51 protein-coding genes and 2 tRNA genes (2 of these 53 cut by a window edge) are annotated in these 57,671 nt (G+C 61.4%); 15 read left to right on the top strand and 38 right to left on the bottom strand.

The genetic code is table 11. The features are described from left to right. Window positions 1-275 carry the beginning of an OmpW/AlkL family protein gene (locus tag PY793_RS08775; RefSeq protein WP_275177710.1) on the bottom strand. It extends 529 nt beyond the left edge of the window, so 275 of the gene's 804 nt are visible here — the first part of the coding sequence; it begins with the start codon at window positions 273-275; its stop codon lies beyond the left edge, outside the window. 302 nt (window positions 276-577) lie between these two features. Between PY793_RS08775 and PY793_RS08770 the strand changes: the two genes are divergently transcribed. Beyond that, window positions 578-1,360: a Crp/Fnr family transcriptional regulator gene (locus PY793_RS08770; RefSeq protein ID WP_275177709.1), complete on the top strand. Its 783-nt coding sequence runs from the start codon at window positions 578-580 to the stop codon at window positions 1,358-1,360. A gap of 103 nt (window positions 1,361-1,463) precedes the next feature. Here the strand turns inward: PY793_RS08770 and PY793_RS08765 are convergent, their stop codons facing one another. Next, a complete protein-coding gene (locus PY793_RS08765; RefSeq protein ID WP_275177727.1) occupies window positions 1,464-3,038 on the bottom strand; it encodes a Do family serine endopeptidase in 1,575 nt (524 codons plus the stop codon). A gap of 181 nt (window positions 3,039-3,219) precedes the next feature. Continuing rightward, window positions 3,220-3,675, bottom strand: a complete 456-nt coding sequence (locus tag PY793_RS08760; RefSeq protein ID WP_408744693.1) for a nucleoside deaminase — start codon at window positions 3,673-3,675, stop codon at window positions 3,220-3,222. Window positions 3,676-3,925: 250 nt separating this feature from the next. Between PY793_RS08760 and PY793_RS08755 the strand changes: the two genes are divergently transcribed. From PY793_RS08755 to PY793_RS08725, 7 genes are all read left to right on the top strand, one after another. Continuing rightward, on the top strand, window positions 3,926-4,081 hold the full coding sequence (locus tag PY793_RS08755; RefSeq protein WP_275177707.1) for a hypothetical protein: 156 nt from the start codon (window positions 3,926-3,928) through the stop codon (window positions 4,079-4,081). A gap of 127 nt (window positions 4,082-4,208) precedes the next feature. Next, complete coding sequence (locus tag PY793_RS08750; RefSeq protein WP_275177706.1) at window positions 4,209-4,940, top strand: gamma-glutamyl-gamma-aminobutyrate hydrolase family protein; 732 nt, start codon at window positions 4,209-4,211, stop codon at window positions 4,938-4,940. Continuing rightward, window positions 4,937-5,713, top strand: coding sequence for a pseudouridine synthase (locus PY793_RS08745; protein WP_275177705.1), 777 nt, complete (start codon window positions 4,937-4,939; stop codon window positions 5,711-5,713). Before PY793_RS08750 ends, PY793_RS08745 begins: the two co-directional genes overlap by 4 nt. Then, window positions 5,713-6,312: a 16S rRNA (guanine(966)-N(2))-methyltransferase RsmD gene (gene rsmD / locus PY793_RS08740; protein ID WP_275177704.1), complete on the top strand. Its 600-nt coding sequence runs from the start codon at window positions 5,713-5,715 to the stop codon at window positions 6,310-6,312. The genes PY793_RS08745 and rsmD overlap by 1 nt, the downstream gene beginning before the upstream one ends. Window positions 6,313-6,405: 93 nt before the next feature. Further along, window positions 6,406-6,978 carry a single-stranded DNA-binding protein gene (gene ssb / locus PY793_RS08735; RefSeq protein WP_275177703.1) on the top strand — a complete coding sequence of 191 codons (573 nt, stop codon included), beginning with the start codon at window positions 6,406-6,408 and terminating at the stop codon, window positions 6,976-6,978. A 287-nt stretch (window positions 6,979-7,265) separates the two neighbouring features. Beyond that, the gene (dksA, locus tag PY793_RS08730; protein ID WP_275177702.1) at window positions 7,266-7,679 is read left to right on the top strand and encodes an RNA polymerase-binding protein DksA; all 414 of its coding nucleotides are present in this window, start codon (window positions 7,266-7,268) and stop codon (window positions 7,677-7,679) included. A 69-nt stretch (window positions 7,680-7,748) separates the two neighbouring features. Then, window positions 7,749-7,823: transfer RNA gene (locus PY793_RS08725), tRNA-Thr, on the top strand. Window positions 7,824-8,071: 248 nt separating this feature from the next. Here PY793_RS08725 and tyrS read toward each other — a convergent pair. The 4 genes from tyrS to PY793_RS08705 all read right to left on the bottom strand — a co-directional run bounded on the left by tyrS (window position 8,072) and on the right by PY793_RS08705 (window position 13,894). Then, window positions 8,072-9,334: a tyrosine--tRNA ligase gene (gene tyrS, locus PY793_RS08720; protein ID WP_275177701.1), complete on the bottom strand. Its 1,263-nt coding sequence runs from the start codon at window positions 9,332-9,334 to the stop codon at window positions 8,072-8,074. A gap of 122 nt (window positions 9,335-9,456) precedes the next feature. Continuing rightward, window positions 9,457-10,914 (bottom strand): metalloprotease TldD, encoded by a 1,458-nt coding sequence (gene tldD, locus PY793_RS08715; protein ID WP_275177700.1) that lies wholly within the window; start codon window positions 10,912-10,914, stop codon window positions 9,457-9,459. A 97-nt stretch (window positions 10,915-11,011) separates the two neighbouring features. Continuing rightward, complete coding sequence (locus tag PY793_RS08710) at window positions 11,012-11,695, bottom strand: histidine phosphatase family protein (protein WP_275177699.1); 684 nt, start codon at window positions 11,693-11,695, stop codon at window positions 11,012-11,014. 27 nt (window positions 11,696-11,722) lie between these two features. Next, complete coding sequence (locus PY793_RS08705) at window positions 11,723-13,894, bottom strand: GMP reductase (RefSeq protein ID WP_275177698.1); 2,172 nt, start codon at window positions 13,892-13,894, stop codon at window positions 11,723-11,725. A gap of 417 nt (window positions 13,895-14,311) precedes the next feature. Between PY793_RS08705 and PY793_RS08700 the strand changes: the two genes are divergently transcribed. Continuing rightward, window positions 14,312-16,918, top strand: coding sequence for a DNA translocase FtsK (locus PY793_RS08700; protein ID WP_408744692.1), 2,607 nt, complete (start codon window positions 14,312-14,314; stop codon window positions 16,916-16,918). A 7-nt stretch (window positions 16,919-16,925) separates the two neighbouring features. Then, window positions 16,926-17,591, top strand: a complete 666-nt coding sequence (locus PY793_RS08695; protein ID WP_275177696.1) for an RluA family pseudouridine synthase — start codon at window positions 16,926-16,928, stop codon at window positions 17,589-17,591. 29 nt (window positions 17,592-17,620) lie between these two features. Here the strand turns inward: PY793_RS08695 and PY793_RS08690 are convergent, their stop codons facing one another. From PY793_RS08690 to PY793_RS08665, 6 genes are read right to left on the bottom strand one after another with little or no spacing between them, the layout of a single operon-like run. Next, window positions 17,621-18,784, bottom strand: coding sequence for a glycosyltransferase family 4 protein (locus PY793_RS08690; RefSeq protein ID WP_275177695.1), 1,164 nt, complete (start codon window positions 18,782-18,784; stop codon window positions 17,621-17,623). A 31-nt stretch (window positions 18,785-18,815) separates the two neighbouring features. Then, the gene (locus PY793_RS08685) at window positions 18,816-19,475 is read right to left on the bottom strand and encodes a glutathione S-transferase (RefSeq protein WP_275177694.1); all 660 of its coding nucleotides are present in this window, start codon (window positions 19,473-19,475) and stop codon (window positions 18,816-18,818) included. Window positions 19,476-19,496: 21 nt separating this feature from the next. Continuing rightward, complete coding sequence (mnmA, locus tag PY793_RS08680; RefSeq protein WP_275177693.1) at window positions 19,497-20,579, bottom strand: tRNA 2-thiouridine(34) synthase MnmA; 1,083 nt, start codon at window positions 20,577-20,579, stop codon at window positions 19,497-19,499. A gap of 27 nt (window positions 20,580-20,606) precedes the next feature. Continuing rightward, a complete protein-coding gene (locus PY793_RS08675; protein WP_275177692.1) occupies window positions 20,607-20,921 on the bottom strand; it encodes a ferredoxin family 2Fe-2S iron-sulfur cluster binding protein in 315 nt (104 codons plus the stop codon). Window positions 20,922-20,977: 56 nt separating this feature from the next. Continuing rightward, the gene (locus tag PY793_RS08670) at window positions 20,978-22,165 is read right to left on the bottom strand and encodes a cysteine desulfurase family protein (protein ID WP_275177691.1); all 1,188 of its coding nucleotides are present in this window, start codon (window positions 22,163-22,165) and stop codon (window positions 20,978-20,980) included. A gap of 10 nt (window positions 22,166-22,175) precedes the next feature. Next, window positions 22,176-23,324: a cysteine desulfurase family protein gene (locus PY793_RS08665; protein ID WP_275177690.1), complete on the bottom strand. Its 1,149-nt coding sequence runs from the start codon at window positions 23,322-23,324 to the stop codon at window positions 22,176-22,178. Between the two features lie 114 nt (window positions 23,325-23,438). Here PY793_RS08665 and PY793_RS08660 point away from each other — a divergent pair, with 114 nt between their 5' ends. Beyond that, the gene (locus PY793_RS08660; protein ID WP_275177689.1) at window positions 23,439-23,612 is read left to right on the top strand and encodes a hypothetical protein; all 174 of its coding nucleotides are present in this window, start codon (window positions 23,439-23,441) and stop codon (window positions 23,610-23,612) included. Window positions 23,613-23,801: 189 nt separating this feature from the next. Beyond that, window positions 23,802-24,467, top strand: a complete 666-nt coding sequence (locus PY793_RS08655; RefSeq protein WP_275177688.1) for an alpha/beta hydrolase — start codon at window positions 23,802-23,804, stop codon at window positions 24,465-24,467. A gap of 111 nt (window positions 24,468-24,578) precedes the next feature. Here PY793_RS08655 and PY793_RS08650 read toward each other — a convergent pair whose 3' ends face one another. Next, window positions 24,579-25,352 carry an RNA methyltransferase gene (locus PY793_RS08650; RefSeq protein ID WP_275177687.1) on the bottom strand — a complete coding sequence of 258 codons (774 nt, stop codon included), beginning with the start codon at window positions 25,350-25,352 and terminating at the stop codon, window positions 24,579-24,581. Beyond that, window positions 25,349-26,725: a cysteine--tRNA ligase gene (gene cysS / locus PY793_RS08645; protein WP_275177686.1), complete on the bottom strand. Its 1,377-nt coding sequence runs from the start codon at window positions 26,723-26,725 to the stop codon at window positions 25,349-25,351. The genes PY793_RS08650 and cysS overlap by 4 nt, the downstream gene beginning before the upstream one ends. 141 nt (window positions 26,726-26,866) lie before the next feature. Here cysS and PY793_RS08640 point away from each other — a divergent pair. Continuing rightward, window positions 26,867-26,941 (top strand) — tRNA-Thr (locus tag PY793_RS08640). A 155-nt stretch (window positions 26,942-27,096) separates the two neighbouring features. On the opposite strand, the gene PY793_RS08635 is transcribed toward PY793_RS08640, so the two are convergent. The 6 genes from PY793_RS08635 to tsaE form a co-directional block, all read right to left on the bottom strand. Next, on the bottom strand, window positions 27,097-28,443 hold the full coding sequence (locus PY793_RS08635; RefSeq protein ID WP_275177726.1) for a bifunctional folylpolyglutamate synthase/dihydrofolate synthase: 1,347 nt from the start codon (window positions 28,441-28,443) through the stop codon (window positions 27,097-27,099). Window positions 28,444-28,460: 17 nt separating this feature from the next. Further along, window positions 28,461-29,366, bottom strand: coding sequence for an acetyl-CoA carboxylase, carboxyltransferase subunit beta (gene accD / locus PY793_RS08630; protein WP_275177685.1), 906 nt, complete (start codon window positions 29,364-29,366; stop codon window positions 28,461-28,463). Window positions 29,367-29,532: 166 nt separating this feature from the next. Further along, window positions 29,533-29,859 carry a thioredoxin TrxA gene (gene trxA / locus PY793_RS08625; RefSeq protein ID WP_275177684.1) on the bottom strand — a complete coding sequence of 109 codons (327 nt, stop codon included), beginning with the start codon at window positions 29,857-29,859 and terminating at the stop codon, window positions 29,533-29,535. Between the two features lie 130 nt (window positions 29,860-29,989). Further along, complete coding sequence (addA, locus tag PY793_RS08620; protein WP_275177683.1) at window positions 29,990-33,571, bottom strand: double-strand break repair helicase AddA; 3,582 nt, start codon at window positions 33,569-33,571, stop codon at window positions 29,990-29,992. Beyond that, a complete protein-coding gene (gene addB, locus PY793_RS08615; RefSeq protein WP_275177682.1) occupies window positions 33,568-36,645 on the bottom strand; it encodes a double-strand break repair protein AddB in 3,078 nt (1,025 codons plus the stop codon). The genes addA and addB overlap by 4 nt, the downstream gene beginning before the upstream one ends. After that, window positions 36,642-37,100 (bottom strand): tRNA (adenosine(37)-N6)-threonylcarbamoyltransferase complex ATPase subunit type 1 TsaE, encoded by a 459-nt coding sequence (gene tsaE / locus PY793_RS08610; RefSeq protein WP_275177681.1) that lies wholly within the window; start codon window positions 37,098-37,100, stop codon window positions 36,642-36,644. Before tsaE ends, addB begins: the two co-directional genes overlap by 4 nt. 431 nt (window positions 37,101-37,531) lie before the next feature. Between tsaE and PY793_RS08605 the strand changes: the two genes are divergently transcribed. After that, entirely contained in the window at window positions 37,532-38,305 is a 774-nt protein-coding gene (locus PY793_RS08605) for a response regulator transcription factor (RefSeq protein ID WP_275177680.1), read from the top strand. 46 nt (window positions 38,306-38,351) lie between these two features. Here the strand turns inward: PY793_RS08605 and thiD are convergent, their stop codons facing one another. From thiD to secA, 17 genes are all read right to left on the bottom strand, one after another. Continuing rightward, window positions 38,352-39,185 carry a bifunctional hydroxymethylpyrimidine kinase/phosphomethylpyrimidine kinase gene (gene thiD / locus PY793_RS08600; protein ID WP_275177679.1) on the bottom strand — a complete coding sequence of 278 codons (834 nt, stop codon included), beginning with the start codon at window positions 39,183-39,185 and terminating at the stop codon, window positions 38,352-38,354. 18 nt (window positions 39,186-39,203) lie between these two features. Next, the gene (gene glmM / locus PY793_RS08595; protein WP_275177678.1) at window positions 39,204-40,562 is read right to left on the bottom strand and encodes a phosphoglucosamine mutase; all 1,359 of its coding nucleotides are present in this window, start codon (window positions 40,560-40,562) and stop codon (window positions 39,204-39,206) included. A gap of 138 nt (window positions 40,563-40,700) precedes the next feature. Beyond that, a complete protein-coding gene (folP, locus tag PY793_RS08590) occupies window positions 40,701-41,732 on the bottom strand; it encodes a dihydropteroate synthase (protein ID WP_275177677.1) in 1,032 nt (343 codons plus the stop codon). Between the two features lie 96 nt (window positions 41,733-41,828). Then, a complete protein-coding gene (gene ftsH / locus PY793_RS08585) occupies window positions 41,829-43,757 on the bottom strand; it encodes an ATP-dependent zinc metalloprotease FtsH (protein WP_275177676.1) in 1,929 nt (642 codons plus the stop codon). A 118-nt stretch (window positions 43,758-43,875) separates the two neighbouring features. Next, on the bottom strand, window positions 43,876-45,183 hold the full coding sequence (gene tilS / locus PY793_RS08580; protein ID WP_408744691.1) for a tRNA lysidine(34) synthetase TilS: 1,308 nt from the start codon (window positions 45,181-45,183) through the stop codon (window positions 43,876-43,878). Between the two features lie 61 nt (window positions 45,184-45,244). Beyond that, window positions 45,245-46,090: a tol-pal system YbgF family protein gene (locus tag PY793_RS08575; RefSeq protein ID WP_408744690.1), complete on the bottom strand. Its 846-nt coding sequence runs from the start codon at window positions 46,088-46,090 to the stop codon at window positions 45,245-45,247. Between the two features lie 146 nt (window positions 46,091-46,236). Continuing rightward, window positions 46,237-46,710, bottom strand: coding sequence for a peptidoglycan-associated lipoprotein Pal (pal, locus tag PY793_RS08570; RefSeq protein WP_086647072.1), 474 nt, complete (start codon window positions 46,708-46,710; stop codon window positions 46,237-46,239). A 319-nt stretch (window positions 46,711-47,029) separates the two neighbouring features. Then, on the bottom strand, window positions 47,030-48,394 hold the full coding sequence (gene tolB, locus PY793_RS08565; protein WP_275177674.1) for a Tol-Pal system beta propeller repeat protein TolB: 1,365 nt from the start codon (window positions 48,392-48,394) through the stop codon (window positions 47,030-47,032). Window positions 48,395-48,419: 25 nt separating this feature from the next. Next, on the bottom strand, window positions 48,420-49,427 hold the full coding sequence (locus tag PY793_RS08560) for an energy transducer TonB (protein ID WP_275177673.1): 1,008 nt from the start codon (window positions 49,425-49,427) through the stop codon (window positions 48,420-48,422). Between the two features lie 32 nt (window positions 49,428-49,459). Beyond that, entirely contained in the window at window positions 49,460-49,891 is a 432-nt protein-coding gene (gene tolR, locus PY793_RS08555) for a protein TolR (protein WP_166115665.1), read from the bottom strand. 2 nt (window positions 49,892-49,893) lie between these two features. Further along, a complete protein-coding gene (gene tolQ / locus PY793_RS08550; RefSeq protein ID WP_025826892.1) occupies window positions 49,894-50,634 on the bottom strand; it encodes a protein TolQ in 741 nt (246 codons plus the stop codon). A 97-nt stretch (window positions 50,635-50,731) separates the two neighbouring features. Beyond that, window positions 50,732-51,145 carry a tol-pal system-associated acyl-CoA thioesterase gene (gene ybgC / locus PY793_RS08545; RefSeq protein ID WP_275177672.1) on the bottom strand — a complete coding sequence of 138 codons (414 nt, stop codon included), beginning with the start codon at window positions 51,143-51,145 and terminating at the stop codon, window positions 50,732-50,734. Further along, a complete protein-coding gene (gene ruvB / locus PY793_RS08540) occupies window positions 51,142-52,218 on the bottom strand; it encodes a Holliday junction branch migration DNA helicase RuvB (protein ID WP_275177671.1) in 1,077 nt (358 codons plus the stop codon). Before ruvB ends, ybgC begins: the two co-directional genes overlap by 4 nt. Next, window positions 52,215-52,823 carry a Holliday junction branch migration protein RuvA gene (ruvA, locus tag PY793_RS08535; protein WP_275177670.1) on the bottom strand — a complete coding sequence of 203 codons (609 nt, stop codon included), beginning with the start codon at window positions 52,821-52,823 and terminating at the stop codon, window positions 52,215-52,217. Before ruvA ends, ruvB begins: the two co-directional genes overlap by 4 nt. Then, window positions 52,820-53,326 carry a crossover junction endodeoxyribonuclease RuvC gene (ruvC, locus tag PY793_RS08530; RefSeq protein ID WP_275177669.1) on the bottom strand — a complete coding sequence of 169 codons (507 nt, stop codon included), beginning with the start codon at window positions 53,324-53,326 and terminating at the stop codon, window positions 52,820-52,822. The genes ruvA and ruvC overlap by 4 nt, the downstream gene beginning before the upstream one ends. 2 nt (window positions 53,327-53,328) lie before the next feature. Further along, on the bottom strand, window positions 53,329-54,078 hold the full coding sequence (locus PY793_RS08525) for a YebC/PmpR family DNA-binding transcriptional regulator (RefSeq protein ID WP_275177668.1): 750 nt from the start codon (window positions 54,076-54,078) through the stop codon (window positions 53,329-53,331). A gap of 39 nt (window positions 54,079-54,117) precedes the next feature. After that, complete coding sequence (secA, locus tag PY793_RS08520; protein ID WP_275177667.1) at window positions 54,118-56,841, bottom strand: preprotein translocase subunit SecA; 2,724 nt, start codon at window positions 56,839-56,841, stop codon at window positions 54,118-54,120. A gap of 105 nt (window positions 56,842-56,946) precedes the next feature. Here secA and PY793_RS08515 point away from each other — a divergent pair, with 105 nt between their 5' ends. Then, on the top strand, window positions 56,947-57,671 hold the 5' portion of the coding sequence (locus PY793_RS08515; protein WP_275177724.1) for a peptidylprolyl isomerase. It continues 328 nt past the right edge of the window; the window shows 725 of its 1,053 coding nt (coding positions 1-725); the start codon lies at window positions 56,947-56,949; the stop codon falls past the right edge of the window.

The raw sequence follows: 57,671 nt of genomic DNA, 5'->3' as shown, positions 1-57,671 counted from the left end.
CCGTTCAGCTTGACGTTGCTATCACGGTCCTGCGGCAGAACACCAACGCCGGACAGACGAACCATGAAGTCACCACGGCTCAGGCCGATTTTAGTGCTGGCGCAGGTCTGGAAAATACCGCAGTGGCCAGAGGGCTTGCGCGCGTCCGGAATACGGTTCACGACCGGGGCATTGACGTAAGCGGCATTGGGGGCTGCTGTCTGCGCCTGAGCAGCACCCGTCAGGGCCGCCACACCAGCCACTGTGGCTGTCAGAAAGGAACGGAACTTGACCATTGTGTTTTGTCTCTTCCACTGCACTGTAATTCTGTAGCCGGAAAGACCACGCCCACGCCAATGCAACCTTGATTTAAATCAAGTCTGGCGCATACTGCTCAAAGATGAGTCTAACCTGTGTCTTTTTAACCACAGACCCCGGTTTCGACTTTTTTGCAGTTCTGGCCTGCAATTAAAATAATCCCTTGGCATGATTGATTTATGTCAACAAAAGTTCAATGCTACAGGGCGACCTTTTACGGCCCGAACCGTTATTACAAACCGTAACCGTTTGATATTAAACGGTTTTCTGGATTTATCGCATGACATCTTCTCCCCAGACATCTGCCTTCGTGCCCGCTGGCGGGGCCGTTCACGCACCCAAAGCGGATATGGATGTCATGCGTTGCCTTGTGTGTGACATCCGGAACAAGAGTCTGTGCAACAGTATGGATGAGGAAGGACTTGCCGCACTGGCCCATTCCTCCCGCCAGTTATTACTGCCGCCGGGCACGACAATTGTTGAGGAGGGAGAACCCGCACTGGCGTTTTTCAGTGTTACGCACGGCACGGTCAAACTGTTCAAATCCCTCCCCGATGGACGCAGGCAGATTACGGGCTTTGCCGATGCAGGGCAGTTTTTAGGCCTGAGTACGGCGCAAACCTACTCCTTTGGGGCAGAAACGGTAGATAACGTGCGGCTATGCCGCTTCCTGCGCCCCCAGCTTGAAACATTGCTGAGCGATTACCCGACATTCGAACGCCGCCTGTTAGCCGCGGTCACCGACAAACTGGCAGAAGCTCAGGAGCAGATGCTGCTTCTGGGCCGCAAAACCGCACGAGAGAAGGTTGCCTCCTTCCTGCTCGACCGGATGAAAGCCTTCCACCAGACCACAAACCGGCGGCAGGAGACGGGAAACATGGCCTCTGTTCCCATGACACGGGTGGATATTGCCGATTATCTGGGCCTGACCATTGAAACCGTCAGCCGGACCATCAGCGCCTTCCGCCGCAGCCTGCTGATTGCCAGTGCGGAAAACCACCGCATCCATATTTTATCGGTTGCGACTCTGCTCAACATTGCCTCCGGGCAGAAAACGGACTGAACGGCCCGCCCGACCACGCAGCGCACGCCAGACGGATTCAGTAAAAAAGGCCGACTCCATAGGAGCCGACCTTTTTTAACTGAAAACTCAGGATGTTTTTTCCTCAGTTATCGTCATCATCTCCATTGCCGACTCCGTTATCCGCTGGCAGGCCTGCGGTGCTCCCATCGGGCGAAATGGCAATGAACAGGGACTGTCCATCCCGCAAAACACGCAGTAGCAGCGGTTTTTTGGCCGCCATGGCCGTTTTGATCAGGCCCACCGCCGCCTTGGGCGCATCCACCTGCTGGCCACCCACAGACTGAATGACATCCCCCGGACGAATACCCGCCTGATCCGCCGGGGACCCGGCCTCCACATCACTCACCACAACGCCATGCACATCCTGCGGCAGGCCGAGCTGCTGGCGCATATCACGGTTAAGCGGGGCAAGGGCTATGCCCAGATGCTGCCCGCCTGCGGCACTTGCGGTTTTGCCCGCATCCCCCGCAGCACTGGCAAGATTACCAATTTTTGCAGTAACCGTCTGCGCCTTGCCTGCGCGCACAAAGCCGATTGTTACCTGCGTACCCGGAGCTACCGCCGCCACACGCACAGCCAGATCATGCGGGGTGGCAATCTTCTGGCCATTAAAGTCGGTAATCGCATCCTCGGCCCTGAGGCCCGCTTTTTCGGCCGGACTGTCCTGACTTACGCTGGCCACCAGCGCACCTGCGGGCGGCGCACCCGCAACGGCAGAGGCGGGCAGGTTAAGCGCACTGGCCATAACGGGGGAAATAACCTGTGCGTTCACGCCAAGGTAGCCACGCACCACATGGCCGGTCTTGCGCAGCTGGTCCACAACGCTACGCACCGTATCGGATGGAATGGCAAAGCCAATGCCAATCGACCCCCCACCGGAGGGAGAAAGAATGGCGGTGTTGACCCCCACCACCTTGCCATCCTGCGTAAAGAGCGGACCACCGGAGTTGCCCCGGTTAATGGGCGCATCCACCTGAATGAAGTTATCGTACGGGCCTTCGTTGATGTCACGCCCACGGGCGGAAACAATACCCGCCGTAACCGTGCCCCCCAGACCGTAAGGGTTGCCAACGGCGATCACCCATTCCCCCGGCTGTACGTCATCGGATTCGCCGAGTTCAATAAAGGGCAGCTTCTGTGTGGTTGTAACCTTGAGCAACGCAAGATCGGTCTTGCCATCGCGGCCGACCACCTTGGCGGGCAGGGTTGTGCCGTCATCCAGTGTGACGGTGACCTTGGTCGCCCCTTTGACCACATGGTTGTTTGTCACCACATACCCGTCAGCCGAGATGACAAAGCCCGACCCGCGCGCCTCAATCAGCTGCTTGGAGGGCTGGGGCATCATCTGGAACGGAAAGGGGAACGGAAAAGGCCCCCCGCCCATACCCATGCCACCGCCTTCACCTTCCACCGCGTCGGAGCGGATCATGGAGGTAATGGACACCACCGCCGGCTTGACCTGTTTGACCAGCTCCACAAAATCGGGAATCCGCTGGGTGGGGCCGCTGGGCTTGATCATGCTGGACGTATCCGCCCAGGATACACCACCAGCCCACGGCCCGGAGACGGAAACCAGCATGCAGCCAGCCAGCAGAGCCTTGGTCCAGTTGCGGCGACCGCCACGCGTGCAAACGTTTGTCACAGATTTTTCCGACATCACGATCTTGACTGTTCCTTGTTTTACCCAAGCAGGACGCGTTTCGGGTGACCACGGCCTGCTCTGGCGGCCACCTGCACCAGACGGCTGCCAAAACCTTACGTCACCTTACGCCCTGTAAGCTAACATGGTTTCCTTTCCGAAAAAAAAAAAGCCTTCAGTCCGCCCGGCGTGCAGGGTTTTATGCAGGGGGCAAACGCTCCTCGCCGCGCAGGGTCCTAAAAAAGCTTTTCAGCAGTTCCCCGGCCTCGCGCTCACGCACACCGCCCACGATGTCCGGGCGGTGCAGGGCCTCGGCCCGGTAGGGCAGGCGAGGGCCATGTTCCACCGCCCCACCCTTGGGGTCATACGCTCCAAAAACCAGCCGCCCCACGCGAAAATGCGCCATGGCCGCCGCACACATCGGGCACGGCTCCAAAGAGACAACCAGAGTGCAGTCCGCCAGCCTGCGCCCCTGCCGCTGGTGCACGGCTGTACGCATGACCAGCATTTCCGCATGGGCGGAGGGGTCTTGCAGTTCTTCCACCCTGTTGCCTGCCAGCGCCAGTACCATACCCTGGGCATCCAGCAGCACAGCGCCCACCGGCACCTCCCCCCGCGTGGCGGCCATACGGGCCTGTTGCAAAGCCAGCTCCATACCCGACTCCCTGCCGGAGGGGAGGATAGGCCTAGCACACGCCCCTGCAGCGTCTTTCATGGCCGGGTTATCCCGATGTCCGAGCTGGTCTGAGGCGGCACCTTCATATTCTTCTTGCAAACCTTGCCATAACTTTGTCATGCTGCCTTAAAGTCGCCATTATCCCTGCTCAACGCAACTATGGCTCTGCGTGTGGTACGGATTATGGTCTGGCTGTCTTTCAAACTCTTGGCTGGAAAAGGTTGGAACCATGCATTCTCTGTCTTTCATTCTGGCCGCGGCCGCAATGGGGTTTGGCCTTGCCCTTGCAGACAGGCTCCCCGGCGAATCCGCAACCCCTGCCACCAGACCGATTGTAAGCAGTCACATGATGCCATACAGCATCCCGGTGTTTCTGACCCGCTAAAAGCGGCCACAAAGCATCTGTCCCGGCACGGAGCAGACGGGAAAAGATGCAAAATTTACGCACCTGTGGCACCTGACACGAAGCAGTTCCAGTTTTCCGATGGCTTTTCGTGCAGGACCACAGGCTTATGGCAGCAGAGCGCCCCGTTATTGGCATTACCCTTGATCTGGAAGACGGCGGCGCGGAGCGTTACTCCCGCTTTGCGTGGTGTGCCCTGCGTGAGAATTATCTGAGCGCCGTAGCTACCGCAGGTGGCCTGCCTGTGGCCCTGCCCCTGTTCCCGCAGCTGGGGCTGGAATATGTGGCCAAGCTGGATGGGTTGCTCATAACCGGTGGCGCGTTTGATATTGACCCCCTGCTTTATGGCGCACCCGAACGCCACCCCAGCGTAACCCTGCGCCCCCGCCGCACACGGGCCGAAAACGCCCTGCTGGCCGCCGCATTGCAGCGCAACATCCCTGTACTTGGCATATGCGGAGGCATGCAGTTGATTGCCGTAAGCCTTGGCGCAACGCTGATCCAGCATATTCCCGATACATACCCGACCGCCCTGCCACATGAGCAGCCCACCCCGCGGGATGAGGCAAGCCACGGCGTGGACATCCAGCCCGATACCCTTCTGGCCCGCATAACCGGCGGGGCCAAACGCATTGCCGTTAATTCCGCCCACCATCAGGCTGTTGGCACCCCCGGACGCGGCCGGGTGAATGCCATTGCCGAAGATGGCGTGGTAGAAGGCATAGAAGACCCGGACCACCGTTTCTGCCTTGGGGTGCAATGGCACCCGGAATTTGGCATAGACCCGGCAGACAGAACACTTTTCAAGGCCTTCGTACAGGCAGCAGGAGAACAGGCGTGACACAGGAAGCGCGGGGAGAACGCATTGCAAAATGGCTGGCACGTTCAGGGGTGGCCAGCCGGCGCGATGCAGAGCGCATGATTGAGGAAGGGCGTGTGCGGCTGAACAGTCAGGCGGTTACGCACCCGGCAACCTTTGTCACCGATGGCGATATTGTTCTGGTGGACAACCAGCCGGTTGCAGCCCCCGAGCGCACAAGGCTCTGGCGCTACCACAAGCCAGACGGGCTGGTAACAACCCACAAGGACCCTGAAGGACGGCCAACCGTTTTTTCCTCCCTGCCCGAGGGCATGCCCCGCGTGATCAGCGTCGGGCGGCTTGACCTGAACAGCGAAGGGCTTTTGCTGCTGACCAATGATGGCGAACTGGCCCGCAGGCTGGAACTGCCCTCCAACGGCTGGCTGCGCCGCTACCGTGTGCGCGTGTTTGGTGTGGTGGACGAGGCACGGCTGGCCTCCCTCGCCCATGGCTGCACGTTCGAGGGCGTGCGTTACGGCCCCATCATTGCAAGCCTCGACTCGCGCAAGGGGGATAACGCGTGGCTCACCGTTTCGCTCAAGGAAGGCAAGAACCGCGAGATCCGCAAGGTCATGACCGGGCTTAACCTGCATGTCAGCCGCCTGATCCGCACCAGCTACGGGCCATTCCCCCTTGGTACGCTGCAAAAAGGCGAACTGGAGGAAATTCCCCCCCGTGTCCTGCGCGACCAGTTGCCCAAAGCGCCGGAAAAAACCACCCACCAGCCCACACCAGCCCGCCATAAGGCCCGCTGATGGTGCGTATTATTGCCGGGGCGCGCAAAGGCCGGGTGCTGGCAGCACCTCCCGGCGGCGCCACACGCCCCACCGCGGACCGTGTGCGTCAGGCCTTGTTTGACGTGCTTGCCCATGCCCCATGGGGTGGACCAGCCCTGCTGGAGGGCGCGCATGTGCTGGACGCCTTTGCGGGCACGGGCGCTCTCGGGCTGGAAGCCCTGTCACGCGGGGGGGAAAGGGCTGTTTTTTTTGAAAACGATCGTCAGGCTCTGGCCGCCCTGCGCGCCAACATTCATGCCTGCGGGTGGGAAGAGCGCTGCACGGTATACCCGCGTGATGTCACCGTTCCACCCGCGGCACGCACAACACCTGCAACCCTGCTGTTTCTGGACCCTCCTTACCACAAACACCTGCCCGGCACTGCACTGGCAGCCCTGAAAGCCAGAGGCTGGATTGCACACGATGCCGTTGCCGTAATTGAAACCGGGCGTGACGAACCCCTGCCTTTTGTGGATGAAACCGAGGGAGCCCCCCCCTGCCCGCACGAACTGCTGGCAGAACGCCAGCATGGTGGCGCGCGCCTGTCCATCTGGCGGCTGGCATGGAGCGGGGTGTAAAGCACCCGCACAATAGGTAGACCATGCCCCCCGTGCTGCGCTACACAGACCAGAACAAAACGAACTCACAGGTTACAGAAGGCGAAGAGAAACATGGCTGGAAGCGTTAACAAAGTCATTCTGGTCGGCAATCTGGGTAAAGACCCGGAAGTCCGCTCCAGCCAGAGCGGGCAGAAAATCGTATCCTTCTCCCTCGCCACCAGCGACACATGGAACGACCGCGCCTCGGGCGAAAAGCGTGAGCGGACCGAATGGCACCGTGTTGTCATTTTCAACGACCGGCTGGCCGACGTAGCCGAACGCTTCCTGCGCAAAGGCCGCAAGGTTTACCTTGAAGGGGCGTTGCAGACCCGCAAATGGACCGATCAGGGCGGGCAGGAACGCTACACGACCGAAGTGATTGTAGACCGCTTCCGTGGCGAGCTGGTTCTGCTGGACAGCCGTAATGGCAACGAAGGCGAAGGTGGCGGCGGCTTTGGCGGCGGCAATAGTGGCAGCAGCTACGGTGGCTACAACACTGGTGGGGGCTCGGATTACGGCAACACCGGTAACGGTAACGGCGGTGCCTCCTCCCGCCTGCCTGCCCCGCAGCGCGGCGGTGGCGCAGCTTCTGGGGGATGGGATGCCTCGGGCGGCGGTGATCTGGATGATGAAATCCCGTTCTGAGCCCACGCCACAGTCTCTGCGAGGGGTCGTGCTTGCACGGCCCCTTTTTTTATGCGTGAAGGGAGCACGGGATCGCACATCGGATTTTATTAAAATCTTAATAATCGGATATTTTCCATTTATTACTTTTTCCGAATATCAGTTTTTCTTTTCTCTTATTGACCGCCTCTCCTGCTTTTCTTACGGCATCTGTGCATAAAATTCTTGGCGCACGGGCATGATGCCGCTATAAGCCGCGTCATTCTTTCAAGGCAGGTTTCCTGTCATTGCAAAGGCTGACGACTGACATGATTACCTTACCGCCAGATTATCGCCCGGCAGAAGAAGAAGAGTTCATGAACCCTCTTCAGACGGAATACTTCCGGCAGAAACTACTCAAATGGCGCGCTGACCTTTTGAAGGAAGCGGGGGATACCCTGGCCAGCCTTTCTGAAGGTGGCATTCATGAAGCCGATATTACCGACCGCGCAAGCGTGGAAACGGACCGCGCACTTGAACTGCGCACCCGTGACCGCGCCCGCAAGCTGATTGGCAAGATCAACCTTGCTCTCCAGCGGGTTGAAAACGGCAGCTACGGCTACTGCGAAGATACAGGTGAGCCTATCGGCCTGAAGCGTCTGGAAGCCCGCCCGATCGCCACCCTGTCCATCGAGGCGCAGGAACAGCACGAGCGTATGGAAAAAACGCATAGGGACGATTAATTTTCGTCTTTTTTTGTTCTCCCCACCCTTGCGGTGGTGCGCCCAAAAGGCTAGAACCCCGCAAGCAGTGCTGCTGTAGCTCAGTGGTAGAGCACTCCCTTGGTAAGGGAGAGGTCGACAGTTCAATCCTGTCCAGCAGCACCAGCAAATCCCCCTGTCATACGGTATAGCCTTTGGCCTCTGATTTTTTTTCAGAGTCCCATGTGGTCTGAAAAAAAAGAAGCGTGCCTGCCCTTAAGGGTTTTCAGGCACCCCCTTACAAAAAAGGCCCCGCATTGTGGCGGAGCCTTTTGCAAACACATCCGAAACAGGCCAAAACCTAAATCCGGTCTGCGGCATGAGCGCATGCAGGACGTTGCGTAACGCCGCCTTTCCTGCTGATGGCCCGGTCTTCAGGACCCGACCTTCACCAGCACATGATGTTTTTTGCCAGCAGAGAGCCTGATGGCGCCATCTACGCTATCCTGCTCTCCAATCAGGCGATTTTCATCCGCTATCACGGCATTGTTGAGGCGCGCACCTCCACCCCGTACCAAACGCCGGGCCTCGCCATTGGTTTTGGCAAGCCCTGCCTCCACCAGCAGACGGAAAACAGGGATACCTTCCGCAAGGTCAGGCTGGGTCACTTCATGCACCGGCAGGTCGGCTGCTGTCAGCGCACCTTCCTCAAAGGTCTGACGGGCGGCCTCGGCTGCGGCCAGAGCGGCCTCGCGCCCGTGACACAGGGCCGTCGCTTCGGTCGCCAGCACCTTTTTGGCTTCGTTAATCTGCGCACCCTGCAAGCTCTCAAGCCGTGCACATTCTTCGAGCGGCAGGTCCGTGAACAGGCGCAAAAAGCGCCCGACATCGGCATCTTCGGTGTTGCGCCAGAACTGCCAGTAATCAAACACCGGCAGACGTTTTTCGGACAGCCACACAGCCCCGCTGGCCGTTTTGCCCATTTTGGCCCCGGAAGACGTGGTCAGCAACGGTGTGGTCAGCCCCATGACGGATTTCTGGTCCGTCCTGCGCACCAGTTCCACGCCCGAGATAATGTTGCCCCACTGGTCGGACCCGCCAAGTTGCAGCACAAGCCCGTATTTGCGGCTGAGTTCACGGAAGTCGTAGGACTGGAGAATCGAGTAGTTGAATTCCAGAAAAGTCAGCCCCTGCTCACGTTCCAGACGATTCTTGACGGAGTCGAAGGCCAGCATGCGGTTGATGGAAAAATGCACCCCCACGTCGCGCAGCAGGTCAATATAGGCCAGCTTGTCCAGCCAGTCGGCATTGTTGACCAGCAGGGCGTCCGAGGGGCTCTTACCAAAAGCCAGAAACTGGCGCAGGCACCCTTCTATTCCGGCAAGGTTGGTCTGGATAATATCATCCGTCATCAGCCGCCGCGCTTCCTCCCTGAAGGAAGGGTCACCAATACGGGCGGTGCCGCCGCCAACAAGGGCGACCGGGCGATGACCATGCTTTTGCAAAAGCCGCAACATCATAATCTGGATCAGCCCGCCCACATGCAGACTGTCTGCCGTGGGGTCAAAGCCGATATAAGCCGAGATGGACTCCCGTTCCATAAGTGCGTCCAGCGCCTGCGCATCCGTGCACTGGAAAATGAAACCGCGTGCCGCGGCCTCGCGCATGAAAGAACTCCGAAATCCGCTCTCGACCATTTTCCTGTCCCTATCCTTCGGCCCGCATCAGGCAGGCCGAACCCAAGGCACACGCTCTAGCATGAGAGGGCGTACAACAGGAACAGCCCACCACAGGACCATAACCAACTTGATGCGTACCCTTACGCCGTGCCGCCCACGGTCAACCCGGTCATTTTAAGGGTGGGCTGCCCCACGCCCACAGGCACGCCCTGCCCGGCCTTGCCGCAGGTACCAATACCGGGGTCCAGCTCCAGGTTGCCCCCGATCATGGAGACCTGGGTCATGGCCTCTGCTCCGCTGCCAATCAGCGTTGCGCCCTTGACCGGGGCCGTAATGCGCCCGTTTTCGATCAGATACGCTTCGGATGCGGCAAACACGAACTTGCCCGAGGTAATATCCACCTGCCCGCCGCCAAAATGCACGGCATACAGCCCCCGCTTGACCGAGCGGATCATCTCCTCCGTGGTGGCGTTGCCTTCGAGCATAATGGTGTTGGTCATGCGCGGCAGGGGCATATGCGCGTAGGACTGGCGGCGGCCATTGCCCGTAGGGGCAACCCCCATCAGCCGTGCGTTCAGCCGGTCCTGCAAATAGCCTTTGAGAATACCATCCTCAATCAGCACCGTGCGGCCTGTGGGCGTGCCTTCATCATCTATGGTCAGGCTGCCACGGCGGTCAGGCATGGAGCCATCATCTATGACCGTCACACCGGGTGAGGCCACGCGCGTGCCAATACGCCCGGCAAAAACGGATGTTCCCTTGCGGTTGAAGTCCCCCTCCAGCCCATGGCCTACGGCTTCGTGCAGCAGAATACCGGGCCAGCCGGCACCCAGCACCACTTCCATTTCCCCTGCCGGGGCAGCCTGTGCCTCCAGCGCGACCAGCGCCTGGCGCAGAGCTTCGTCTACAGCGCCCTGCCATGTTTCCCCGTTCAGCAGACGGTTGATCTTATAACGGCCGCCAAGGCCGTGGCTCCCGCTCTCGCGTTTGCCATCATGTTCCACCACAACCGACACATTCAGCCGCACCAGTGGCCGCAGGTCGGCCACACGCGTCCCATCCGCACGGATGATCTGCACCGCCTGCCACTCGCCCGAAAGCGAGGCCATGACCTGCACCACCCGCCGGTCCTTGCCCCGAGCATAGGCGTCGATGCTAGAAAGCAGGCCGGATCGGGCCGCAAAATCCGTATCCCCCAGCGGGTTGGCATCCGTATAAAGCCGCTGGTTGGTGGGGCGTGGAGGGGGCGCCACAACCCCCGAGCGGCCCGCGCGCACCGCACCCACAGCACCGGCTGCCCGCAGCAGGGAGGAACGGCTCATCTCATCCGAATGGGCAAAGCCTGTCTCTTCCCCCAGAACCGCGCGCAGGCCAAAGCCCGTACTGGTGTTGAAGGAGGCCGAGCGGATAACCCCGTCATCCAGCGCTATGGATTCACTCTCACGGTACTCAAGGAACAGTTCGCCATCGTCCATGCCGTCCAGCGCCGTACGGGTCAGCTTTTCGGCGTCATCGCGGTTAAGCCGGGCCTGCTTCTGGGCAAAAAACAGCTGGTCTGTGGCGGCCAGCGCCCAGGCGTGTGAGGGAGAGAAAGACATGGACCAAAGCCCTCCGTCTGGGAAATATCCATCTGGGAATAACGGCTGCCCGCACGGCCAGCCGCCTGTTTTGCCTGAATGCCAGAAACTGCGGGGTTCAGATACCCGGCAACTCGTTTACCGTAACCACCCGCCAGCCTGCATCCAGCCGTTCCAGAATGGTGAGGGAGAGGTTCTGGACCGAAAAATGCAGTGCTGTTTCGGCATGTATGCGCAGCGCATGCGCCAGAGCCGCGCGAATAACCCCGCCATGGGCCACGGCCACAATATTACGCCCTGCATGCGTTCTGGCCAGCCGGTCCAGCAGGCGGCCAACACGGCTGCATACCTCAATCACACTTTCCCCCTCCGGGGGGCAGTCTGTGGCGGCAACAGGCCAGAACGGGTGGGGGGGCAGAGTCAGGTGCGCAGGCAGGGCATGGTATTCCAGCCCTTGCCAGGCACCCAGATTCTGCTCGATCAGGTCCGGCTCCACGGTAAGCGGGCGGGGGCCGTATCCTGCCTCCTCAATCGCCTGTGCGGTCCGCCGCGTGCGCGAGAGCGGGCTTATAAACCACTGCGCATCCTGCGGCAGACGCCGGGCCAGCGCGCGGTACATGGGTTTCTGGGCAATCAGGCTCTCGGGGCAGAGCGGTACGTCCATGCTGCCATACATGCGCATACGGGCGTTTTCTTCCACCAGAGCATGGCGGATCAGCCAGAAGCGGGTAATACCGGTTGGAAGTTCAGGCCCATCCAGAAAATGGTCCTGAGAAGAAGCTGAAGCTTTTTCGGCACTCATGTGTTTGCTCATGCCTCTGTTGTGGAATCAGCTTTGTCCGAGCGCAAGAGCAGAAATGCCCTGCCTGACCGGAGCAAGGACCTGCCGGGGCATACACGCGCCACCGGGCAGGCTGGCATGGGCCACATGCGGGCGGCACGCTGGCTGTGCATGGGCAAGGTCTGACCAGTAACGCAGGATCAGGCCCAGCTTGGCCAGCATCCACGCTACGGGATGGTCTGCCGTGGACGCGCCCTTCGTCACCGGGGGTGCGGCCGCATATTCCCCCCCCGTGCCAGAAATATGCCGTGCAGAGGCCGAAACACGGAGCGCGCCCATACCTGCCGCAACACCCTGCGCCGTAATCAGGGCAACCGGCTGCCCCACATGGCAGGGCAGAGCCGCAAGAGCACGCTCCTCCCTCCGCAGGTCCACAGGCAGGTGGGGGGTCAGATCAGCCAGCAGCCAGCCGTACACCAGTCTGGTCTGTGCGAAATCCAGCGCGCAGCCATTCTGGTACACAGTAAAGGCAAAAATGCCTGACAAACTGTCCCATGCCTCTGCCTCCGGCTGGGTGGGCAACGCCACCGAAGGCAGAAGGCGCACAAACGGGCAGGCACGCAGGGCCGCCGCGGCCCCTTGCATGAACTGCTGCAACCGCTCTGCTTTCTGTGTATCCGGCACGGCGGCAAATGCCTCCATCTCGGCCCGCGCGCCACTCCAGCGCACAAACAGGCCCGTGTTCAGGCCTGCGGGCAGGATGCGACAGGCAGACTGGTCCGGCCATTCGGCCTGCGAGGCATATGCCGCCAGACCGGCAGGCAGGCAACCGGCGCCACGCAGGCGGGCCAGCCAGCTATCGGGCAGAAATAGCGCTCCACTAAAAGGTGGGCCGGTAAAAAACTTGGACCCCGTCACCATAACCGCCCAGCCCCACGCCACATACTGCCGCACCAGCTCTGGCCGCAGGCGGGCCTGACAGGCATCCACCAGCACATCCACCTGTCCGGGATATAGCGCACACAAGGCGCGCACTCTGGCGGCAGGCAACACAAGCTGCCCTGTTTTGGAGACATGCAGCATGTAAAGCAGCACGCGCCGCCCCGCACCAACCGCGCGGGCCATATGCTGCTGGCAGGCGGCAAACAGGTCGTCATCTGGCACGCGCTCCGCATTGCCGCCACGTAAGTCCAGGGCAACATGTTCCGCGTCCCGCATAAACCCGTCTATGGGCATACCTTTCTGCACTACCTGCCCCCGCGCGGTACGGTAGGCAAAATGGCGGCCGCAGGTGGCCAGCGGCACCCCGCTCCCGCTTTCTTCCGCGCCGGGCAGAATGGTTGTCAGCGGTGTATTCAGCAGCCCCATGACCGCCGTGGCGGCCAGAGCGCAGTCGGTCCCGGATGGGGCGAGTACAACCCGCCGTGCCCCATCCATGTGGTAAAACCCCGCCAGAAAGGCCTTGGTTTCTTCCACAACGGCCTCGGCCCCCTGCCCATCCACTGCAAGGCAGATCAGCCGGGTAGCCGCCTGATGCATGGCCCGTGCCGCAGACAGTGTGGGAGTGGACGCGGTGGAGGAAGAAAAATCCAGCTCCCCATATCGGGGGATGAGCTGGCACCCATACTGGTTAAGACCAGTTTGCCCATCGGGGTCCAGCCGTTCGTCCCCTCCGGCCATACCCAGCCATTCCACAGGTTGCAAAAGCGGCCAGGTGGCGCAGGCCCACGCATGCAGGGCGGTCCCATCCACCCCACGCGGGCGTAAGGCGGGGTCTACAAAAAAAGCCAGATCCGTCATGCACCGGGCCAGCCGGGCGGCATCGGGCATGGTGGCACCTGCCAGAACATTCCCCCATGAACACGGCGTGGGTACTGGCCTGCCGGGAGGGCAGAATGGCCCCGTCTGCCAGGCACAGGCCGTAACCCTTGCCGCAGCCAGCAGCATGCGCGCCATGCGCTGTCCATCCATGTCTGCCGCTGCGCCTGCTCCCACAGGCGCAGCCGGGCAACAGACACGCACAAGGGCGGATATTTCCAGCGCAAACCGGGCGTAAAACCACGCCAGAGCGGGCTCAACCCGTTCGGCGGCACAGGCAATGGCACCATCGGACTGAACACGGACAGGCCGCTCAAAACCGGGTTGTTGCAGAACAGAGCAGGGTGCCAGCATATGCCGCAGAAAGGGGGAGGTCTGCATAGACTGCCAAACACTGGTCAAATTACTTGCATCCATTCACACGGCAAAGGCAACAGCGCCAGCCGGGTCCGCACGATGGGTATTGATACTGGCCTAATATCGTCGATCTCCCACCCCTGAACAAGCCGCTCACGCCCAATGCGCCCATGCCCGTTACGCCGGATAGTCATGCTCCTGCCTCTGGACATGTTTCTTTGACATGGGTTGAACATCGCCCGCCTCTGGCCGCAATCTTGTGCAAAGGATGCGGTTCGCAATACGCGGTGAGGCTGCTAAGAAGAAAGCAGTCACCCTTTACAACCACCCGCGCGCCCGATTCCTGCCCATGGCAGGGTGCAGCCGCGGCTTCTGGAGTCAGGACCGGCACCCTTGGCGCGCACAAGCCCTTTAAATACCTCCAACTCCTCCGTTCTCCACAAAAGTACCCTGCGCCTGCGCATGGAGGAAGGAGGCGGCATTGCGCTCTGCATTCTGGCCTGTGCCCTGCTGGCAGCCCTGCTGACCTATAATCCGACCGACCCATCCTTTAACACCGCCACCAACCAGCCCCCCACCAACCTGCTTGGCATAACAGGTGCGTTTGTAGCCGATACGCTGTTACAGGGAATCGGGCTGGGGGCCGCAGTGCCGGTGCTGATTCTGCTTGCATGGGGGTGGCGCTTCATGGGCCACCGCCTGCTTGGACACGAAACATGGATGGTCTTTGGCATGCGGGTGGCTGCCATTTTATGCCTGCTCCCCGTAACAGGCGCCCTGCTTGCCGCCATTCCGCTGCTGTTTACCACCCTGCCCGCCATGGAATGGCCCACGCAGGCCGGTATTGGCGGGGGTGTCGGCCACTCCATTGCCCAGACCTCCATTGCCGCAGGCATGGCCGCCATAGGACCTGCGGGGGGAATGGTTATCTGGCTGCTGGGCGGGCTGCTTGCAGGGCTTCTGCTTGCCCTTGGCACCGGCCTGCGGCGTGATGAATGGTATGCCATCTGGCGGGCATTTGCGTTTGTCGTGTGCCTGCCGGGCAGGCTGGGCAGGCGGTTCGTGCGTTATTATGCCAGCCATAAACCACACCCCGCCGCCCCGGCAACCAGCACACGTTCTGGCACCTATGCCCCGCAGGCCCAACCGGCGGCGGACCCGTTTTATGGCAGCACCCTGCCCTCCGGCCCCCTGTTTGATGATGAGGAGGACGAGCACGCCCCCTATCACACCCCCCGCGCCACCCCCTCCCACGTCACGGGCACGGCACTGGTGCTGCACGGCGCGCAGGATAACGGCCAGCCTGCCCTGCATGGCTTTGCCCCCGCAGCTTTGGATACACTACCGGGCAACCCTGCACGGGCAACGGCCATAACCCCGCTGCCCACCACAAAAGCCGACCCTGCCTTTCCCCTGCCCACCGCCACAACACCGCACCCCGCGCCGGAAAAACCCGCCAAAAGCGGGTTGCTCGGCCGCCTGTTCTCTGGCGCCAGCCAGCCCGAGAGCACGCACGCCGCCCCCGAGCGCACGCCCTCCACCCGCAAAGGCGGATGGGAACTCCCCCCCATGAGCCTGCTGCGCGCCGCCCCCGGCAACGCCCATACCGGCCCCTCGCCCGAGCTGCTCAACGCCACCGCCCGCATGCTGGAGCAGGTTCTGGCCGATTACGGCGTGCAGGGCCGCATTGTGGGCATGAGCGCTGGCCCCGTGGTAACACTCTATGAACTGGAACCCGCACCGGGTATCCGCTCGGCCCGCATTATCGGGCTGGCGGACGATGTAGCGCGCTCCCTGTCCGTGCTGAGCGTGCGCATTGCCACCGTGCCGGGCCGCAACGTGATGGGGATTGAAGTTCCCAACCAGACGCGTGAGACGGTTTATCTGTCCGAACTGCTCAACCAGCCCACATGGCGTGAGGATACAGGCCAGCTCCCTCTGGCGCTTGGCAAGGATATTGCGGGCGAACCCATGTTCTCCGACCTTGCGCGCATGCCCCACCTGCTTGTCGCGGGGACCACTGGCTCGGGCAAATCGGTTGGCGTGAACGCCATGATCCTCTCCCTGCTCTACCGGCACTCGCCCGATGAATGCAGGCTGATCATGATCGACCCCAAGGTGCTTGAACTCTCCATTTACGACGGGATCCCCCACCTGCTCACCCCGGTTGTGACCGAGCCGCCCAAGGCGGTTAACGCGCTCAAATGGGTGGTGCGTGAAATGGACCGCCGCTACCGTACCATGGCGCACCTGCAGGTACGCAACATTGCAGGCTACAATGCCCGCGCGGCCGAAGCCCGGGCAGATGGGGAAGTGGTGGTCCGCCGCGTGCAGACCGGCTTTGACCCCGAAACCGGCAACCCGGTGTTTGAGGAACAGTCCGTTGCTCTGGACCCCATGCCTTATATTGTGGTCATTATTGATGAAATGGCCGATCTGATGATGACCGCAGGCAAGGAAATTGACGCCTGCGTGCAGCGTCTGGCCCAAAAGGCGCGCGCTGCGGGTATTCATGTCATCATGGCAACGCAGCGCCCTTCGGTGGATGTGATCACCGGCACCATCAAGGCCAACTTCCCCACCCGTATTTCGTTTCAGGTCATCAGCAAGTTCGACAGCCGCACCATTCTGGGCGAACAGGGGGCCGAGCAGCTTCTGGGGCAGGGGGATATGCTGTTCATGCAGGGCGGGGGCCGCATTACCCGTGTGCACGGTCCGTTTGTGGCCGACAGCGAGGTGGAGCAGGTTGTCAACTTCCTCAAGGAACAGGGGGAACCCATTTATGATGAGGATGTTCTGGCCGAACCCATGGAGGAAGGCTCCTCCTCCAGTGCAGGCAACCGTTCCGGCGGGAACGAAAGTGCCGAAGCCGACATGTACAGCGAGGCCGTAAGCATTGTCACGCGTGAGGGCAAGGCATCGACCTCCTTTATCCAGCGCCACCTGTCCATTGGCTACAACCGCGCGGCCAAGCTGATCGAACAGATGGAAAAGGAAGGGATTATCAGCCGGGCGGACAATGTCGGCCGCCGCAAGGTGCTGATAGGCTCCAACCGCGAAGAAGACTAAACCCCGTATGCCTCCTCCCCTGCCTCCCCTGCTCTACCAGAGCAGCCATATGGTTATTCTGGACAAGCCTGCTGGCCTGCCCGTACACACCGGCCCCGGAGGCGGCGCATGTGTGGAGGACTGGTTTCCCCTGCTTTCCCGCCGCAAGGATGGCCCGTGGCTTGCCCACCGGCTGGATGCGGACACGTCGGGCTGTCTTGCCATAGCCCTGCGCAAACAACCCCTTCTGGCCATGCAGGAGGCCTTTGCCAGCAAAACCGCGCGCAAGACCTACTGGGCTGTGGTGGAAGGCGGGCCGCAGGCCACAACCGGACGCGTGGACCTGCCGCTGCTCAAAACCAGCACCAGAACGGGCTGGTCCGTGCAGGTGGCGGATAAGGGGGCTCCTGCGGCCACCACATGGCGGGTTCTGGGCCGGGACGGGCAGACAAGCTGGCTGGAACTGGAGCTGGAAACCGGGCGCACCCATCAGGCCCGCGTCCATTGCGCCGCCATGGGCTGGCCTATTGTGGGAGACGCGCTTTACGGCAAACCCCATGCGGCCGGGCTGCACCTGCTGGCCAGAAGCCTGTTCCTGCCCATTGATAACGGCGTTACCGTAACCGCCCCCCCACGTGCAGGCATGCGCCCAGCCCTGCACGCCTGCGGCTGGCGCACGACCGGGCAGGGCTGAAAGCCCTACCGCACGGCACCCCGCATACCTTAAGGCTGCCCGAGTGCCCCTGTATCGGGCCAGACCTGCACAAGCCGGGCGTGCAGGGTATGGCGTCTGATGCGGAGCACTGCGCTGTCAAACATCTGTGCCCGCGCCCGTCCGGCCTGCCCCATGCGCATACGCAGGTCGGTATCGGACATCAGATGCTCAAGCGCCTCCACCACGGAGGGCAGGTCATCGGGGTTGGCATAAAGTGCTGTCTGCCCGGCAACATCGGGTAGCCCCCCTTTGCGCGATGTAACCAGGGCTGCCCCGCAGCCCATGGCCTCCAGGGCAGCCATGCCAAAGGGTTCGGCCCACCGACTGGGTACGACCACAATAGCGGCATGGCTCATGGCCTGCAAAACCTGCGCATGTGGCTGGTAGCCCGCCATCTGCACCCCTGCGGCCTGAGCCTGAGCCTGTATCCGGGTCAGAAATTCCGTTTGGGGGGACATGCAGCCAAACCTGTCCGCCCCTATAATCCGCGCCTGCCATGTGGGATGGCGAGGCAGCAGGATGGCACAGGCCTGCACAAAGGCATCCACCCCCTTGTCCGCCACAACGCGGCCTGCAAACAGCACAAGATTCTCCCTTACCGGCGCAGAAGCAGGCAGTGTGGCAAGGTCCAGCCCATTGGGCAGCACGCCGACATGGGCGTGCACCCCCTGCTCCAGAAACCGGTTCCGCAACCACTCTGACACCACCACAACAGCCATCCTGCGTGCCAGCAGCATACGCTTACGGGCAGTTCTGATCAGGCGCATACCACGCGGGTCATTGTGCAGAACCAGCACCAGAGGCAGGTGGGGAAAGCGCTGGCTTATGGCCCACGCCAGTTCCGGGCGGTTATGCACCTCCACCAGATCGGGGCGCAGCCTGCGGACCAGCCGCACTACGCCAGCCCGGTAGCGCCCCGTATTGCTGAACGGGAACAGAACAGGTGGCACAGGCACAAAAGACACATCATCATACGGACGGGTTGCGGGGGGACTGCCCGCCACCACTTCGCCTGCCCCCGCCATGCGGTGCACCAGCAGCGCTATGGCTCCGGCCTCATCGGGGGCAAAACCTTCGCGCGGAGGCAGAACAGTCAGCACCCGCAAGGGTGGAGGGGACGCTATGGCCACAACACCCGGCCTGTGCCCCTGCTGCGGACCGTGCACGGTCATGCCTGCCCCCCTGCTGTCCGCCATGGTGTGTTCAGGGCAGGGTTTCGTACATATCCAGTTGCCACTCCACCGGCTCACGCGCAGCAGCGGCATACCATTCCACCATCAGCGGGTGGTGGCGCACGGCCTGCATGTAAGCCTGCGCCGTGCCGGAAAGCCCTGACACGCCATAGGACAGAAAACGGCGGACAACAGGGGCAAACATGGCATCTACATTCCCCATGCCCGACCCGCACAGGAACGGCCCGCCCCGACCCGCCCCTTCGGTCCAGATGGCGTTGATACGTGCTATATCCTTATGCACATCTTCAGCCAGAGGCGCGGCCAGCGGGCGGTTGCGGCCCAGATTCATGGGCAGGGCAGAGCGCACGGCCCTGAAGCCGGAGTGCATTTCCGCCGCTACCGAACGGGCCCATGCCCGCGCGGCCCGGTCCTCCGGCCACAAAAAAATGTGGTGCTCGGCACAGTATTCAGCAATGGAGAGCGAGTCCCATACCACGGCTCCCCTGTGTTCCAGATACGGCACGCATCCGTTGGGCGAGAGGGTTTTAAGGGCCGTGGTCTGCCCTGCACCGGCCAGCGGCACAACCTCCACCCCCACGTCCAGCCCTGCCAGGCGCACACACAGCCAGCCGCGCAGGGACCAGGACGAATAACGCTGCGTACCAATAACCAGACGACCTTCCGCCATGTGCATGCACTCCTGTTTTGTTCAAGCCGTGGCCTGCTGCTCCGTCCGACGGATAAACCCACCACCCAGAATACGACTCCCCTTATAAAACACACAGGCCTGACCGGGGGCAGGCATGGCGGGTTCGTCCAGCAGCACGGTTGCGCCATCGGGGGCTGGTATCACACGGGCCGCCCGCGGCTCTTCACGCGCGCGCATCTGCACCTTGCAGACAATCCCTTCTGGCGGGGGGTCAAGCAGCCAGTTGACATCGCGCACGGACAGGGAACTGACAAAAGCGTGCGCGCGCGGACCAATAATCACACGCTTGCGGCCCGGCTCCACGCCCACCACCATCTGGCGTTCGCCGTGCAGACGCGCAGCATTCCCCAGCCGTTTGCTCTGGCCCACGGTAAAGCGCATCACGCCCTCATGCGCGCCCACAACATGGCCGGACTGGTCCACAATCTCGCCCGGGCCTGCCATTTCGGGGTGCATGCGCTCCACCAGATCCGCGTAGGAACCATCGCTGACAAAACACAGATCCTGACTGTCGGGCTTGCCTGCCACAACCAGCCCGTACCGCTCGGCCTCGCGCCGCACGGCGGCCTTGTCGGGCATATCCCCCAGAGGGAAGCGTAAAAAATCAAGCTGGTCGCGCGTGGTGGCAAACAGGAACCAGCTCTGGTCGCGCGCCTCATCTACCGGGCGGTGCAGTTCCGCGCCCTGCGGGCCTTCCACACGGCGGACATAATGGCCGGTGGCCATGGCCTCGGCCCCGATTTCCTTCGCCAGTCCCAGCAGGTCGGTAAATTTGACGCCCTGATTGCAGGCAACACAGGGTACGGGAGTTTCCCCCGCTGCATAGGCATCAGCAAAGCGTTCGATCACACTGTCCTGAAACCGGCGTTCCGCATCAATCACATAATGCGGAAATCCCAGACGGTCGGCCACGGCGCGGGCATCGCGGATGTCCTGCCCCGCACAGCATGCACCTTTTTTAGCCGCCCCTCTGGAATCGTAAAGCTGAAGGGTCGCGCCCACAACCTCATGCCCTTCTTCCAAAAGACGGGCAGCCACCACGGAACTATCCACCCCTCCGGACATGGCGACAAGAATACGCATGGGCGGGCTATCCTTCCCTTCTGGGTATCAGGCCTTGCCGGGCAGGCGCACGACCAGACCATCAAGGGCTTCGGTCATGACAATCTGGCAGCCAAGGCGCGAGGTTTTTTCCAGCCCGAAAGCAAGATCAAGCATATCTTCCTCATCGTCGGTGGGAGCATCCAGCCGGTCCGCCCATGCTGGGTCCACCACAACATGGCAGGTAGCGCAGGCCAGCGAGCCCTCGCACGCGCCCTCAAGGTCCACATCGTGCTTATGGGCAATCTCCAGCACGGACAGGCCGACCGGGGCATCGACCGTGCGTTCTGTTCCGTCCTGCTCAATAAACGTCATCTGGGGCATTGGTTTTCATCCTGCCAAAAAATATCATGGCGGCGGCGGCCTGTATGGTCCGGGCCTTAGGCTGCGGGCATGGGCCGCCGGGGTGGTGTGGCCCGCACCTGCAGGGCAGCCTGTGCCAGACTGTCCGCCGCGCGTTCTGCTTCGGCGGTGGAGGTAAAACGTCCGGGAGACAGACGCAAGCTTCTTCCTGCTTCTTCAAAACTCAGGCCCATGGCTTCCAGCACGTAGGAAGGGGCCAGTTCGGCCGAAGAGCACGCCGAACCAAGGGAAACTTCAAGCCCGGGCATGACCGCCAGAACCTCTGCCGCACGCAGGTCAGGCGGCAGACGCAGGCTGAAAATGCCCGGCAGGCGCGCAGCTTCCTGCGCATTGACCACACATCCGGGCAACTGCGGCCCCAGACGGGCCAGAAAAACCGCCTGAACTTCGGCCAGATGCGCGCCATCATGCGCCATATCCGTTCGGGCAATCTGACAGGCCTCCCCAAACCCTGCCAGCAGAAAGCCCGGCAAGGTGCCAGAGCGCAGCCCCCGCTCCTGCCCACCACCGGAGAACAGGGGGGTCAGGCGCACACGCGGGCGACGGCGTACAAACAGTGCGCCCGCCCCCTTTGGCCCATACAGCTTGTGGCTGGAAATGGAGGCCAGAGCCACAGGCAGGGTATGCAGGTCCAGTGCAGTCTTGCCTGCCGCCTGAGCCAGATCCGTATGCAGCAGCGCCCCCGCCTGCGCGACCAGCGCACCCAGCGTGGCGAGGTCCTGCAGAACTCCGGTTTCGTTATTGGCGGCGGCAATGGACACAACAGCCGTGGGAGCCTGCGCCAAAGCACGGGCCAGCACATCCGGCTCCACCTGCCCAAGAGGGTTAACCGGCAGAATAACCGGCTCAAACCCTTCGCCCGCCAGGTCTGCCACGCTTTGCAGCACGCATTTGTGCTCGGTCGCCACGGTTATGACCCGGCGGCGCGGGCTCCCGTGTACCGCCAGATGCCGCGCAGCCCCCTTTATGGCAAGGTTATTGGACTCGGTCGCCCCCGAGGTAAAAACAATCTCGCGCTCATCCGCCCCCAGTAGGGCCGCAACCTGCGCGCGGGCCTGCTCCACCATACGGGCCGCACGGATGCCGCTGGCATGGGTGGTGCTATGCGGGTTGCCGTTTTCCTCCGCCAGAGCGCGCAGCAGAACAGCCTGCACGCGTGGGTCGCATGGCGTGGTTGCCGCGTGGTCAAAATACAATGCCGCCATACCCGGCCCCCTATTGCGCCAGAGCCAGACCCGCCCCGGCCGCCATGCGTGCGTAACTTTGCACAAACCGCTCCACATCCGCCTCCCGCACATTCCATGGCAGGGACACACGGATGGCCTGCCCTGCCAGCTCCCCCAGCCCCATGGCGTCCAGCACATGAGAGAACGCCACCTTGCCCGACGAACAGGCCGAGCCTGCGGAAACGCAAAACCCGTCCAGGTCCAGCCGCATAAGCTGGCCCTGCGCGCGGCGACCGGGGAGTGCAAGGGACACCGTATTGCACAGCCGTGGAACACCTGCCCCACAGACCACGGCCCCCACGGCCTGTGCCGCCTGCTCCAGCCGGTTGCGCAGGGGAAGCAGGTCCTGCGGATTGTCCAGAGCGTCGCACAGGGCCGCGGCAAGCCCGGCTATGGCGGGCAGGGGCTGCGTGCCACCCCTGCGTCCCTGCTCCTGCCCGCCACCTTCAAACACCGGGGCCAGCGCCCTTGGTGCAGGCCCGCGCAACAGCAGAGCACCTGCCCCTTTTGGTCCACCCATTTTATGGCCAGAACAGGCCAGACTATCGGCCCCCAGTTCTTCCACGTTCACAGCCATGCGGCCTGCCGCCTGCACGGCATCCACATGCAAATGCGCACCATGCTGGCGGCACAGGCGGGCCACCTCGGCTATGGGGTGGAGAACGCCTGTTTCGTTATTGGCCAGCATGAGGCAGACAAAAGCAGGTGCTCCCGGAGCGCTCAGGGCCGCATCCAGCAGGTCCAGACAGACCTGCCCGTGGCTGTCCACCTCCAGCCATGCCCTGTCCGCCCCATCGGGCACACCCTTGCGCACCGCATCATGCTCGGTGCGACCGACCAGAAAACGCCGCCCCTGCCCAAGCCCGTGCATGGCCAGCACGTTGGCCTCCGTACCACCAGAGGTAAACACGCAGTTGAGCGGAGCCACACCAAGGCGACGCGCCACCGTGTTGCGCGCCTCCTCCAGCATGGCGCGCGCCTGCCGCCCTGCATGGTGCACGGAAGACGGATTCCCCGTAAGGTCCGCCGCCTCCAGCATGGCCACACGCGCCAGAGGCCGCAGGGGTTCGGTCGCGTTGGCATCCAGATAGACAGGTTTGGAAAAATCCCTTACCCTATCGTCTGTTTTGTCATTCATGCTTTTTTTCTACCCGTAACCATACCAGAACTGCGCTTTTTGCAGGCCGTGCAGTACGGCCATTGTCACGATTTATGTGGAAATTCTGGCCCCCAAGCCGCTATAGAGTGCCACATGGTCAGCACCACAGGGCACAACGGAAACGGCAGGCTGGAAACGGGTTTTCCCGCATGCGCAGCATTCACGGACAACAACCCGCACGATTATGCCTGCGTTTTGCGCAAGGTCAACGCCAGAGTGCGCCTCACACCCTTTTCTGGTCGTGGGACGGACACCATGTGTCTGTAATGCGCTCCTTTTTCCGTTTTCCCCCAGAAACGGAAAAAGGAGACAGGCTGACTGAGAATTAAAGCTTGCGGGCCTCTGGTATGCCCGCATGTTCCGGCCCGGAACGTGGCATCGTTCCCCGCCGGGGCAATTATCAAACCCGGAAGCGTCATGCCCGCGGACGCCCTTCCCAGATCAAGCGGAACCTACATGCCTGAGGTTATGTTTGCCGGCCCGGATGGACGTCTTGAAGGACGTTATCACCACTCAAACGAGCCCAACGCCCCGCTTGCCCTCGTGCTGCACCCCCACCCGCTGCACGGCGGCACCATGAACAACCGGATTACATACGCCCTGTACCGCACGTTCGAGAACATGGGCTTTTCTGTCATGCGCTACAATTCCCGTGGGGTTGGACGCTCGCAAGGGCGGTTTGACGGGGGCATTGGCGAAATTTCCGATGCCGCAGCAGCCCTTGACTGGATGCAGATGATCAACCCCAACGCCAGCGGTCTGTGGATTGCGGGGTATTCATTCGGTGCGTTCGTGGGCATGCAACTGCTGATGCGCCGACCAGAAATTACCGGCTGGATCAGCATTGCCCCTCCTGCGGCCCATTATGACTTCGGCTTTCTGGCCCCCTGCCCGTGTGGCGGGCTGATGATTGCCGGTGGCAAGGATGACATGGCTCCCGAGCCCGCCATCCACAAGCTGGTCGATAAGCTCAACACCCAGAAAGGTGTGACAGTAGACTACCGCGTTTACCCCGAAGCGGATCATATTTTTGCCAAACAGGCCGACAAGATTACCGCTGCGGTGGAAGACCACGTCACCCGCGCCATGAGACAGCAGCACATGGCGCTGGCCGCAGACTAACGTCCTGCACGCTACTCCGGCTATGGCCTGCAAGCAGCAGGCCATAGCCGTAAACCCCGCCCCGCTGTATGAGCGATTGCGGGGCGGGGCCGTGCATCCCTTGCGGGGTGGTCAGTCCTCCGTGCGGCGGGGGTGCGCCAGTTCGCGCACGACACCATGCAGGGTGCGCAGTTCCTGCTCCGTAACTTCCCCACGGGTAAAAAAGTGACGCAGGTTGCGGACCATGCCAGGGCGTTTCTGTGCGTTTCGCAAAAAGCCGCACCCATCCAGCTCACGCACAAGGTGGCTCACAAAGTTCTCAAGCTCCCCTTTGGTGGCCACATGGGTTTCGTTGGTCATGAGTGTGCGCGGGGGTGTTGCGTCTGCCGCCATCCACCATTCATACGCCATGATCATGACCGCCTGCGCCAGATTGAGCGACATGAAGGCAGGGTTAAGCGGGTAGCGGATCAGTGCATCCGCGCGCGCCATATCTTCATTATCCAGACCGGCGCGTTCGGGGCCGAACATCAGCCCGACCTTGAGCCCACGCTGGGTTGCCGCACGTAATTCCGCCGCACCGCCACGGGCGGTCATGACCGTTTTTACAATATGGCGGGGCCGTGGGCAGGTGGCGTACACATGGTGCAGATCGGCTATGGCGTCATCCACACTCTCATGCACCGTTGCGGCTTCCAGAATCCTGTCCGCGCCCGAGGCCGTACGCCATGCCCGGTCCTGTGGCCAGCCATCGCGGGGGCTGACAAGACGCAGGTGGAACAGGCCACCATTGGCCATGGCGCGGGCCGTGGTGCCAATGTTCTCGGCCATTTGCGGCCTTACCAGAATAACAACAGGTGTGTTGCCCAAAGGCTCCAGCGGTGCCCCGCCGTCCCGCCCGGTCATGCGCGCCTCCAGCTTGTGCCGTCTTTTGTATCTTCCAGCACAATACCCTGTGCCTGCAACTGGTCGCGCAGGGCATCGGCCCTTGCAAAATTCCGTGCTTTTCTGGCGGCCAGCCGTTCCGTTATAAGATTTTCAATTGCAGCATCTTCCTCGGCGGAGGATTCTCCACGGAACCATTGCGCCGGATCAGCCTGCAACAGGCCCATCAACGCCCCACCAGCCCTGAGCGCTCCTGCGGCCTCACGGTCCCCGCCCATGGCCTGATTGGCCAGCACGTGCAACTCGGCAATGGCCCTTGGGGTATTCAGGTCCTCTTCCAGTGCGGCAAGCACGTTTTGCGGGACGGGGGCTACGGGCACATCCGGCACACTGGAGAGCGCGCGGTAGAACCGGTCCAGCGTTTTGCGGGCTTCATTCAGCCCGGCCTGCGTGTAATTAAGGGTGGAGCGGTAATGCGTGCCCAGCAGCAGCAGACGCAGCGCCTCTGCCGGAACCTGTGCCAGCACATCGCGGATAGTCAGGAAATTGCCCAGTGACTTGGACATTTTCTCGCCTTCCACCAGAAGCATGGCGTTATGCACCCAGTAATTGGCAAACTGGCTATGCGGAAAGCAGCACAGGCTTTGCGCGCGTTCGTTCTCATGATGTGGGAAAAGCAGGTCCGACCCGCCGCCATGAATATCAAAACTGTCGCCCAGATAACGGTGCGACATGGCCGAACATTCAATATGCCACCCCGGACGCCCCCTGCCCCACGGGCTATCCCACCCCGGCTGGTCAGCGTCTGATGGCTTCCACAGCACAAAATCACCCGGAGCCTTCTTGTAAGGTGCGACTTCCACGCGCGCACCCGCTTCCAGTTCATCAGGATTACGACCAGAGAGCGCGCCGTAGGAAGGGAACGAGCCGACCGAGAACAGTACATGCCCCTGTGCCGCGTATGCATGCCCGTTCTCAATCAGCCGGGCGATCATGGCCTGCATCTCACCAATATTATGGGTCGCGCGGGGTTCTATGTCGGGTGGCAGCACGTCTAGAGAGGCCAGGTCCTGGTGGAACTCCGCCGTGGTGCGCTGGGTAAGCGTGCCAATATCTTCCCCGTTGGCGCGGGCGCGGGCGGTGATCTTGTCATCCACATCGGTAATATTGCGCACGAATGTAACGCGCGGGTAGAGCGTGCGCAGCAGCCTGACCAGCACATCCGCCGTAAGCATGGCGCGCAGATTGCCAATATGGGCCAGATCATACACCGTGGGGCCACAGTAATAGACCTTGACATGCGCGGGATCGAGCGGCTGGAACGGCACGGTCGCACGGCGCTGGCTATCGTGCAGAAACAGGGCGGGAGCGGGGCTTGGAGAAACGTGCGGCATGTCCGCCTAGATGCGCCACCCACGAAAACGATGCAATATGTGTATGGACCAAAAAAACCGCGATTATTCCAAAAAACAGGACTTGACGCTCTTACCCTTTTACCGCTTATAGTCCGGCCTTAGCGCAGAATATGTGCATGTGCCCTTATAGCTCAGTGGTAGAGCAACCGCCTTGTAAGCGGTAGGTCTTCAGTTCAAATCTGAATGGGGGCACCATTTTTTCCCGTTTTGAAGACTATATCCAGCCTTGCCCTTCAGGCATGGCCGCCTCTGGCAGATAGCCAGAAGGGGGATGTGGTGGGCATATATCCGGTTTTATACAGCACACACCACGAACCTGCTTTATCCTTTTACCTGCCCAGCGGCAGGTCTTATGCCATGACCCAGCCATCCTGACGGAGAGCTACACCCGCCAGATACAGGCTGCCACAGATCAGCACCCGTGCAGGCTGTGGGCGGGCTTCTGCACGGGTCGCCAGTGTGCCCAGTGCGCGTGCAAGCGTGGGGCCAGTATGGGCCTTACCCCCCGACGCCTCCACAATAGCCTGCGCAGGCAGGGCCAGATGCTGCTCGGGTTCACATATGGCCCACAGGTCATCCGCATAAGGCAAAATCGGCCCCAGAAAACCCGAGGCGTCCTTGGTCTGCTTCATCCCTACCAGTAGATGCAGGGGTCGGTCCTTCCAGTGGTCCAGTGCCTGCGCCAGAGCAGCACCTGCTCCGGGGTTGTGCCCTCCGTCCAGCCACAATTCCCACCCTGCGGGCAGCAGGGCTGCCAGTTTTCCGTGCAGGCGCTGCATGCGGGCAGGCCATTGCACCTGCGCCACACCCTGCCATGCGGCCTGTGGCACATTCAGCCCGGACAGGCGTAGAGCCTCCACCGCCAGACCGGCATTTTCCATCTGCCATGGGCCGGTCAGGGCGGGCATAGGCAGGTCGAGCGTTCCCCTGGAATCGCTCAGACACAGCCCGGCAGGTTTGTCCGCATTGCTTTGGGGGGGCTTGGGCGCAACAGTCCACTCCCTACCACGACAGGCCAGCACAGCACCCACAGCCTGCGCCTGCGCCTGTAGAACCTGCATGACCTCGGCAGGCTGGCAGCCCGTAACCGCGGGCACACCGGGTTTGAAGATACCCGCTTTTTCCCCCGCGATCGCGGCCAGAGAATCCCCCAGAAACGCCTCATGATCGCGCGAGATGGAGGTGACAATGCAGGCCACAGGGCGTTCCAGCACATTGGTGGCATCGTAGCGCCCGCCAAGACCGACCTCAATAATGGCCAGTTCCGCCGGGTGGCGGGCAAACAGCATAAAGCCTGCTGCGGTCAGCACCTCGAATACGGTAATGGGCGCACCGTTGTTGATGCGCTCGATTTCCTCCAGCGTGGCCACAAGTTCGGCCTCGCTGACCAGCTTGCCCGCCACGCGGAACCGCTCGGTCACATCCACCAGATGCGGGGATGTCATAACATGCACACGCCACCCTGCCGCTTCGGCTATGGCGCGCAGGGTAGCACAGGTACTGCCCTTGCCATTGGTGCCCGCCACATGAATAACCGGCGGCAGTTGGCGCTCGGGATGCCCCAGACGGGCCAGCAAGGCCTCCAGCCGCCCGAGCGAGAGGTCGATCAGCGCAGGGTAGAGATGATTCAGCCGTTGCAGAACCTCCCCCGTACGACCGGTAAATTCGGGCACCGGGGCTTTATCCCCGGCCTGCACCTGACCCACGGAAGGGCTTACTCGGCTGCCGCAGCGGGTGCTGCAACAGACCGGGGCGGGGGTGCCTTGACATCGGCCGGAGCACGGGTCAGCAGGCCGATCAGGCGTGACAGGGTTGCAGGCATATCCTTGCGGGGCACAACCATGTCGAGCATACCGTGCTCAACCAGATATTCGGAACGCTGGAAGCCTTCGGGCAGTTTTTCGCGCACCGTGTCCTGAATAACACGGGGACCGGCAAAACCGATCAGGGCGTTGGGTTCGCCGATCTGCACATCCCCCAGCATGGCGAAGGAAGCCGTAACCCCGCCCGTGGTCGGGTTGGTCAGCACCACAATATAAGGCAGGCCCGCATCCCGCAGCATCTGCACTGCAACAGTTGTACGGGGCATCTGCATCAGGCTCAGCACCCCTTCCTGCATGCGTGCGCCACCGGAGGCGGTAAACACCACCAGGGGAGATTTCTGCAAGATGGCCAGACGGGCAGCCGCCACAAACCGCTCACCAAAAGCAGCTCCCATGGTGCCTGCCATAAACTCGAACGCCATAACGCCAACAACGGCATTATGCCCACCAATGGTGCCATGCGCGACAACAAGGGCTTCGTCCAGATGGCTCTTGGCGCGGGCGTCCTTCAGGCGGTCGGTATATTTTTTCTGGTCCCGGAAGCCAAGCGGGTCCACGGGGGCCAGCGGCAGCTCAATACGGGTGAACTCACCGTTATCAAAGGTCCATGCCAGCCGGTCATTCACCAGCACACGCATGTGGTGCCCGCAATGGGGGCAGACATTCTGCGTCTTGCGCAGTTCCTTGGTCAGAACCATCTGGGAGCACGAATCACAGGTGGTCCACAGGTTATCCGGCACATCACGGCGCAGAAGACCGCGGATTTTAGGACGGACGTATTCGGTGATCCAGCTCATTTTGAACCCTGTGACTGCACGAGACTAACGATGCGGAACCAGCCCGCCTGCGTGGTTGCATTACGCGGGCAGCGCCAATCTGCCAAGTGATTATGAAAAAACCGGGCCATCTCCACGCAGACGGGCACGTTTTTGAACGGGCACCACCTGCGCATATGGGTGTGGTTTAAAGCGCGCCTTCAACCCATGCCTTGAGCTGGCTTTTGGGCAGTGCGCCGACCTTTGTATCCACCACCTTGCCATCACGCATCAGCATAAGGGTGGGAATGGAGCGCACACCGTAGGTATTGGGGGTTACGGGGTTGTCGTCAATATTGACCTTGGCAACCGTAACCCTGCCCTGCATGTCCTTGCCAATTTCTTCCAGCGCCGGGCCGATCATTTTGCACGGGCCGCACCATTCCGCCCAGAAATCGACCAGAACAAGGCCGGACGCCTTGAGCACGTCAGCATCAAAGCTGGAATCGCTAACAGCAAGCGTATGTTCACTCATGACATGTTTTCCTTAACTACCGGGTGCCTGCGCACCTCATGCTGTCCTAGTTAACAGGTCTGCGGGCGCTGCACAGGGTGCGAACCAGCAGACCGGGGCTCACTAACACTTAAGGTGGCCTGCGCTGTGGTCAAGATACCACGCCCGCGCAAGATTGCGGAGCGTGCTTGTCCAGCAGGTGCTCAGGCAGCCGGTCGGCACGGGGCAGCTCGGTCCAGACCAGCACACAAACAACCTCCCGCCCAGGCCATAATCCGTGCAGCAGGGCACGGTAAGCCGCCATCTGGCGCAGGTAGAGCACCGGTGTCTGCTCCACCGTGGTCGGTGCATGACGGCCACTTTTATAGTCGCACACAATAACCCGGTCAGGCATGACACACATGCGGTCCACCTGCCCCACAATAACCTGCCCGCCTGCAATACCCGCCAGCCGCTGCTCCGCCCGGGCCTGAGGGGCAAACAGGTCTGCCAGTACAGGCATGCGCAGCACCGCCACAATCTGTGCGGCAAGTCTGGCAGCCTCCGGCACGGACAGGCCCGATGCCGGACGGGCCAGCCAGTCCGTGGCAAGCTGTTCCTGCGCGCTGGCGGGGTGATCAGGCAGGAACTGCAAAAGCGCATGCACCAGATTCCCCTTGCGCAGAGCTGCCTCCCGCGCCTTGAGCGGCGTAATGGCCGCCACATCCAGCGGGGAACGCGCAGGCGGGAGCGGGCCAAGCATGGTGTCATCGGGCCTGCTGGGGGCCAGTGGCCGGGCCAGCGGTCCTTCCACCTCCGGCGGGCCGGGCCGCCAATGCGGCGCCCGCCCCATCCAGCCGGGCAACAGCGGGAGGGCGGGTACATCCTGTGTCTGAGGCGCAACAGATACAGCGGAGACTGGCAGGCTGGCAGGAGCTGCATGCTCTTCCAGCACCAGAATCCTGCCCGACCAGTCCCCTATACTCCAGTCACGCTCCTGCGCGCCTGCACGTTCAAAACCAAGGCGGCAGCACTCGTACCAGCTCTCTGGCGGTACGGTGCGGCCGGGTTTCCAGCCACACACCACCAGCCTGTCTGCCGCGCGGGTCAGGGCCACATAGAGCAGGCGGTTATGTTCCTCTATCGTCTTTTCACGCCGGGTTTCATACAGGCTGCGGGTCAACCCGACCGACAGGGCGTTGCGCGGCACGTAAATGGGCACCTGCACCCCTGTTTTTTTGTCCGGACTCCAGAAAAGCCTGTCCTCAAACCGGGGCAGGCCCACCGTATCGGGCAGAATGACCAGCCGCGCCTGCAACCCCTTGGAGCCATGCGCGGTCATGACCCGCACGGCATTGCCGCCAGCCTCCGCCTCGCGCTTGACGCTCTCCTGCGAATGTCTGAGCCAGTGCACAAATCCCTGAAGGGAGGGAGGGTGCTGCTCCTGATAGCGCAGCGCGGCGGAGAGCAGCTCGTCTATCGGTTCGGCGGCTTCCGGCCCCAGCCGCGCCAGCAGACGCGCCCGCCCGCCCTGCTGGCCCAGAGCCGCGCACAGCAGTTCATACGGGCTGAGGTAATCCACCCGGCCAAACAGAGTATTGAGCATCTGCCATGCCTGTGTCCAGTCCGCCCGCCCGGCGTGACGCTCGCGCAGGATGGTCCACAGGGGGGCTCCGGGGGGGCGCCCCACGGCAAGGGCCATCAGACTGTCATCAGACAGCCCCCCCAGAGGGGATGTCAGCACGCAGGCCAGTGTCAGATCATCCTGCGGGAGCAGGAGTGCTGCACACAGGGCCATAAGATCCTGCACCGCAAGCTGGTCGGCAAGACCCGTGCGCACCAGCGTGGCCACGGGAATGTTGTGCCCCTTGAGCGCGCGCACCAGCAGCGGCACAAAGGAGGAACGGCGGGGCACCAGCACCAGCACATCAGCCGGTGTCAGCGGTTTTTGCCCCGGTTCGGGGGGGGCTGCCAGTTCACGCGCAATGGTGCTGGCCAGCGCATCCGCCAGCTTTTGCCTCGGGCTCTGCCGGGTCGCGTTGACTGCGGCTGGCTCCCAAGGGCTTATGCTGTCCTGCGCATCCTGTGCTTCCGCCAAAGGCCAGAGTTCCACCCGTCCACCCTGACCGGGGCGGGCCGTAATGTGCCGCAGGGGGCGGCCCTGCTCCTCCGCCACGCCGCGCGCGGCCTGTGGGTCTGCAAAAACAGCATCAACCAGTTGCAGGACCGGCGCTGTAGAACGGAAGGAAACTGTCAGTTCCGGCTCACGCCAGGGTAGGTCCGCCCCTTGCGCACGCTGCTTGAATCTAGCCCTCCATGCCCGGAATTCGTCCGGGTCAGCTCCTTGAAAACGGTAGATGGACTGTTTGTAGTCCCCTACGGCAAAAACCGTTCTGGGGCCCTGCTCCACCGCGTGTGCGCCTTCGCCTGCAAAAAACTCTTCTGTCAGATCCCCTGCAATGCGCCACTGCTGGGGCGATGTATCCTGCACCTCGTCCAGCAGAAGGTGGTCTATGCCGCCATCAAGCTTGTACAGCACCCATGCGGCCCCCGGCTCACGCAGGAGCTGGAGCGTGCGATGGATCAGGTCATCATACTCCATCTGGCCCTGCATGGCCTTGCGCTGGTCAAACATGTTGGCCACAGGAGCAGCCATTTTGAGCAGCGCCACGCCAAGGCGGGCCAACTGCCGGGCGTTCATGCCCTCCTCCACCGCCAGTATGCGCTCGGCCTCTTTTTGCAGCGCATCGGCCAGATCGGTATATTTTTCCGCCAGTTTGGCCGAGAGCAGGCCACGGCTGCGCAGCTTGCCATCCTTGGTCAGCAGCCCGTTGCGCCATAGCTCCCATTGCGCCACCCGTTCTGTGGGCGACAGGGCCAGCCAGTCCAGCAGGACGAGCACATTGGCCTTGGCCGTGGCGGACCCCTCCTCCGCCACGGCGCACAGGCCCGCGCGCAAGGTGGGCTCGGCGGCAAACCCGGTGCAGGCAACCAGCAGAAATGCCTCATCCGTCTGCCTGAGCGCGGCTTCTGGTAAACCCAGCACCCGGCACATGAGTTCTTCGGCCTGTTCTGGCTGAGCGCTTACGCGCGCACGCACGGCCTGTGCTTGCTCATTGCGCCGCAGGATTCCCGCAAGGGCAATAAAATCTCCAAGTCCGATCTGCCCGGCCAGCGGGGACACCGTGCTGGCAGGCTGCCCGCCCAGTACACTCTCCACGCAGCTTTGCAACGCCAGAGCCGCGTCTGTTTCCTCCATGACCGTAAAATGCGGGTTCATGGCGGCTTCCAGCGGAAAGCGCCGCAGGAGCGACTGACAGAAGGCATGAATGGTGCCAATCCGCATGCCACCGGGCAGGTCCAGCACCTCTGCAAACAATGCGCGCGCCTTGCGGCGGGTCTGCTGGGTGCAGGGCACAGCCAGAGCGGCCAGTTCCGCATTCAGCCGGTCATCGGGCAGGGTAACCCACCGGCCAAGGCGGGTCTGGAGGCGAATGGCCATTTCCGCCGCGGCGGCCTTGGTAAAGGTCAGGCACAGAATGCGCGCAGGGTCGCTGCCGGGCACAACGTCGCCCCCCGCTTCCACCCGTGGCAGCATAAGCCGGAGCAGGCGGTCGATCAGCAGCTTGGTTTTGCCGCTCCCCGCAGAAGCCGACACAAAAACCGACGCCGTAGGGTCGGACGCCATGGCCTGCTGCTGGTTGGCCTGTGCAATGGCGGCATCCAGCGCACCCTGAGCCGTATGGGGGGTCATGCTTCCGTCTCCATGCGACCTGTGTTCCATTCCGGCACACGGGCCAGGCGGGCATAATCGGCAAAGCGTGGCTCCTGCCCCGGATGGGGGTGGGAGAGATAGGGTTGCGTGGGCTGGTCATACGCAGCAATGCGCGCCAGCAGGCGCTGCCATGTCTGTTCGGCCAGATCGGTCAGGTTTTCGTGCTCTCTGGAGGCTACGGCCACCTCCTCCCCCGGTTCGGCCCCGCCGGTCAGACGCCAGTAGATCAGCCCGGCGATATCGGCCACATTGGGGACATCGGCAAACCCTGCGCGCAGCAGCATGGCGGCCTCCAGCGGCAGTTGCGGGCTCCAGCCAGACAGAACATCGCGCATGGCTGGCAGCATGCCGGTCTTGTAGTCCTGCACAATGACGCGCCCCTGCGCACCCAGCTCCACCCGGTCCGCCCGCCCGACAAGGCGGAATGGCCCCCCCGGTGCATCGGGGACCAGCACACTGCCTGCAATTTCGGTCAAAATAGCCTGTGGCACACCATGGGTGGCGCGGCGCTGCTGCTCCGCATGCGCAACCCATCTGGCAATGCGCTCAAGCCGGGGGGCCCACCACGCCCGCAGGGCCGGACGCAGGGCCTGTTCGGCCAGACAGGCCTCAAACACCTCCACCAGCTTGCGCTGGGCATCGGTCGGCCAGTCCACACCGTGGGTTTTAACCCAGCGTTCAAGCGCGTCATGCACGATCATGCCGTAATCGGAGGCATCGGCCCCTTCCTCCAGCTCGGGCAGGGGCTCAAGGCGCAGGATATGGCGGGCATAGATGGCATAGGGGTCACGCATCCATGTTTCTATTTCCGTCACGCTCAGGCGGCGGGGGCGCAGGGCGACATCGGGCGTGGGCCGGGGGGGAGCCACAGGCAGCGCTGGCCCCTGCGGCTGGTCCAGCCGGGCAAGCCAGGACAGAACCGGGTGCGCGGGCACCCTGCCCCCCCACCCGGCCAGAAAAGCATCCAGCCGGGTTAACCACCGCGCAGGCACCACAGGTGCGCCATCACGCCTGCGGGCAAAGGACAGAACAACGTGTTCGGCTGCTGCCGCCATGGCAAAAAAATCGTGCGCCGCCTGCCCCACGGCCTGCTCGGGCGGTGGCAGGCCAACCCGCTTGCGCATGGGGCGGCTCATCCACGGCCCGGCATCGGGGGCGGGGGGCCACACCCCTTCGGACAGACCGCCCAGTATAACGGTTTCCGCCGTTTGCAGGCGTGCTTCAAACAGCCCCCAGATCAATACCCGTGGATGCAGGGCCTGCGGGTTGTTGCCCCGGCGGGTGGCAACGCGCTCCTGCGCCAGAACCGCCGTAAGCAACCCATCCAGCACCGCAGGGGGCTGGGGCGGCAGCACGGCGGTCGCCAGCATAAGCTCGCTCAGACGGGAAGCCAGCAGGCTGCCATCCTCCCCTTTCCACAGGCGGGCGGTGGCAGGTTCTTCCTCCGTGCTGGCAAGGCGTTCCACCGTCGCGATCAGAGCCTCAAGCAGATCGGGCACGCTGGCCTGATGCCGCATGCCCTCCCCTCCGGCCTCCACCGCCCCTTCGGCCTGCTCCCAGCCCAGAACAGGGGCCAGACAATGGAGCAGACGCTCCATAAAGGCGGGCAGGGGTTCGGGGCCAAAGGGGCGGTCCGCACTCTCGCCCTGCGTCATGCGCTGACGGTCTTTTTCGCGCTTTGGCTCCAGCCTGTCCCTTACTGCGGCGCAAAGCCCTGCAAACCCCGGCGCGGGAGAAGGACCACGCAGCACCACACGCTCAAGCAGGCGGGCAGAAGCGCGGCACACGCCCGGAGCCAGACCACACGCCACCAGAGGGTGCTTGAGTACGGATAACAGAGCCACAGGCGCAAACCGGCTGTCCACCATCTGCGCCACCAGCCGCAGCAGCACGGCGGCTGGTGTATCCGCAAGCGTGGCACCTGCGCTGTCATCTGCCAGAATACCCCATCGCTCCAGCTCTGTGGCCACGCGGGCGGCCAGCCCACGATCGGGTGTTACAAGAGCCACGCGGTGGCCACGCTGCTCAATGGCGTTGCGCATGACCATGCTGATGGCCACAGCCTCTTCCTGCTGGTCTGCGGCCTCAAACCGGCTGACATGGGCAAGCCCCACCGGGCCGGGCTTTGCCCAGTCATCCAGTGCCGCGGCGGGCAGCATAACGCGGGAGAGCACGGCTGCGCGCTCGGGCTGGCCTCCCTGCGCATTCCAGACCTGCACATCCTCCCGCCGGACCTGCAGTGCTGCAAGCAGGTGGCTCATGCCCGCCTGTGGGTGACTGTCGGGCAGGGCGGCAAACACCTCCTCTGGCATGAACATATCCAGCCCCGGCAAGACGACCCTCCCCCCCGGGCAGGACAGAATGGCCTGTAGCGCATCGGCCGTGGGGGCCATGGCATGCGTAAACCCTGCTGCCCAGATCGGGGCTGCGTAGCCCTGCTCGCCCATGCTCCGCCACAACCGTGCCTGCGCACCCAGAAGAGCTACCTGCCGGGCCACGGGGTTGATCAACCCCTGCGCCTGCAACCAGACGGGCCATTGTGCGGTGACAATGTTCAAAAACCCCAGAATGGTCTGCCAATGCCGGGCGTAATCCTCCTGCACGGCATCGGGCAGGCGCTCAAGCAGGTTGACCCCGGCCCACTCCGCCTCGTCCATCAATTCAGCCAGAGCACAGGCCAGCGGCCATGCCTGATCCAGTGTGGGGCGGGTACCAAAGGCATTATCCGCCTTTAAAACAAACAGTGTCAGCACGGCCAGACGGGTCATGGCTGGCACGGCGGGAGGCAGAGCCAGCGCCGCTGCCCCGCCACAGGCAGACAGGCCCAGTTCGGTCTCGTCCAGTGCGCCTATGGGCATAATGCGGGGCAGGAGCATGCTGCGCCCGTCCATACGCCGCAAAAATGCCTCGGTTAACGCCCGCGCGGCCCGGCGACCAGGCAGGACAATGGTGCCCTCACCCATCGCCTCCGGGTCATGCCCGGCGGCATCGATCCAGCGTGCGGCCAGATGATCCAGAAAAGGCAGGTGCGCTGGAATGGTTGCGAGCTTCATACCCTGCGCTCCAGCAGGGTGAGCGGTTGCGGAGGAAGACGGCCCTCCCAGCCAGCCAGAGTAGCGTGGCGGCTTCCCTTCGCTCCGACCGTCAGGGTTATGTGCAGTGCATCTGGGGGGAGCATGTCTTCCAGACGCTCGGGCCATTCCACCAGCATGACGCCTTCACAGGCATCATCCCACCCCAGTTCGTCCAGTTCCTCCACACTGCCAAGACGCCACAGGTCAAAATGGTAAGCGGTGGCAGTTGGAGAGTCGTAGGCCTGCACCAGCGTATAGGTGGGGCTTGGCACCTCCATATCCGGCGCGGCGCAGAAGCTGCGCAGGAACGCGCGTGCGAACACGCTTTTACCCACCCCCAGCGAACCGGACAGCAAAATGGCGTCCCCCGCACGGGCAAAACCTGCGAGGGCTCTGGCCAGTTGTGCCGTATCGGCTTCGGTTTTCAGCAACATGACCGATTCCTGCTCCGTGGTGGGTGCTTACCCGTGCATCAGATTCAGAATGACCTTTTCCATATCCGGCCGGAAGCGGAAAGAGTGAAGAACCGGATTTGTAAATTTTTTACAAACACACGTTGCGTTAGGAAATAATAAATATACTTAAACTAAATATTTATTATTCATAAAAAAATTACTTTGTAATACTTACAATTTATTATTTTGGGAACTTTTCTCCCACATAGTCTTTATTCAGAGAATGGTATGTTTTTCCCCCGATATATGAGATTCATCTATCCGTAAGTCACATATCTGTTATTACAAAAATAATAAAAATAAAATGAATTTGTGTTTATTTTTTCAGAAAAACACGTAAAAGTATCATCAGCACCAGACAATACAACCACAAGATGTATCCCCATACCTGCAGCTATGTGAGGCCAGTCATGCGCATTTTGTTTGCCGAGGACAAGTTTACCTCCAGTCGGGCCATTCTTTCAGCCCTGAAAAAAGCAGGTTTTGCAGCCGATCTAGCCCGATCTGGCCAGAACACCATAGAATTGCTGCGTCATTATGATTACGGGCTCGCCATTATTACCATGACTCTGGCGGACATGGATGGATACACCATTCTCAACACCCTGCGTACATTCAAGATCACCACACCTGTGATTATTCTGTCCAACATTGATACGCCAGACGCCAAGATACGGGCTTTTACGCTGGGCGCTGATGATTATCTGGCCGAACCGTTTGAATCCGCCGAACTGATTGCCCGCGTACAGGCCATTCTGCGCCGCTCCAACGGATATGCCCACCCGATTGCCCAGGTTGGCGCACTGACCCTGAACCTGAATAACCACACGGTCACGGTAGCAAACCGCCCCATTCACCTGACCGGCAAGGAATTTGCCATTCTGGAACTGCTGGTGCTGCGCAAGGGCATTGCCCAGACCAAGGAAACATTCCTCAACCACCTGTACGGGGGACGGGATGAGCCAGACATCAAGATTATTGATGTCTTTATCTGCAAGCTGCGCAAAAAACTCCAGACCGTGGGAGCAGAAGACCTTATTTCCACCGTATGGGGCCGTGGGTACATTCTGCATGACCCGCAGGCACAACCGCAGACACCACCCATGCCCGCTCCGCTAATGCCCTCCCTTGCGCATCGACCCAGACTGCCAGAACCCGCCATGCTTCAGGCGGTTGGAGACTAGCTGCGCCTGCATCCAGACGGGTCTTCCCTTATGATGCCAGCAGTCTTCAGGACCTGATGACAGGATGCCAGACATGTGCATGCCATAATGGCCCCGCCCCCCTGCCGAGTTCGGGCGCCTGTTTGATGGCGTCATGCACATACTTGCAGGACTGCCGGACCGCATCTGGCAAAGCGAGTCCCTGCGCCAGAGTTGTTGCCAGCGCACTGGCCAACGTACAGCCCGTGCCATGTGTGTGCCGGGTAGCAATACGCTGCCCCACAAATTCGCGCGTTCCGGCCCTGTCCAGAAGGACATCCACCAGAATCTCCCCCACCAGATGCCCGCCCTTGAGCAGAACGGCCGCCCCCGTCTGCTGGTGCAGCCATAAGGCTGCGGCCTTCATATCTTCCACCGTATGAATGGTAAGCCCTGTCAGCTTTTCTGCTTCGGGCAAGTTGGGGGTGATGAGGGTTGCAAGGGGCAAAAGCGTTGTGCGCAGGCAGGCCAGCGCATCCTCATCCAGCAGGGCCGCCCCTCCCTTGGCCACCATAACCGGGTCTACCACAACAACAAGATCAGGGGTGCGCTCACGGGTCTGGACAATTTCCGCCGCCACGGCCTGCGTTTGCGCAGCCCCCCCCAGCATGCCGGTTTTGATGGCGTCCACCCCCAGATCATCCACAACACAACGAATCTGCTCGCAAATAAACTGCGCTGGCACAGGCAGAATATCCTGTACCCCCTGTGTGTTCTGTGCAGTCAGGGCCGTTATGGCGGTCATGGCATACCCGCCCAGCGCCGTAATGGTTTTAATATCAGCCTGAATACCCGCCCCTCCGCCAGAGTCGCTCCCCGCTATGGACAGAATTCTGGGGAGCGAGGGGGCGGGATGGGGCATACGGGGGGTTTTCCTGCTTCAGACTGGCTGGATTGCTTTTTCCAGAACGGCGCACATTTTGTTCACGGCCTCTTCCACAAGTGCTGCGTCTTCCGCCTCGGCCATAACGCGCACCAGTGGTTCCGTACCGCTGCGGCGCAGCAGCAGACGACCCTGCCCGGCCAATATACGTTCCACCTCATGCTGGCGCTCACGCACCTCATCCGTATCCAGCGGGCAGGCTCCAGCGTAACGGATATTACGCAGCTTTTGCGGAAAAGGCTGAAAAAGGCTGCAGACCTCGCTCGCGGGGCGCCCGGATTCCACCAGCACGGCCAAAATCTGCAATGCGGCAATCAGGCCATCACCCGTTGTGGCAAAATCGGTCAGCACCATATGGCCCGACTGCTCGCCTCCCACATTCACCCCACGCTCACGCATGCGTTCAACCACATGGCGGTCACCCACAGCGGTACGCTCCAGACCTACGCCCATTTTTTCCAAAAACCGCTCAAGCCCCATGTTGGACATAACCGTAGCCACCACAGCATTGCCCACCAGACGCCCTTCCGCAGTCCATGAGCGGGCGATCAGGGCCAGTATCTGGTCTCCGTCAATCAGACGCCCGGTTTCATCTGCGATCAGTACACGGTCGGCATCCCCATCCAGGGCAATGCCAATATGCGCACCGTGCTGCACCACAGCCCTGCACAGGGCCTCGGGGTGAGTGGAGCCACACTGTTCGTTAATATTCACACCATTGGGCTCGCACCCGATGCGAATGACTTCCGCCCCCAACTCCCACAACGCTGTGGGCGCAACCCGGTAGGCCGAACCATTGGCGCAGTCGATCACAATTTTCATGCCGTCCAGCCGCAGTTTGCGGGGGAAGGAGGATTTGGCGCTTTCAATATACCGGCCCGCAGCATCATTCAGGCGCGAGGCGCGGCCGATCTGGGCCGGGTCTGCCATATCCGCGTGCAGGTCGGTCACCATCAGGTTTTCAATCGTGCATTCATCCTGATCGGAGAGCTTGAAACCATCAGGGCCAAACAGTTTGATCCCGTTATCACCAAACGGGTTATGGGAGGCGGAGATCATAACCCCCAGATCGGCCCGCAGGGAGCGGGTCAGCAGGGCGATGGCGGGTGTGGGCAGTGGCCCGACCAGAGTAACATCCATACCGGCCGACAAAAAGCCGGAGACCAGAGCGCTCTCGATCATATAACCGGATAATCTGGTATCCTTGCCCAGCAGCACGCAGTGCCGGTGGTCCCCACGGCGAAAGTGCAGCCCCGCCGCCTGCCCCAGCTTCTGGGCAATTTCCACCGTCATGGGGGCAATATTGGCAGTGCCGCGAATACCGTCTGTTCCAAAAAACTGCTTCATAATACTCATTCCATTCCGCAATCGGCAATGGACCTGAATACTCTGGCCGTTGCTGGCGGAAACTCCTGTCCTGCTGATCTTTCCTAAAACGGTTTTGGACTGGAAGAAACCGTGTTCAGGCAACAAAAAAAATTTGACACGCCATGCTTACCCACCCTGCACGCCCTGCCAGACCCGAACACCCTGCGCCATGCTGGCCACAGAGTGCACCCGCAGTAGCGGGTTGCCAAAAGGCATGGCCATAAGGGATGCGGCAACCGTGCCGCTATCACGCAGGGCCGGGTCTGCTACACCCGTGAGCGTGCCAATCATGCGCTTGCGCGAGAGAGCACACACCACACGGCACCCCAGATTGGCCAGCAGCAGGATGCGGCGCAGCAGAACAACATTCTGCTCCTGCGTTTTGGCAAAACCAAACCCCGGGTCCACCATCAGCCGCTCACGGGCAATGCCCGCTTCCACGGCGGTCTCCACTCTTTGCCCCAGTTCGCGCACCACATCGCAGGCGACATCGGTATAATGGGTGTGTGCCTCCATGGTCTGGGGAGTACCACGCATATGCATGAGCACAACGCCGCACTGTTGCTCTGCCAGCAACGGCAGGGCGGCAGGATCGTGCCCAAGGGCGGAAACATCATTGATCACGCGCACGCCCGCAGCCAGTGCGCTCTCCATGACCAGACTGTTGCGCGTATCGACCGAAAGCGGCACATCCGGCATGCTCTGGCGCAGGCCTTCCAGCACCGGGCCAACCCGCTCCCACTCCTGCCGGGGGGAGACTACCGCCGCACCGGGGCGTGTGCTTTCCCCCCCGATGTCAAGCACACCGGCTCCATCACGCACCATCTGTTCGGCAGCCTGCAGGGCATGACCTGCATGGTAGTGCTGGCCTGCGCAGCTAAAGCTGTCTGGCGTTGTATTCAGGATTCCCATGACCAGAGGCCCCGCGGGCAACCCAGCATCAGGCACGGGGGAAACAAGGCGCTGCATCACGGGCAGCCACGCATGAGGCACAGCACCTACAGGCATGGGGCCAGAAGCCCTGCCCCCCTCAATCAGCAGCACGGCTGTAAACGCGGCTGTACCATTCTGGAACGGCAGGGCCATGCCTTGCCGTATGGCCTCCTGTGCCACGGGTCCAAACAGAAGCCCCATGGGTTCAACCAGCCTGCGCCACATCGCTTTGTCCTTATTTTATCGTCCCCATCATACAGAAGAGGCGGCACCGGGTGCCGCCTCTTCTGCTTCATATCCGTTGACTGGCACCCCCTGCCATTAACCGGGCTGGGGTGCGGGAACAGCGCCACCATCTTCCGCTGAAGCGGGGGCTGGAGCCTCACCCGTTACCTGCGGTACGGAAGCACGGCGGTTAACCGGGCCATCATCCGCTTCTTCTGAGCGTTCAATCGGCTGGCCACGCATGATCTGGCGAATTTCCTCACCTGTCAGGGTTTCATATTCCAGCAGGGCTTCGGCCAGACGGTGCAGTTCATCCACATGGTCATGCAGGTAGTTACGGGCCTGCACGTAGGCTTCATCAATCAGACGTTTGACTTCGACATCAATATCACGCGCCGTCTGTTCGGAAAAATTGCGGGCCGCACCAAAAAAGCTGTTGCCCTGATCTTCATCCGCGTAGGCGATCATGCCCAGCTTGTCACTCATACCCCATTCGGTCACCATGCTGCGGGCAACACGGGTAGCCATTTTAATGTCCCCCATCGCGCCGTTGCAGATGTTGTCCTTGCCATAAACCACTTCCTCGGCAACACGTCCGCCCATAGCCACAACAAGGTGAGCAATGGCGTTCATCTTGCTCATGGAGAGCCGGTCATCTTCGGGCAGGCGCATGACCATGCCAAGGGCACGCCCACGCGGGATAATGGTCGCCTTGTGAATGGGCTCGCTCTCGGGCACCAGCACGGCGGTAATGGCGTGCCCGGCCTCGTGGTAAGCGGTGCGCTTCTTCTCGTCCTCGCTCATCACCAGCGAGCGGCGTTCAACGCCCATCAGCACCTTGTCCTTGGCGTCTTCAAACTCCCGCATGGAGACCGTGCGGCGGCCAAGGCGGGCGGCGGACAAAGCGGCTTCGTTCACCAGATTGGCCAGATCCGCACCGGAAAAACCGGGGGTGCCACGCGCAATAATGCGCGGGTCCACATCGGACGCCAACGGCACCTTGCGCATATGCACCCGCAAAATTTTCTCACGCCCGCTCACATCCGGATTGGGCACCACCACCTGTCGGTCAAACCGGCCGGGGCGCAACAAGGCGGGATCAAGCACGTCGGGGCGGTTGGTGGCGGCAATCAGGATCACGCCCTCATTGCTTTCAAACCCATCCATTTCCACCAGCATCTGGTTCAGGGTCTGCTCGCGTTCATCGTTGCCACCGCCCATGCCCGCGCCACGATGGCGGCCAACGGCATCGATTTCATCAATAAAGATAATGCACGGTGCGGATTTTTTGCCCTGTTCAAACATGTCCCGCACGCGGGAGGCACCAACACCGACAAACATTTCCACAAAGTCGGACCCGGAAATGGTGAAGAAGGGCACATTGGCCTCACCCGCAATGGCGCGGGCCAGCAGGGTCTTACCCGTGCCGGGCGGGCCAACCAGCAGCACACCTTTGGGAATTTTACCGCCCAGACGCGTGAACTTCTGCGGGTCCTTGAGGAAATCCACAATTTCCTGCAATTCACCTTTGGCTTCATCAATCCCGGCAACGTCTTCAAACGTCACACGTCCGTGCTTTTCAGTCAGCATCTTGGCGCGGGACTTGCCAAAACCCATGGCGCCACGACCGCCCGCACCCTGCATCTGCCGCATCATGAACAGCCATGCCGCCACCAGCAGGATAATGGGCAGGGAGTTCAGGAAATAGCGCAGCAGCGGGCTACCATCCTGCTCCAGCGGTTTGGCCACAACTTCCACCCCTTTACCCACCATGCGCGAGACAAGGGAGGGGTCCAGAGGGGCATAGGTCTCAAACGCGGTGCCATCGGTCAGCGTGCCGGAAATATTGTGATTCTGCATGACAACAGACCGGACATGCCCCGAATCAATATCGGCCACAAAATCGGAATATGCCAGTTGCTGGGCGGCATGCTGCGCCGTGCCCGGCTGGAACATGTTCACCAGCAACAGCAGTAGCAGGATAATGCTGACCCAAAGCGCCAGATTGCGACCTAAATTGTTCATCTTGCCCGAGTGTCCATACTTCTAGTGCGTAAAGCGCCGGAGTGTCCTGCCATCTTGCCCGGCGCCCGGGGAAAAAAGCAACCTTTGCTCTTATAAATGGGATGCCTGAACCGTTTTCCTAGCCCACTGGCCCCACATAGTCCTCGTTGTGTACTTTTTTACACCCGTACACACCCATTCCGGTTACGGGAACAGGCGGTCTGAACTCAAAAAAAACATCTGTCCAGCCTGCCGTGCTGCTCCACCCCAGATGCGGCACAGCAACCCTTTGCCCTTGCCACCACAAAGCGGGTAGCCCGGCACAGAACAGGGCTGGCCACCCGGCACGAACCTTGCGCGCCAACCCGTAACCGGCGGCTCCCACATATACCCCGCAACGCAGCAGGGCAGAAGGGGCATGCAGCACAAAGCGGCCATCCCATGTTACGCCGGGGCAGGCCTCCACCGGAGCGCTGACCCCGGCCTGTTCACGAATGAGAAACCACTCATCATGCCATCTGGCAAGCCGGGTGCCAGCCAGTGTGCCCTCCTCCCCTTTTTTGCACAACCGCGCCACAGCCGCCGGTGCAGGGGGATAATGCTGTGCGCCAACCGTGCGGATCAGCCCCGACAGGGCTGCGGCTTCAGGCAGGGTCCGCCCCAGCCCGACCCACCCATGAGGGTAAAACGCACATGTCTGCGCCAGCGCCACGGCCTGCGCCTTCTCACGTGCCATACGCTGCGTGCCCGCATCCATGGCAAGACACCAGAACTGCTCGGACAGGCCACTCTCCTGCAACGCAAAGCGAACCCGCACACGCTCGGCACGCAGGTCCTGGTTGGAAGGATCATCCACCCAGGCCAGTCCTGCCGCGCGCAATGTCTGACGCAAAGCCATGCGGGAAACCCCCAGCAAAGGCCGCACCAGCCGCACACCCGGCGCATGGCTGATCCAGCCCATGGCCGCCAGTCCATCCGGTCCGCTCCCCGCGTTAGAGCGCATCCATGCGGTTTCGGCCTGATCATCGGCCTGATGACCAAGGAGCAGGTCTACACAACCCGCCTGCTGGCAGGCCTGCACCATGCGGGCATAGCGGGCCTTGCGTGCCCGTGCTGCCATGGCGGAACCTCTGGTCAGGTCGGTCAGGGTTATCAACTGGGCGGGCACGTCCATTGCGTGCAGGCGGTCTACCGTAAGCCGCGCCTCTGCCGCAGATTCGGGGCGCAGCCCGTGATCCACTACAAGGGCCAGCAGATTGCGGCGCCAGCGCCGGGCCAGCCATGCCAGTGCCAGACTATCCCCCCCGCCAGAAACAGCCAGCGCAACCGGAGCAGTCCCCGGTGCATCCGCACCCCACGGACCAAGGGTGTCCAGCCGCGCCGCAAACCATTGCGGGGAAACCGGCAGGTCGGAAAAAACCGGGCGCTGCTCAAACCGGACTGGCACCTCCCCTACCCCCAAAAGTGCGAGGGGACACGCTGGAGCACCTCCGGGTACTGTAACCCAATCAGTTACAGCCACCCTTGCGCCCGTATATTTCCGCCGCACGGGCCACGCGTGGTGCGGGGGACGGGAACTCGTTATTCAGCTTGCCCAGAGCTTCACACGCGGATTTTTTATCCCCCAGCGCCAGAAGCGTGGCTGTTACGCCCAGCAGGGCATCGGGTGCCCGAGCACTTTTGGGCGACTGGCGATACGCATCATAATACGCCACGGCAGACTGCCGGTACTGCTTCTGCCCGGCAAGGGACTGGGCCAGAAGGAACTGCGCATCCACCCTGAATGCTCCTTTGGCAGTTTTTAAAGCAGCCTCGGCGTTGTCGTGCGCGGTATCGTAATCCCGTTTCTGCAGAGCCGCCTTGCCTGCACTTAGCAGGGCATCAGGTGTATTGGAGCGCACCGCAGGCTCCGCAGGAGCAGCAGCAGGGGCGGCGCTACCCCCTGCACCAGCCTGTGCGGCAAACTGGCCATCCGCTACCTGCTTGGACAGAGCCGCTGTTTTTTGCTGGAGATCATTGGTGAGCTGGTCAATCTCGCCACGCATGTCGCGCTGCTGCTGCTCCAGCGTGCTGACCCGCTCCAGCAACTGGGATACCAGATCCCCATTCACAGCCGACGGCCCACCCGAAGAGGCAGATGGGGGAGGAAGAGCTCCACCCTCGCTCTGGGAAGCCTGCATCTGGCTCATAGCCTGCTTGAGGGCAAGAATCTGGTCCTGAAGGGCAATGCCTTCCCGGCTGGTAATATCCTGTGCATGGCCCATGGCGCTGGTTGTGCCCATAAGCACGGCCACCAGACCCGAAAGCACCAGACCATGGCGGACAACGCGTACTGCTTTAAGCCGGGACTTCATTGAAAACCTCACCCCATCGATAAGAAACGGGCAAGACTTCCATCATTCCGTCCTGCAAAACAAGACACGAAATACAAAACAGGCCGGGCTTGAGGGCCCGGCCTGTTCTGCTTGATCAGTCAGATTTCAGATAATGTCTGAAAATCTTACTTCACAGCCGTAATGGCGTTACGGTTCTGTGCCCATGCTTCTTCGGTGTCACCCAGAGCGGTGGGGCGATCTTTGCCGTAGGAGATGGTGGAGATGCGCGAAGAGGTCACGCCTTTTGCCACCAGATAGTCACGAGCGGCGTTTGCACGGCGCTGACCCAGAGCAATGTTGTATTCTTCAGTGCCGCGGTCATCGCAGTTGCCTGCAACTTCAACGTTCACCTGAGGATACTTTGCAAGCCAGTCAGCCTGCTTCTGCAGAGTGGTCTTGGCGTCAGCGCTCAGGCCGCTCTTGTTCAGGTCATAGAATACGCGGTCCCCCACGTTAGCGACCAGATCAGCTTCGCTGCCCGGCACCGGGCCAGACGGCTGAACAGCCGCGCCGGTGGAAGCACCCGTGTTTGCATTTTCGTGCGCACAGGCTGACAGAAGAGCAACCATACCAAGCGCAGCAACAACTTTCAGTCTCATGTGTCGGATCCTGAGAATTAGCCTTAGGGCTATTCGGAGAAAAAGAAGTTAATAACCTTGTATCTCCGCGTATTCTTCTGCTCCCCTCCGAACCCTTCGAAGAGCCGACGAATTTTGGAGACCATTCCGCCGTAAGCCATAGCTTATGCGGCCGGTCAAGCATGTTCTCTGTTTCTCATACCAGCCATACCTTGACTGATACCCAAACAACACACCCCGGCCCCGTGCATGATAGTCCAAAACTACGGAATTATAAAGAAAATTACGGCGGAATTATGAAAACTTCTCCCGCCCCAGCGCCGGGCGGGAGAATAATCCTTCACCCGTTCAGGGGGGACCATGCGGGATCGGATGCCCCTTCTGGCGTAGGAATGACGCGGTCATTGAAGCCCGTAATATCGACCATGCCGATAATGGAGCTGAATCCGCTCCCCCCCGCGCCGGCGCGGCTCTGGCGGCAATAGGCCAGCACGCGCCCATTGGGGCAGAAGCTCGGACTTTCCACCGTAAAGCCCTGGGTCATGATCCGCTCACCCGTGCCATCAGGCTGCATGACCCCGAGCGAGAACATGCCACCTGCAATACGGGTAAAGGCGATCAGGTCCCCACGGGGGGACCATACGGGGTCACCATAAGTGCCCTGCCCGTAGGAAACCCGCTGCGCGTTCCCCCCGCCTGCTGGCATGATGTAAAGCTGCGGGCTGCCACCACGGTCGGAGTTGAATACGATCTGCGAGCCATCCGGGTTGTAGCACGGGCTGGTGTCAATCGCGCCCGAAGCCGTAAGCTGCCTGCGCGCACCCGAAGCCAGATCAACCGAATACAGGTCCGACCCACCATTGCGGGTCACGGACAGCAGGACCGTGCGCCCATCGGGCGAGAAGCGTGGCGCGAACGAAATCCCCTGAAAATCACCCAGAATCTGCTGCCGACCGGTATTGAGATCAAACAGATACACCCGCGGCCGGTTATTGGCGTAGGACATGAAGGCGACCTGGTCCTTGACGGGGCTGAAGCGGGGCGTCAGCGTCAGCCAGTTACCCGCCGTGAGCATGCGGGCATTGGCACCATCCTGGTCCATGACGGCCAGTCGGGTACGCTGGCGCCCACGCGGGCCAGAACGGGAAATAAAGGCGATACGGGTATCAAAATACCCTTTTTCACCCAACATCCGCTCGTAAATCACATCACCCACAATATGGGCGATACGCCGCCAGTTGGCGGAGGATGTTGTGTAGGCTGTCCCCTGAATCTGCTGCTGGCTCAGCACATCCCACAGCCGGATTTCCACCCGCACGGATGCGCCACTCCCCGTAACACTCCCCGTAACCTGCGCATGCGCGCCAAGGCCCTTGGCGGTGGCAAAGTCGGGCTTGGCGGCAGCGGACGAACCGGGAATAACCTTGAACAGGCCCGTGTTGTTCAGGTCGTTGGTCAGCACCTCGGCCATCTGCTGGCCAAGCCCCCCACCAAAATCAGGAATGATAATGGGAATGGGGGCCGTACGGGCCTGATCCACCGTAATTTCCGCCTCCGGTGCGGCCGTGGCGGCAAAAGCGGCCAGCGGAGTGGCCAGAATGCCCCCTGCGGCAACGCTCGCGCCAAGCAGGGTACGGCGGCGCAGCGCGCCCACCAGAGCATCTGCTTCCTGATCGGAAATAAGAGGCCGGGTACTCATCAGCATGTGTTTTCCTCCGTGTGGCCTGCTTTTAAGGCCTGAAGACAAATTTGAGTTGTCGGGGCTGCCCAAGAAGCTCCCTTGGAATCGGCAGTTTGGCGCATGTGGGGTTTAACACGGCCGCGCGGGCACGCTCGGCCAGAGCACGGTAGGACGCGTCCGCGTCCATGCGCGCCTGTGTTTCAGGGGCGAACTGCACAATACGTGCCTCACCCACTGCATCCACGGTTACAACCAGATGGGCCACAAAACTGGCATAGTCCTTGGCCGCTGTATCCTCCGAATAGCAACGGCGGACGGATGCCCCAATGGCCTTTTGCTGCCCAACGCTCAGGCTGCCCGTAATGTTACTGCCAACGGGTGAACCACCCCCGTTAGGTGCCCCCCCGGCCAGCGGGTTGGCCCGCGCCTTGGGTGCGTGTGTCTGCTTCTGGTCCGAACGGAAGGTATCCAGCGTTTCCAGCAGTGAATGGGTATCCGGCTCGCTCTTTCTGGCCTTGTTGGGCTGCGTAAGATGCGAGGGCACCACCACATCGGGCAGCGTATCCGTCTGCTGCGTCATGGGGGATGGTGGCGCCACACTGGTGGACGGCTTGAGCGGCGCAGGGGGGGACGGGGGTGTCTTGACCGCCTCTGGCGAGGGTTCCTCCGCCTTGGGAGGCAGGGGTACGTCGGGCAGCGGCTCAGCCTCCGCCTGGGGCGGGGGCGGCACAGCCTGGGGCGGGGGCGGCGGGGGCGGGGGCTCCTCGTTCGGCACGTTCTTGGGCGGCTCGGGCGTGGGGGGGGCATCCTGCACGGCGGGAGCGGGCGGACGCGGCTCTTCCGCAGGCTTTTCAGCCTTGGCGGAGGGGCCTCCATCCTGCGCGTCTGATGGCTCGAACTCCATCTCGACCGTGGGCTGTGGCGGTTCTTCCGGCGGCTTTGGCGGCGGCAGGGAGATCAGCAGCGCCACAAGTGCTGCGATATGCGCCGCACCTGACACATAAAGAGACCGCCTGAGCAGAAGCTGATCAGACCGGCGTGGCCGTGCCATAGGCATCGTGTTCGTACCTCTCCACCCGACCGGATGGCTTATTGCCCGGAGCTGGCGGGTTGCTGCGCCAGCAGAGCCACATGTGTAAATCCACCTGCGGTAATCTGACCCATGACCTGCATGACCTGCCCATAATCAATATGGGCATCGCCACGCACAAAAATGCGGTGCTCGGAGTCATTATTCGCCGCCGCCTTGAGCTGGGCCACAAGCTGGTCCGCCGTCACCGGCGCATCCCCCAGAAAAAGGGACCCGTCCGCCTTGATGGAGACCGTAATCGGCTTGGTGTCCGAGTTTACGGGCCGGGCATCAGTTTTGGGCAGGTCAACATTCACACCGCTGGTCATCATGGGGGATGTGACCATGAAGATGATCAGCAGCACCAGCATGACATCGACCATAGGCGTTACGTTAATATCGGCCATCGGACGCCTGCGGCGGCGTCCGCTTCCACCAGACGACATAGCCATGCTCAGACCCTTTCTTCAGACTGGCGGGAGAGAATGGCGGCAAATTCGGTGCCAAATCCTTCCAGACGGTCCTCGAACAGGTCCATGCTGTTACTGATTACGTTGTAGGCCACATAAGCGGGTATGGCGGTCAGCAGGCCAATGGCGGTAGCAAACAGCGCTTCGGAAATACCGGGCGCCACAACGCTCAGATTGGTGTTGTGCTCCGCGGCAATGGAACTGAAGGAATGCATGATCCCCCACACCGTGCCAAACAGCCCCACAAACGGCGCGACCGGCCCCACGGTTGCCAGAAAAATCACCCAGCGGCGCAGACGATCCATCTCACGCGTAATGGTAATGCCAATGGCGCGGTCCACCCGCTCCTTAACGCCGCCACGCACCAGATCCACACCCGGAATGCGGGCCGAACGCCGCCACTCCCCCATGGCCGCGCCAAACACGGCGGCCATCGGACTTACGGGCTTTGCGCCATCGCTTTCGTACAGGTCATCAAGGCTGCCCCCGGACCAGAACCGGTCCTCAAACCCCGAAGCCGCGCGGTTGATCCGCCGGATTGTTACAAACTTGTCGATAATAATAGCCCAGACCATAATGGAGCACAAAAGCAGCCCCAGCATAACCAGCTTGACCACAAGCGAGGCGTTCATAAACAACGCCCAAACCGACAGGTCTCCCGCCGCGCTTACGCCGAGATTTGCCGCATCAACCGCACGATCCAATAATGCCTCCTGCCTCTGCACCCGTTGCGGGCCACCAGTCTCCGACTCGGGCGAGATTCCTCACGGCCCAACACTGCTGCTTCTTACTGTTTTCCGTAAAAAAGCAGAAGAGGCGCTTTTAGTCCTTTGGTGCCAGCCGGGTAAGAAGATCATGCCATGAAGGCGGAAATCGGGCAGGACGCCCATCTGCCGCGCGGACACATGCCAGACCCACATCCACCTCGGCCGCAACGTCGGCCCCACGGGTGACAATCTGTTCCAGCCGGCAGCTTGCGGCCCGCAGGGATGTCAGCCGTGTTGTAACGGTCAGCACATCATCCAGCCGCAGAGGCATACGGTAAGTCAGTCTGGCGTCATGCACCACAAAGACAAGCCCGTAATCATGCAAAAGGCCCGAGGCAGGCATACCGCAACTGCGAATGGCCTCGGTTCTCGCCCGCTCGGCAAAAGCCAGATACCGGGCATGGTACACTATGCCCCCTGCATCCGTATCTTCATAATAAACGCGAAAATCTATGGAATGGCTGCTCATGGAGCTTCCTCATCATCCGCCAGAAAATCCATCTGGGGGCCAGCCGTGTTTTCGGGCCGGGGTGGGGGCGTCAAGCCAAGATGCCGCCAGCCGCGTTCGCCCAGTACGCGGCCACGGCTTGTGCGCAGGACCAGCCCTTCCTGAATAAGAAAAGGCTCGATCACATCTTCCAGCGTATCACGCGATTCGGCCAGAGCAGCGGCCAGTGTTTCCACCCCCACGGGGCCACCGTGGTGATACTCTGCTATGCGTCGCAGGTAACGCCGGTCCATACCGTCCAGCCCCAGACCGTCCACTTCCAGCCGGGTCAGGGCGGCATCCGCCACTTCCACCTCGACCACCTGCCCTTCAGGCACGGAAAGGGAAGCAAAATCACGCACCCTGCGCAGCAGCCGCCCCGCAATACGGGGGGTCCCCCGCGAGCGACGCGCAATTTCCATGGCCCCACCGGCAGACAGAGCAAAACCCAGCTTGTCCGCCCCGCGCGCCACAATACGCGCAAGTTCCTCCGGCGTATAAAACACCAGACGGAGCGGAATGCCAAAGCGGTCACGCAAAGGTGTCGCCAGCAGCCCTGCACGGGTTGTGGCGGCCACCAGTGTAAAGGGGGGCAGATCAATCCGCACGGAACGGGCAGCCGGGCCTTCGCCAATAATCAGGTCAAGCTGGAAATCCTCCATGGCAGGGTAGAGAATTTCCTCAATCGCGGGCTGAAGACGATGGATTTCATCAATAAACAGCACATCCCGCGGTTGCAGGTTGGTCAGAATAGCCGCCAGATCACCCGCCCGCTGGATCACGGGGCCGGATGTCGCACGGAACCCCACCCCCAGTTCGCGCGCCACAATCTGGGCCAGTGTGGTTTTGCCCAGCCCCGGCGGGCCATGCAGCAGCACATGGTCCAGCGCCTCCCCCCGGTTGCGGGCAGCGTGAATAAAAACAGACAGGTTTTCGCGGCTGGCCTGCTGCCCTGTAAAGTCGGACAGGGTTTGTGGCCGTAAAGCCGCCTCGCCCGCATCCTCGCCCTGTCGGGTCGCATCAATCTCTCGCTCAGGGGTAAACTCCGGGCTCATCGCGCCAGGTCTTTCAGACTGTCACGCAGCACCGTATCCAGCGTAGCCTCTGGCCCACTGGCCTCCATAATACGGCGTACAACGGGAGCAGCCTCCATACGACGGAAACCCAGACCTGCCAGCGCCATAAGGGCATCGGCTTCCATACTGCCAACGGGGGTTGCCATGACCGGCACACTAAAACCGCCCTTGCTGCCAGGCATTTTGCCTGCCTTGTCACGCAGTTCTGTCAATATCCGCTCGGCCAGCCGTGCACCCACACCCGGTGCACGCATAAGGGTGGCCTTGTCCGCCGTAGTCAGGGCTGCCACCAGATCGCTCGCGGACAGGACTGACAAAATCCCCAGCGCCACCTTGGCTCCAACCCCCTGCACACCCGTAAGCAGGCGAAACCACTCACGCTCCGCACTTTCAGAAAAACCGTAGAGCAGGATGGCATCCTCACGCACCACGGTTTCAATCAGAATCCGGGCTTTTTCAGGCGGGTTGGGCAGAGCGGCCAGAGTGCGGCTGGATGCTGCGACCAGATAGCCCACGCCGTTCACATCCACCACAAAGCTGCCCAGTTCCACCTGAATGACAAGTCCGCATAAAAACGCAATCATGCCATGCGCACTCCGGCTGCAATATGGCGGGCACTGGCCCTGTGGTGGGCATGGCAGATGGCCACAGCCAGCGCATCGGACGCATCCGCCCGTATGACTTCCACCCCCGGCAGGAGCCTGCGCACCATCATTTCCACCTGTTTTTTATCTGCCGAACCAGTGCCAACCACCGCTTTCTTGACCGCAAGCGCGCCGTACTCGGCCACACCCAGCCCGGCAAGGGCCGGAGCCAGAAGGGCCACGCCACGAGCATAGCCCAGCTTGAGCGTGGCTGCCCCGTTACGGTTGACGTAGGTTTCCTCCACCGCCGCTTCCGCAGGCTGGAGGCGTTCTATCAGCCAGTGCAGGTTATCGTGCAAAACCTTCAGCCTGTCTGGCACGCTCTCAGCACTATTGGTGGCGATCACGCCATTTTCCACATGCCGGAGCCTGTTGCCCTCAACATCAATCACGCCCCACCCTGTAAAGCGCAGGCCGGGATCAATGCCAAGCAGACGGACCACAATCAGGCCGACAGTTTTTCCGCCAGATCATCCGGCAGGTCAAAGTTGGCATAAACGTTCTGGACGTCATCATTATCTTCCAGAACATCAAGGAACTTGAACAGGCTCTGGGCCTTTTCCTCATCCAGTGTCACGGTGTTTTCAGGCCGCCAGTCCAGCTTGCCACTTTCGGCCTCGCCAAACCGGGCCTCCAGCGCATCCTTGACGGCAAAAAAAGATTCGACCTCACATGTGATCTCATGCCCGGCTTCGGTCGAAACCACGTTTTCGGCCCCCGCCTCAATAGCAGCTTCAAGCATGTCATCTTCCGAAGCAACGGATACAGGATAGGTCATGACCCCAAGCCTGCGGAACATGAAAGAGACGGAATTGGTTTCCCCCATGGAGCCACCACTTTTGGAAAATGCCGCACGGACTTCCGAGGCGGTACGGTTACGGTTGTCCGTCAGGGCTTCCACAATCACCGCCACACCTGCTGGACCGTAACCTTCGTAGCGCATTTCCACGTAGTCATCGCCACCAGCGCCACCCGATGCCTTTTTGATCGCACGCTCAATGGTGTCCTTGGGCATGTTCACATCACGCGCGGCAACAATGGCGGCACGCAGGCGCGGGTTGGAGTGGGGGTCGGGCAGGCCGGAGCGTGTGGCCACGGTCAGCTCACGAATGATCTTGCCAAACTGCTTGGCGCGTCTGGCGTCCTGCGCACCCTTGCGGTGCATGATGTTCTTGAACTGGGAATGACCAGCCATATTCCTTACCTTACCTGTCCTGCCACCGGGTGGGCCAATTCAGCCTAGCTGCCCGTGGCAATGCTTGTATTTTCTGCCCGACCCGCATGGGCACAGCGCATTGCGGGGGGTCTCCCCCCAGCTTGACGGATCATCCGGCATAATGGCGCTGCCCCCGATGGGCACGGCCATTTCCGGTGTGGCACCCGGCGTAAGCCCGGTACCCGGTTCCGAGGCATACCCTGCAACTCCGGGGTCGGCATGAATGGCCGCCGTGTCCGCAAAGGGGTCTTCCATCGGTGGAGGAGAGACCTCCACATGCGCCATGAGCGATGCTACGCGCTGGCGCATTTCCTCAAGCATGAAAGTGAAGAGCTGGAAGGCTTCATGCTTGTATTCATTCAGCGGATCTTTCTGCCCATAAGCACGCAGGCCAATGCCCTGACGGAGCTGGTCCAGCGCATGCAGATGCTCCTTCCAGACCGCGTCATACGTTGTCAGCAGGATCTGCTTTTCAATAAACCGCATCAGGTCGGGGCCAATATTGGCAGCCCGCGCGGCCTGGGACTGGGTGACCGCCTGACTGATCCGCTCGGCCACGCTCTCGGCGTCCATACCGTCTTCACGCGCCCAGTCGGCAACTGGCAGATCAAGGCCGAACGTTTTGTGCACCTGCTGGGTCAGCCCCTCAACATCCCATTGCTCGGCAAAGGATTTTTCGGGAATGTGACGTGCAACCAGCATATCGATCACATCGTCCTGCGCATCGGCCACAATTGCAGACACGTCATCCTGCGCCATGAACTCGCGGCGCTGGGCATACACTTCCTTCCGCTGGTCATTCATCACGTCATCATATTTGAGCGTGTTCTTACGCATGTCGAAGTTGCGGGACTCGACCTTTTTCTGCGCCCGTTCCAGCGCCTTGCTCAGCCACGGATGCACAATGGCCTCGCCTTCCTGCATGCCCATCTTCTGGAACATGCTGCCCATGCGATCCGAGCCGAAAATCCGCATCAGGTCATCCTGAAGCGAGATAAAGAACTTGGAGTTCCCCGGATCACCCTGCCGCCCGGCGCGGCCACGGAGCTGGTTGTCGATCCGGCGGCTTTCATGCCGTTCCGTGCCAATCACATACAGGCCACCGGCCTCGCGCACCGTAGCGTGGTCGCGGACTACGCGATCGCGGATTTCCTGCTCCACCGCCGCACGTTCAGACGTGTCTTCCATATCGCCAAGCTGCTGGGCGATCAGCATATCCACATTACCGCCGAGTTTGATGTCCGTCCCACGGCCAGCCATGTTGGTGGCGATGGTAATGGACCCCGGCGCACCAGCCTGCGCCACAATCTTGGCCTCCATTTCATGGAAGCGGGCATTGAGCACGTGGTGGGGAATGTTCTCGCGCTTGAGCAGCGCGGACAGGGCCTCGCTCTTCTCGATCGAGGTCGTGCCCACCAGAATGGGCTGCTGGCGCTGATGCACCTCGTTGATCAGCTTGACAACGGCGGCAAATTTTTCCGCCTCGGTCAGATAGACCTCGTCATCCTCATCCTTGCGGGCTACAGGCCGGTTGGTGGGAATGGCCACCACATCCAGATTATAGATTTCGGCAAATTCGTCGGCTTCGGTCATGGCCGTGCCGGTCATGCCCGAAAGACGGGGATAAAGGCGGAAAAAATTCTGGAAGGTAATGGAGGCCAGCGTCTGGTTTTCCTGCTGGACTTCCACGTGTTCCTTGGCTTCGAGCGCCTGATGCAGACCATCGGAATACCGGCGGCCTTCCATCATGCGGCCGGTGAATTCGTCAATAATCACAACCTTGCCGTCACGCACGATGTAATCCACATCACGTGCAAACAGGGTGTGTGCACGCAGGGACTGCATGACATGGTGCACAACGGCCACGTGGTGCAGGTCATACAGCCCGCCCTCGTCAAGCACGCCTTCCTCACGCAGCAGCAGTTCCACCGCATCCGACCCGGCATCGGTCAGGATGACCGTGCGGAATTTTTCATCTTTTTCGTATGCGGTTTCGTCCTGCACAAGCCGGGCGACAACGCTATCCACCGAGCGGTACAGGTCAGAACTGTCTTCCGCCGGGCCGGAAATAATGAGCGGAGTCCGTGCCTCGTCAATCAGAATCGAGTCCACCTCATCCACAATGGCGTGGTGGAAGGGCCGCTGAACCATTTCGTTCAGCTGGTACTTCATGTTGTCGCGCAGGTAGTCGAACCCGAACTCGTTGTTCGTGCCGTAGGTAATGTCGGCCGCGTAGGCCTGACGCCGCTGCTCATCGGGCATGTTGGGCACGATAACGCCCGTGGTCAGCCCCAGAAATGTGTAAAGCTGCCCCATTTCCGCCGCATCGCGCGAGGCAAGGTAGTCATTGACCGTAACCACATGCACACCCTTGCCGGAAAGGGCGCTCAGATACACAGCCAGCGTTGCCACCAGCGTTTTACCTTCCCCCGTGCGCATTTCCGCAATGCGGCCGGAGTGCAGGACCATGCCGCCGATCAACTGCACATCAAAGTGACGCATGCCCAGCACACGGCGCGATGCCTCACGCGTGACGGCAAAGGCCTCGGGCAGCAGGTCATCCAGCGTGGCTCCTTTGGCCAGCCGGTCCCTGAACTCTATGGTTTTGGCTGCCAGGGCAGCATCATCCAGAGCCTGAATCTGAGGCTCCAGTGCGTTAATTTCCGACACACGGCGCTGGAATGCCTTGAGCGTCCGGTCATTGGCTGTGCCGAACAGGGCGCGGACGAAGCGTGAAAGCATGAACACCTTTCCAGAACAGTGCGGCCTTGCCCCCTCCTCCCTGCATCATCCCGCAAAAATAATGCGGGGCAGGGCGAAAGACACAGGCGTTTTGCGTGGCTTGCCCTGCAAAATAGGACCGGGCAGGGGTTCGGTCAACCAAGCTTGCTGTTCAAGCCCCATATCAGAGCGAAACAGGGGTTGCGGGGGCGGGTAGCCTCCTTCATACATAACGAACTGTTTTTACCGGCTTTAAGGTTTTATCCTATGCGGTTTATTCCCTACGCGTTCGGGTTGGCAGCCACTGCCCTGCTCGGTTCTTCCATGCTGTGCGCTCCCTCCTTTGCCGCAGCACCTGCACCGGCCGCCTCCACGGCGCCCGCACAGCCCACGGACCCGAACACGGTTGTGGCCACTGTGAATGGTGAAAAAATCACCGTTGCCGATGTGCAGAACGCCATGACCACCATGCCGCCGCAGATGCGCCAGCTTCCCACCTCCCTGATCTACCCCATGCTGGTCAACCAGCTGGCAGACCAGAAGGCCATCCTGATTGCAGCGCAGAAGGAAGGGCTGAACAAAAAGCCCGATACCCAGAAGCTGATGCAGACGGCAGCGGACAACGCACTCCAGAATGCATGGCTGTCCCAGCAGGTGATGCCCCACCTGTCCGATGACTCCATCAAGCAGTATTATAACGAAAACTACGTGGGCAAACCCGCCGAGCAGGAAGTTCACGCACGCCATATTCTGGTCAAGACCGAAGCCGAAGCCAACGATGTGATCAAAAAGCTGCAAGGTGGCGCAGACTTTGGCAAGCTGGCAGCCGAAGTCTCGACCGACAAGGGCAG

It is taken from the genome of Acetobacter fabarum (assembly GCF_029069195.1).
Classification (GTDB): domain Bacteria; phylum Pseudomonadota; class Alphaproteobacteria; order Acetobacterales; family Acetobacteraceae; genus Acetobacter; species Acetobacter fabarum_A.
Note: the sequence above shows the minus strand (reverse complement) of the source record. Positions and strands in the feature narration are given on the sequence as shown.

Bases quoted from the DNA above. Each gene is read 5' to 3' on its own strand.
- PY793_RS08765 (WP_275177727.1), bottom strand. From the start codon at position 3,038: ATGTCGGAAAAATCTGTGACAAACGTTTGCACGCGTGGCGGTCGCCGC.
- secA (WP_275177667.1), bottom strand. From the start codon at position 56,841: ATGCTTTCACGCTTCGTCCGCGCCCTGTTCGGCACAGCCAATGACCGG.
- PY793_RS08525 (WP_275177668.1), bottom strand. From the start codon at position 54,078: ATGGCTGGTCATTCCCAGTTCAAGAACATCATGCACCGCAAGGGTGCG.
- PY793_RS08605 (WP_275177680.1), top strand. From the start codon at position 37,532: ATGCGCATTTTGTTTGCCGAGGACAAGTTTACCTCCAGTCGGGCCATT.
- PY793_RS08750 (WP_275177706.1), top strand. From the start codon at position 4,209: ATGGCAGCAGAGCGCCCCGTTATTGGCATTACCCTTGATCTGGAAGAC.
- tolB (WP_275177674.1), bottom strand. From the start codon at position 48,394: ATGCTGATGAGTACCCGGCCTCTTATTTCCGATCAGGAAGCAGATGCT.
- PY793_RS08560 (WP_275177673.1), bottom strand. From the start codon at position 49,427: ATGCCTATGGCACGGCCACGCCGGTCTGATCAGCTTCTGCTCAGGCGG.
- addA (WP_275177683.1), bottom strand. From the start codon at position 33,571: ATGACCCCCCATACGGCTCAGGGTGCGCTGGATGCCGCCATTGCACAG.
- PY793_RS08770 (WP_275177709.1), top strand. From the start codon at position 578: ATGACATCTTCTCCCCAGACATCTGCCTTCGTGCCCGCTGGCGGGGCC.
- addB (WP_275177682.1), bottom strand. From the start codon at position 36,645: ATGAAGCTCGCAACCATTCCAGCGCACCTGCCTTTTCTGGATCATCTG.
- accD (WP_275177685.1), bottom strand. From the start codon at position 29,366: ATGAGCTGGATCACCGAATACGTCCGTCCTAAAATCCGCGGTCTTCTG.
- PY793_RS08755 (WP_275177707.1), top strand. From the start codon at position 3,926: ATGCATTCTCTGTCTTTCATTCTGGCCGCGGCCGCAATGGGGTTTGGC.
- PY793_RS08690 (WP_275177695.1), bottom strand. From the start codon at position 18,784: ATGACCGTGCACGGTCCGCAGCAGGGGCACAGGCCGGGTGTTGTGGCC.
- PY793_RS08650 (WP_275177687.1), bottom strand. From the start codon at position 25,352: ATGACCGGGCGGGACGGCGGGGCACCGCTGGAGCCTTTGGGCAACACA.
- rsmD (WP_275177704.1), top strand. From the start codon at position 5,713: ATGGTGCGTATTATTGCCGGGGCGCGCAAAGGCCGGGTGCTGGCAGCA.
- PY793_RS08675 (WP_275177692.1), bottom strand. From the start codon at position 20,921: ATGCCCCAGATGACGTTTATTGAGCAGGACGGAACAGAACGCACGGTC.
- dksA (WP_275177702.1), top strand. From the start codon at position 7,266: ATGATTACCTTACCGCCAGATTATCGCCCGGCAGAAGAAGAAGAGTTC.
- ybgC (WP_275177672.1), bottom strand. From the start codon at position 51,145: ATGAGCAGCCATTCCATAGATTTTCGCGTTTATTATGAAGATACGGAT.
- PY793_RS08575 (WP_408744690.1), bottom strand. From the start codon at position 46,090: ATGAAGTCCCGGCTTAAAGCAGTACGCGTTGTCCGCCATGGTCTGGTG.
- PY793_RS08710 (WP_275177699.1), bottom strand. From the start codon at position 11,695: ATGAGTGCCGAAAAAGCTTCAGCTTCTTCTCAGGACCATTTTCTGGAT.
- PY793_RS08670 (WP_275177691.1), bottom strand. From the start codon at position 22,165: ATGGCGGCATTGTATTTTGACCACGCGGCAACCACGCCATGCGACCCA.
- mnmA (WP_275177693.1), bottom strand. From the start codon at position 20,579: ATGCGTATTCTTGTCGCCATGTCCGGAGGGGTGGATAGTTCCGTGGTG.
- glmM (WP_275177678.1), bottom strand. From the start codon at position 40,562: ATGAGTATTATGAAGCAGTTTTTTGGAACAGACGGTATTCGCGGCACT.
- tyrS (WP_275177701.1), bottom strand. From the start codon at position 9,334: ATGGTCGAGAGCGGATTTCGGAGTTCTTTCATGCGCGAGGCCGCGGCA.
- PY793_RS08655 (WP_275177688.1), top strand. From the start codon at position 23,802: ATGCCTGAGGTTATGTTTGCCGGCCCGGATGGACGTCTTGAAGGACGT.
- PY793_RS08685 (WP_275177694.1), bottom strand. From the start codon at position 19,475: ATGGCGGAAGGTCGTCTGGTTATTGGTACGCAGCGTTATTCGTCCTGG.
- pal (WP_086647072.1), bottom strand. From the start codon at position 46,710: ATGAGACTGAAAGTTGTTGCTGCGCTTGGTATGGTTGCTCTTCTGTCA.
- PY793_RS08660 (WP_275177689.1), top strand. From the start codon at position 23,439: ATGGTCAGCACCACAGGGCACAACGGAAACGGCAGGCTGGAAACGGGT.
- PY793_RS08700 (WP_408744692.1), top strand. From the start codon at position 14,312: ATGGAGGAAGGAGGCGGCATTGCGCTCTGCATTCTGGCCTGTGCCCTG.
- ruvB (WP_275177671.1), bottom strand. From the start codon at position 52,218: ATGAGCCCGGAGTTTACCCCTGAGCGAGAGATTGATGCGACCCGACAG.
- thiD (WP_275177679.1), bottom strand. From the start codon at position 39,185: ATGCCCCATCCCGCCCCCTCGCTCCCCAGAATTCTGTCCATAGCGGGG.
- tldD (WP_275177700.1), bottom strand. From the start codon at position 10,914: ATGTCTTTCTCTCCCTCACACGCCTGGGCGCTGGCCGCCACAGACCAG.
- PY793_RS08665 (WP_275177690.1), bottom strand. From the start codon at position 23,324: ATGAATGACAAAACAGACGATAGGGTAAGGGATTTTTCCAAACCTGTC.
- ssb (WP_275177703.1), top strand. From the start codon at position 6,406: ATGGCTGGAAGCGTTAACAAAGTCATTCTGGTCGGCAATCTGGGTAAA.
- tsaE (WP_275177681.1), bottom strand. From the start codon at position 37,100: ATGTTGCTGAAAACCGAAGCCGATACGGCACAACTGGCCAGAGCCCTC.
- PY793_RS08695 (WP_275177696.1), top strand. From the start codon at position 16,926: ATGCCTCCTCCCCTGCCTCCCCTGCTCTACCAGAGCAGCCATATGGTT.
- ftsH (WP_275177676.1), bottom strand. From the start codon at position 43,757: ATGAACAATTTAGGTCGCAATCTGGCGCTTTGGGTCAGCATTATCCTG.
- ruvA (WP_275177670.1), bottom strand. From the start codon at position 52,823: ATGATTGCGTTTTTATGCGGACTTGTCATTCAGGTGGAACTGGGCAGC.
- tolR (WP_166115665.1), bottom strand. From the start codon at position 49,891: ATGGCTATGTCGTCTGGTGGAAGCGGACGCCGCCGCAGGCGTCCGATG.
- PY793_RS08760 (WP_408744693.1), bottom strand. From the start codon at position 3,675: ATGGAGCTGGCTTTGCAACAGGCCCGTATGGCCGCCACGCGGGGGGAG.
- folP (WP_275177677.1), bottom strand. From the start codon at position 41,732: ATGTGGCGCAGGCTGGTTGAACCCATGGGGCTTCTGTTTGGACCCGTG.
- trxA (WP_275177684.1), bottom strand. From the start codon at position 29,859: ATGAGTGAACATACGCTTGCTGTTAGCGATTCCAGCTTTGATGCTGAC.
- cysS (WP_275177686.1), bottom strand. From the start codon at position 26,725: ATGCCGCACGTTTCTCCAAGCCCCGCTCCCGCCCTGTTTCTGCACGAT.